General features: G+C 48.6%; 48 protein-coding genes (2 of these 48 cut by a window edge). 36 read left to right on the forward strand and 12 right to left on the reverse strand.

Annotated elements, in window-relative coordinates:
* Positions 1 to 734, reverse strand: the beginning of a protein-coding gene (locus BMW65_RS12610) for a translocation/assembly module TamB domain-containing protein (protein WP_177181111.1). The gene continues 3,628 nt to the left of window position 1, outside the view; only the first 734 of its 4,362 coding nucleotides appear in the window; the start codon lies at positions 732 to 734; the stop codon falls past the left edge of the window.
* A gap of 81 nt (positions 735 to 815) precedes the next feature.
* Here BMW65_RS12610 and tsaD point away from each other — a divergent pair, with 81 nt between their 5' ends.
* Together tsaD and mgrA are read left to right on the forward strand one after the other, a co-directional pair.
* Positions 816 to 1,817 (forward strand): tRNA (adenosine(37)-N6)-threonylcarbamoyltransferase complex transferase subunit TsaD, encoded by a 1,002-nt coding sequence (gene tsaD / locus BMW65_RS12615; RefSeq protein ID WP_090605857.1) that lies wholly within the window; start codon positions 816 to 818, stop codon positions 1,815 to 1,817.
* Positions 1,818 to 1,888: 71 nt separating this feature from the next.
* Positions 1,889 to 2,920 (forward strand): L-glyceraldehyde 3-phosphate reductase, encoded by a 1,032-nt coding sequence (gene mgrA, locus BMW65_RS12620; RefSeq protein WP_090605859.1) that lies wholly within the window; start codon positions 1,889 to 1,891, stop codon positions 2,918 to 2,920.
* Between the two features lie 4 nt (positions 2,921 to 2,924).
* Here mgrA and BMW65_RS12625 read toward each other — a convergent pair whose 3' ends face one another.
* The 4 genes from BMW65_RS12625 to BMW65_RS12640 all read right to left on the reverse strand — a co-directional run bounded on the left by BMW65_RS12625 (position 2,925) and on the right by BMW65_RS12640 (position 7,398).
* Positions 2,925 to 4,304, reverse strand: coding sequence for a LutB/LldF family L-lactate oxidation iron-sulfur protein (locus tag BMW65_RS12625; RefSeq protein WP_090605860.1), 1,380 nt, complete (start codon positions 4,302 to 4,304; stop codon positions 2,925 to 2,927).
* Between the two features lie 84 nt (positions 4,305 to 4,388).
* Complete coding sequence (gene aspS / locus BMW65_RS12630; protein ID WP_090605862.1) at positions 4,389 to 6,131, reverse strand: aspartate--tRNA ligase; 1,743 nt, start codon at positions 6,129 to 6,131, stop codon at positions 4,389 to 4,391.
* Between the two features lie 87 nt (positions 6,132 to 6,218).
* Positions 6,219 to 6,902 (reverse strand): response regulator, encoded by a 684-nt coding sequence (locus BMW65_RS12635; protein ID WP_090605863.1) that lies wholly within the window; start codon positions 6,900 to 6,902, stop codon positions 6,219 to 6,221.
* A 154-nt stretch (positions 6,903 to 7,056) separates the two neighbouring features.
* Positions 7,057 to 7,398, reverse strand: a complete 342-nt coding sequence (locus BMW65_RS12640; RefSeq protein WP_090605864.1) for a hypothetical protein — start codon at positions 7,396 to 7,398, stop codon at positions 7,057 to 7,059.
* Positions 7,399 to 7,719: 321 nt separating this feature from the next.
* Here BMW65_RS12640 and mraZ point away from each other — a divergent pair, with 321 nt between their 5' ends.
* The 17 genes from mraZ (at position 7,720) to BMW65_RS12725 (ending at position 28,108) form a co-directional block, all read left to right on the forward strand.
* Positions 7,720 to 8,190 (forward strand): division/cell wall cluster transcriptional repressor MraZ, encoded by a 471-nt coding sequence (mraZ, locus tag BMW65_RS12645; RefSeq protein WP_090605867.1) that lies wholly within the window; start codon positions 7,720 to 7,722, stop codon positions 8,188 to 8,190.
* The gene (gene rsmH, locus BMW65_RS12650; protein ID WP_394332220.1) at positions 8,177 to 9,100 is read left to right on the forward strand and encodes a 16S rRNA (cytosine(1402)-N(4))-methyltransferase RsmH; all 924 of its coding nucleotides are present in this window, start codon (positions 8,177 to 8,179) and stop codon (positions 9,098 to 9,100) included. The genes mraZ and rsmH overlap by 14 nt, the downstream gene beginning before the upstream one ends.
* A complete protein-coding gene (locus BMW65_RS12655) occupies positions 9,094 to 9,501 on the forward strand; it encodes an FtsL-like putative cell division protein (protein WP_090605868.1) in 408 nt (135 codons plus the stop codon). Before rsmH ends, BMW65_RS12655 begins: the two co-directional genes overlap by 7 nt.
* Positions 9,502 to 9,525: 24 nt before the next feature.
* A complete protein-coding gene (locus tag BMW65_RS12660; RefSeq protein ID WP_090605869.1) occupies positions 9,526 to 11,619 on the forward strand; it encodes a penicillin-binding protein in 2,094 nt (697 codons plus the stop codon).
* Between the two features lies 1 nt (position 11,620).
* Positions 11,621 to 13,078, forward strand: coding sequence for a UDP-N-acetylmuramoyl-L-alanyl-D-glutamate--2,6-diaminopimelate ligase (locus tag BMW65_RS12665; RefSeq protein WP_090605871.1), 1,458 nt, complete (start codon positions 11,621 to 11,623; stop codon positions 13,076 to 13,078).
* Positions 13,079 to 13,086: 8 nt separating this feature from the next.
* A complete protein-coding gene (gene mraY, locus BMW65_RS12670; protein WP_090605873.1) occupies positions 13,087 to 14,331 on the forward strand; it encodes a phospho-N-acetylmuramoyl-pentapeptide-transferase in 1,245 nt (414 codons plus the stop codon).
* A gap of 14 nt (positions 14,332 to 14,345) precedes the next feature.
* Positions 14,346 to 15,719, forward strand: a complete 1,374-nt coding sequence (gene murD / locus BMW65_RS12675) for a UDP-N-acetylmuramoyl-L-alanine--D-glutamate ligase (protein ID WP_090605874.1) — start codon at positions 14,346 to 14,348, stop codon at positions 15,717 to 15,719.
* 14 nt (positions 15,720 to 15,733) lie between these two features.
* Positions 15,734 to 16,909 carry an FtsW/RodA/SpoVE family cell cycle protein gene (locus tag BMW65_RS12680; RefSeq protein ID WP_090605876.1) on the forward strand — a complete coding sequence of 392 codons (1,176 nt, stop codon included), beginning with the start codon at positions 15,734 to 15,736 and terminating at the stop codon, positions 16,907 to 16,909.
* 29 nt (positions 16,910 to 16,938) lie between these two features.
* Entirely contained in the window at positions 16,939 to 18,054 is a 1,116-nt protein-coding gene (gene murG / locus BMW65_RS12685) for an undecaprenyldiphospho-muramoylpentapeptide beta-N-acetylglucosaminyltransferase (RefSeq protein WP_090605878.1), read from the forward strand.
* Between the two features lie 11 nt (positions 18,055 to 18,065).
* Positions 18,066 to 19,421: a UDP-N-acetylmuramate--L-alanine ligase gene (gene murC / locus BMW65_RS12690; protein ID WP_090605879.1), complete on the forward strand. Its 1,356-nt coding sequence runs from the start codon at positions 18,066 to 18,068 to the stop codon at positions 19,419 to 19,421.
* Positions 19,414 to 20,280: a cell division protein FtsQ/DivIB gene (locus BMW65_RS12695; RefSeq protein WP_177181112.1), complete on the forward strand. Its 867-nt coding sequence runs from the start codon at positions 19,414 to 19,416 to the stop codon at positions 20,278 to 20,280. The genes murC and BMW65_RS12695 overlap by 8 nt, the downstream gene beginning before the upstream one ends.
* Before the next feature lie 2 nt (positions 20,281 to 20,282).
* Entirely contained in the window at positions 20,283 to 21,629 is a 1,347-nt protein-coding gene (gene ftsA, locus BMW65_RS12700; protein ID WP_090605881.1) for a cell division protein FtsA, read from the forward strand.
* 139 nt (positions 21,630 to 21,768) lie between these two features.
* Complete coding sequence (gene ftsZ, locus BMW65_RS12705; RefSeq protein ID WP_090605882.1) at positions 21,769 to 23,439, forward strand: cell division protein FtsZ; 1,671 nt, start codon at positions 21,769 to 21,771, stop codon at positions 23,437 to 23,439.
* A 192-nt stretch (positions 23,440 to 23,631) separates the two neighbouring features.
* Complete coding sequence (locus BMW65_RS12710; protein ID WP_090605884.1) at positions 23,632 to 24,876, forward strand: aminotransferase class I/II-fold pyridoxal phosphate-dependent enzyme; 1,245 nt, start codon at positions 23,632 to 23,634, stop codon at positions 24,874 to 24,876.
* A 289-nt stretch (positions 24,877 to 25,165) separates the two neighbouring features.
* Positions 25,166 to 25,351, forward strand: a complete 186-nt coding sequence (locus BMW65_RS12715; protein ID WP_090605885.1) for a histone H1 — start codon at positions 25,166 to 25,168, stop codon at positions 25,349 to 25,351.
* Between the two features lie 126 nt (positions 25,352 to 25,477).
* On the forward strand, positions 25,478 to 26,899 hold the full coding sequence (locus BMW65_RS12720; RefSeq protein ID WP_177181113.1) for a T9SS type B sorting domain-containing protein: 1,422 nt from the start codon (positions 25,478 to 25,480) through the stop codon (positions 26,897 to 26,899).
* Between the two features lie 102 nt (positions 26,900 to 27,001).
* Positions 27,002 to 28,108 carry a sugar phosphate isomerase/epimerase family protein gene (locus tag BMW65_RS12725; RefSeq protein ID WP_245747630.1) on the forward strand — a complete coding sequence of 369 codons (1,107 nt, stop codon included), beginning with the start codon at positions 27,002 to 27,004 and terminating at the stop codon, positions 28,106 to 28,108.
* 20 nt (positions 28,109 to 28,128) lie between these two features.
* Here BMW65_RS12725 and BMW65_RS12730 read toward each other — a convergent pair whose 3' ends face one another.
* A complete protein-coding gene (locus tag BMW65_RS12730; protein ID WP_090605890.1) occupies positions 28,129 to 28,770 on the reverse strand; it encodes a response regulator transcription factor in 642 nt (213 codons plus the stop codon).
* 287 nt (positions 28,771 to 29,057) lie between these two features.
* Here BMW65_RS12730 and mscL point away from each other — a divergent pair, with 287 nt between their 5' ends.
* The gene (gene mscL / locus BMW65_RS12735; protein ID WP_090605892.1) at positions 29,058 to 29,468 is read left to right on the forward strand and encodes a large-conductance mechanosensitive channel protein MscL; all 411 of its coding nucleotides are present in this window, start codon (positions 29,058 to 29,060) and stop codon (positions 29,466 to 29,468) included.
* Positions 29,469 to 29,513: 45 nt separating this feature from the next.
* Here the strand turns inward: mscL and BMW65_RS12740 are convergent, their stop codons facing one another.
* Positions 29,514 to 30,392 (reverse strand): ChaN family lipoprotein, encoded by an 879-nt coding sequence (locus BMW65_RS12740; protein ID WP_245747631.1) that lies wholly within the window; start codon positions 30,390 to 30,392, stop codon positions 29,514 to 29,516.
* Positions 30,393 to 30,523: 131 nt separating this feature from the next.
* On the opposite strand from BMW65_RS12740, the gene rpmH reads away from it, so the two are divergent.
* The 4 genes from rpmH to tsaB all read left to right on the forward strand — a co-directional run bounded on the left by rpmH (position 30,524) and on the right by tsaB (position 32,162).
* Positions 30,524 to 30,682 carry a 50S ribosomal protein L34 gene (rpmH, locus tag BMW65_RS12745; RefSeq protein ID WP_090605894.1) on the forward strand — a complete coding sequence of 53 codons (159 nt, stop codon included), beginning with the start codon at positions 30,524 to 30,526 and terminating at the stop codon, positions 30,680 to 30,682.
* 65 nt (positions 30,683 to 30,747) lie between these two features.
* Positions 30,748 to 31,155 carry a ribonuclease P protein component gene (locus BMW65_RS12750; RefSeq protein WP_090605895.1) on the forward strand — a complete coding sequence of 136 codons (408 nt, stop codon included), beginning with the start codon at positions 30,748 to 30,750 and terminating at the stop codon, positions 31,153 to 31,155.
* Entirely contained in the window at positions 31,152 to 31,406 is a 255-nt protein-coding gene (gene yidD, locus BMW65_RS12755; protein WP_090605897.1) for a membrane protein insertion efficiency factor YidD, read from the forward strand. The genes BMW65_RS12750 and yidD overlap by 4 nt, the downstream gene beginning before the upstream one ends.
* Before the next feature lie 54 nt (positions 31,407 to 31,460).
* Entirely contained in the window at positions 31,461 to 32,162 is a 702-nt protein-coding gene (gene tsaB / locus BMW65_RS12760; protein WP_090605898.1) for a tRNA (adenosine(37)-N6)-threonylcarbamoyltransferase complex dimerization subunit type 1 TsaB, read from the forward strand.
* 107 nt (positions 32,163 to 32,269) lie between these two features.
* Here tsaB and BMW65_RS12765 read toward each other — a convergent pair whose 3' ends face one another.
* Positions 32,270 to 33,172, reverse strand: a complete 903-nt coding sequence (locus BMW65_RS12765) for a magnesium transporter CorA family protein (protein WP_090605900.1) — start codon at positions 33,170 to 33,172, stop codon at positions 32,270 to 32,272.
* Between the two features lie 103 nt (positions 33,173 to 33,275).
* Here BMW65_RS12765 and BMW65_RS12770 point away from each other — a divergent pair, with 103 nt between their 5' ends.
* Positions 33,276 to 34,772 carry a glycoside hydrolase family 130 protein gene (locus tag BMW65_RS12770; protein WP_090605901.1) on the forward strand — a complete coding sequence of 499 codons (1,497 nt, stop codon included), beginning with the start codon at positions 33,276 to 33,278 and terminating at the stop codon, positions 34,770 to 34,772.
* On the opposite strand, the gene BMW65_RS12775 is transcribed toward BMW65_RS12770, so the two are convergent.
* From BMW65_RS12775 to BMW65_RS12785, 3 genes are all read right to left on the reverse strand, one after another.
* Positions 34,761 to 35,771, reverse strand: a complete 1,011-nt coding sequence (locus tag BMW65_RS12775) for a glycosyltransferase family 4 protein (RefSeq protein WP_090605903.1) — start codon at positions 35,769 to 35,771, stop codon at positions 34,761 to 34,763. The genes BMW65_RS12770 and BMW65_RS12775 overlap by 12 nt on opposite strands.
* Entirely contained in the window at positions 35,722 to 36,849 is a 1,128-nt protein-coding gene (locus BMW65_RS12780) for a hypothetical protein (RefSeq protein WP_143053878.1), read from the reverse strand. The genes BMW65_RS12775 and BMW65_RS12780 overlap by 50 nt, the downstream gene beginning before the upstream one ends.
* Positions 36,850 to 37,038: 189 nt before the next feature.
* On the reverse strand, positions 37,039 to 37,641 hold the full coding sequence (locus tag BMW65_RS12785; RefSeq protein WP_090605907.1) for an OmpH/Skp family outer membrane protein: 603 nt from the start codon (positions 37,639 to 37,641) through the stop codon (positions 37,039 to 37,041).
* Between the two features lie 131 nt (positions 37,642 to 37,772).
* On the opposite strand from BMW65_RS12785, the gene gyrB reads away from it, so the two are divergent.
* Positions 37,773 to 39,731, forward strand: coding sequence for a DNA topoisomerase (ATP-hydrolyzing) subunit B (gyrB, locus tag BMW65_RS12790; protein ID WP_090605909.1), 1,959 nt, complete (start codon positions 37,773 to 37,775; stop codon positions 39,729 to 39,731).
* A 73-nt stretch (positions 39,732 to 39,804) separates the two neighbouring features.
* Here the strand turns inward: gyrB and BMW65_RS12795 are convergent, their stop codons facing one another.
* Positions 39,805 to 40,692 carry an AraC family transcriptional regulator gene (locus BMW65_RS12795; protein ID WP_090605910.1) on the reverse strand — a complete coding sequence of 296 codons (888 nt, stop codon included), beginning with the start codon at positions 40,690 to 40,692 and terminating at the stop codon, positions 39,805 to 39,807.
* A 256-nt stretch (positions 40,693 to 40,948) separates the two neighbouring features.
* On the opposite strand from BMW65_RS12795, the gene BMW65_RS12800 reads away from it, so the two are divergent.
* The 10 genes from BMW65_RS12800 to BMW65_RS12845 form a co-directional block, all read left to right on the forward strand.
* Entirely contained in the window at positions 40,949 to 42,574 is a 1,626-nt protein-coding gene (locus tag BMW65_RS12800; RefSeq protein WP_090605912.1) for a fucose isomerase, read from the forward strand.
* Complete coding sequence (locus tag BMW65_RS12805; protein ID WP_090605913.1) at positions 42,571 to 44,202, forward strand: ribulokinase; 1,632 nt, start codon at positions 42,571 to 42,573, stop codon at positions 44,200 to 44,202. Before BMW65_RS12800 ends, BMW65_RS12805 begins: the two co-directional genes overlap by 4 nt.
* A gap of 141 nt (positions 44,203 to 44,343) precedes the next feature.
* Positions 44,344 to 45,273 carry a dihydrodipicolinate synthase family protein gene (locus BMW65_RS12810; protein WP_090605915.1) on the forward strand — a complete coding sequence of 310 codons (930 nt, stop codon included), beginning with the start codon at positions 44,344 to 44,346 and terminating at the stop codon, positions 45,271 to 45,273.
* Between the two features lie 86 nt (positions 45,274 to 45,359).
* Positions 45,360 to 46,919 carry a sodium:solute symporter family protein gene (locus BMW65_RS12815; protein ID WP_090605916.1) on the forward strand — a complete coding sequence of 520 codons (1,560 nt, stop codon included), beginning with the start codon at positions 45,360 to 45,362 and terminating at the stop codon, positions 46,917 to 46,919.
* A gap of 170 nt (positions 46,920 to 47,089) precedes the next feature.
* Positions 47,090 to 50,095, forward strand: coding sequence for a SusC/RagA family TonB-linked outer membrane protein (locus BMW65_RS12820; protein WP_090605918.1), 3,006 nt, complete (start codon positions 47,090 to 47,092; stop codon positions 50,093 to 50,095).
* A gap of 10 nt (positions 50,096 to 50,105) precedes the next feature.
* Positions 50,106 to 51,779, forward strand: coding sequence for a RagB/SusD family nutrient uptake outer membrane protein (locus tag BMW65_RS12825; RefSeq protein ID WP_090605919.1), 1,674 nt, complete (start codon positions 50,106 to 50,108; stop codon positions 51,777 to 51,779).
* A gap of 36 nt (positions 51,780 to 51,815) precedes the next feature.
* Positions 51,816 to 52,958 carry a sialidase family protein gene (locus tag BMW65_RS12830; protein WP_177181114.1) on the forward strand — a complete coding sequence of 381 codons (1,143 nt, stop codon included), beginning with the start codon at positions 51,816 to 51,818 and terminating at the stop codon, positions 52,956 to 52,958.
* A complete protein-coding gene (locus BMW65_RS12835) occupies positions 52,955 to 54,136 on the forward strand; it encodes a sialidase family protein (RefSeq protein ID WP_090605922.1) in 1,182 nt (393 codons plus the stop codon). The genes BMW65_RS12830 and BMW65_RS12835 overlap by 4 nt, the downstream gene beginning before the upstream one ends.
* Positions 54,137 to 54,151: 15 nt before the next feature.
* Positions 54,152 to 55,552: an FAD-dependent oxidoreductase gene (locus BMW65_RS12840; RefSeq protein ID WP_090605924.1), complete on the forward strand. Its 1,401-nt coding sequence runs from the start codon at positions 54,152 to 54,154 to the stop codon at positions 55,550 to 55,552.
* Between the two features lie 18 nt (positions 55,553 to 55,570).
* Positions 55,571 to 57,671 carry the 5' portion of a nucleoside hydrolase gene (locus BMW65_RS12845; protein WP_218145401.1) on the forward strand. It continues 722 nt past the right edge of the window, so 2,101 of the gene's 2,823 nt are visible here — the first part of the coding sequence; the start codon lies at positions 55,571 to 55,573; the stop codon falls past the right edge of the window.

A 57,671-nucleotide genomic window follows, 5' to 3' on the forward strand; every position in this document is an offset into this window, starting at 1 on the left:
TCCTTCATGAAATTGCTGAAAGCGGAAAAATCGGGGTATTCAAGCCGGAGACGGTTCCGCAGTAGGCTTCGGTTGGTCGCGATGTACAACTTTTGAAGCTCAATGCTGGTAGTATCTACCACAGCTATGGCGTCCATCTCGCGGAGCAGGAATCCACTTTTTTCGCGGAATGAAAGGTTTTTGATGGTCGATTTGAACAAATGGCTGGTGAAATCGATATCGGTAAAATTGCCCGAAACCTGCGCCAACTGGATGTCTTTGAAGTTGATGCCTGCTGCCGGTGAATGGTTTGCGGCCTGTTTGTATGCAAATGTAATATTGGAAAGATCAAGCGAATGGACAGCCAATGATATGCGTTGCTGCGATGGCTGTAGGGGAGCGGTGGGACTGAAGTAATCAATGATAAACGATAGGTTGGTGCCTTTTTCGAAACGCTTGAGATAAAAGCTTCCATCCGAAAGCTTCGCATGTTTGACAATCACCCGTCCATTGCGCAGCTTCCACAAATCTACTGCCGCTGTCAGCTGGTGGGCATACAGTAGGGTATCGCCGGCAGCATCCGCAATGAATAACCCATTAAGGACCAGGGATGAAAAGGGCTGGAAATATAAGCCATCAACCGACACGGTGGTATGGAGTTCGCGCGATAAATAGGAGGCAGCCTTTTTTGCAAAATAGGTTTGTACCGGCTGGTATCGAAGCGAATAGGTCAAGCCTGCGAGAAGGAGCAACAACCCAACCAGTACCCAAAGCGTTATTTTTAATATTTTTTTGATATTTTTGCTTTTGTTTAAACGTGTCCAATATCGCATTTCATGCCCATCATCCTCGGTATCGAATCATCTTGTGATGAAACGTCTGCAGCCATTAGTATAGACGGAAAAATCCATTCGAATATTATTGCGAACCAAACCATCCATGAAAAATTTGGTGGGGTGGTCCCGGAATTGGCTTCGCGCGCGCACCAGCAAAACATCATCCCCGCCGTGGATCAGGCTATCCGCGAGGCAAAAATACATAAAAATGAGATAGCTGCGGTGGCTTTCACGCGGGGACCGGGTTTATTGGGATCGTTGCTGGTAGGGACGTCATTTGCCAAGGCGTTTGCACTTGCCCGCAATATCCCGCTGATTGAGGTTAATCATATGCAGGCACATATCCTTGCGCACTTTATTGAAGATCCAGTACCTGCGTTTCCCTTTTTATGCCTGACTGTTTCTGGCGGGCATACGCAGTTGGTATTGGTGAACGGTTATTTTGAGATGGAGCTTCTGGGATACACGCTTGACGACGCAGCGGGGGAAGCGTTTGATAAAACGGCCAAAATCCTTGGTCTTCCTTATCCCGGCGGGCCGCTGATCGATCGCTATGCGCAGCAGGGCAATCCCCAGGCGTTTACCTTCCCCGAACCGCAGATTCCGGGGCTTAATTTTAGTTTCAGTGGCCTGAAAACGGCTATTCTCTATTTTGTGCAGCAAAAAGAACGGGAAGTCCCGGGTTTTTTGCAAACACACCTCGGTGATATCTGTGCCTCTGTGCAGGAACGCATTGTCTCCATCCTGCTCAATAAACTCAAACGGGCGGCACGAGAAGTCGGCGTGCAGGATGTGGCCATTGCTGGTGGAGTCTCGGCCAATTCGGGGTTGCGCAATGCGCTCATCGCATTGGGAGAGCAGCAGGGGTGGCGGGTATTCATTCCGCGCTTTGAGTACTGTACAGACAATGCAGCCATGATAGCCATTGCAGGACATTATAAATACCTTGCTCGTGATTTCGTGGGACAAGACGTAGCACCGCTGGCACGATACAACGTGTAGCGCGTTGAATGGATGAAGTAATCGATAGCTGAAAGCGGATAGCCGACAGCCAAAATATAAATCAAAACACAATGAACTGGAAACCCAATGCCGACCGTTATGAAAACATGGTATTCAACCGTTGTGGCAGGAGCGGGCTGAAGCTCCCTGCTATTTCACTCGGTTTATGGAACAATTTCGGTGATGATGTACCGCATCGCACCAAGCAAGCAATATGCCGGCAAGCACTTGACTTTGGAATTACTCATTTTGACTTGGCCAACAACTATGGCCCTCCGCCGGGAAGCGCCGAATTGGCTTTTGGCCGGATACTGAAAGAGGATTTTGCGGGGCTTCGTGATCAGCTGATCATTTCGTCAAAAGCCGGATACGACATGTGGCCCGGGCCTTATGGCGAATGGGGTAGTCGTAAGTATTTGATAGCCAGTTGTGATCAGAGCCTGAAACGCATGGGTTTGGATTATGTGGATATTTTTTATTCTCACCGCTTCGATCCGGAGACACCGCTGGAAGAAACCATGATGGCGCTCGATCACATCGTGCGTTCGGGCCGGGCACTTTACGTGGGTATCTCTTCATACAATACAAACCGCACACGGGAGGCGATGGCTATCCTGAAGGAATTGGGCACACCCTGCCTCATCCACCAGCCCAGCTATTCCATGCTCAATCGTTGGGTAGAGACGGACGGACTGTTGGATGCGCTTGACGAATTGGGCATCGGATCCATTGTCTTTTCTCCCTTGGCCCAGGGCTTGCTCACAGATAGGTACCTAAATGGCGTCCCCGCAGACAGCCGCGCCAACACCAGGGGATTTTTCCGGCGCGAGTTCCTTAGCGAACAAAACCTGGCTAATGTGCGGGCACTCCATGCCATTGCGCAGCGGAGAGGGCAAACACTTGCCCAAATGGCCATCGCATGGGTACTGCGGGGCGGGCGTGTTACTTCCGCATTGATAGGGGCCAGCAGGCCTGAGCAAGTGGTCGATTGCATGGGAGCGCTCAAGAAATTGGATTTTTCCGCTGACGAATTGGCCGAAATAGATAACTATGCAAAAGAGGGGGCCATCAATATCTGGGCAAAATCGGCAGAGCTTGAATAGGCTATCATTGTTCACGTTCTTTCCATTGCTGGGCGAATGACTTTGGGGCAACCTGGGGCAGGTTCCGGTGCTTGCCCCATGCCTTTTTGAAAAACCGATGCAGTATTAGATTTTTCAATTTTCCGCCAAATAGGTCAATGATCCGGCGTTTCGTGATGGCGAAAGTAAAACCTTTCCACGCTGTTTTCTCCGTTTTGGAGACCATGCCGTTGGCCACAGCATCACGCCGGTTGAGCAGCAGCATTTGGTGGATATCTATTTTCACGGGACATACTTCCGTACACTTGCCACATAGGCTGGAAGCATAGCTTAAGTGTTTGAACGCTTCCATCCCACGGAGGTGGGGGGTAATAATGGAGCCAATCGGGCCACTATACGTGGTATTGTAGGTGTGGCCACCCACGTTTTTATAGATAGGACAGCCGTTGAGGCAGGCACCGCAACGGATGCAATACAGGCCTTGGCGCTGCTCCTTCTGTGCCAGCAAGTCCGTGCGGCCGTTGTCCAGCAATACGACATACATTTCCTCCGGCCCGTCGGTCTCGCTTTCCTGCCTTGGCCCGCCAATGATGCTGTTATATACCGTGAGCCGCTGCCCCGTACCATGCGTCGCGAGCAAGGGCCAAAAAAGGTCGAGGTCTGCAAGGGAAGGGATGATTTTCTCAATACCTGCGATAGCGATGTGTATCTTGGGAAATGTGGTGGTCAGCCTCGTGTTGCCTTCATTTTCGGTGAGTGCAACGCTACCTGTATCTGCAATGAGGAAATTCGCACCGGTAATGCCCACATCAGCTGTCGTATACTGTTGGCGCAGAAGCTTGCGTGCCTGCAACGTCAGTTCCTGCGCGGTTGCGTCCGGCGGCGTGCCGAAATGCTGATGGAAAAGCGCCGCGATATCTTGCAGGCTCAGGTGCATCGCCGGCGTTACGATGTGGTAGGGTTTTTGGTTGAGCAATTGCACGATATATTCGCCGAGATCGGTTTCCACCGTTTTCACACCCTTGCCCTCCAGGAAATGGTTCAATTCAATTTCTTCGGTAGTCATCGATTTGGACTTCACCACGGTCTTAGCCCCGGCACGTTCCATGATTTTCCAAATCTCTTGCCGGGCTTCTTCCGCATCGTTGGCCCAGATGACTTTTCCACCTTTCCGCAGAAAATTGGATTCAAACTCGGGCAATAGCTTGTCCAAATTTTCCATCACCTTCCATTTGATGATATGGGCTTTCCGCTTGGCGTTTTCGAGGTGCTGGAACTGCAACATGCCGCTTTGGACGGCAACATCGTATTTGTCGATGTTATAATTGATGATTTGCCTGTGGCGCATGTCAAACGCCTTAGCAGCACTGTCTTTCAGAAAAGTGGATTCTTGCGTAGACGGCATAGCGACGTTTTGTTATTATCCTGATCTAATAACGTTAATTGTTGTAAAGTGTTGTTGCCACAACCCGAGCGACGGATTGCTGGGCTATTTTACAGCAATAGACAGTTCGGCCAATTGTTCGTCCGAAATCGGGGCAGGAGAATCAATCATTACATCCTTTCCTGAATTGTTTTTCGGAAACGCAATCACATCGCGTATGCTGTCTATGCCCGCAAATATGGCTACAAGCCTGTCAAAACCGAAGGCAATGCCACCATGGGGCGGAGCACCGTAGGTAAATGCATCCAGCAGAAATCCGAACTGTTTCTGGGCCTCCTCCGGTGTAAACCCGAGGTGCTTAAACATCAACGATTGCAATTCGCGGTCGTGTATCCGGATAGAGCCACCACCTATTTCCGTACCGTTGATGACCAGATCATACGCATTGGCCCGTACGTCTCCCGGCCGGCTATCCAGCAACGGGATATCTTCAGGTTTCGGAGAGGTAAAGGGATGGTGCATGGCATGGTAGCGGCCACTTGCTTCATCCCACTCCAGCAGCGGAAAATCGACCACCCACAGTGGTGCATAATTATTTTTGTCTCGTAATCCCAATTGCGCAGCCACCTCCAGCCGTAGCTCGTTCAATTGTTTGCGTACTTTGTCGGTTTGTCCGGCCATCACCAACAGCAGATCGCCCGGCTTTGCGCCGAATGCCTGTGCCCATTGCTGGAGCTGCTCGGAGCCATAGAATTTGTCTGCCGATGACTTGAGTGATCCATTTTCGTTGTAGCGGAGGTAGATAAGCCCAGTTGCACCGATTTGGGGGCGTTTTATAAAATCCGTCAGCGCGTCCAGCTGCTTGCGGGTGTAGGACGCACATCCCACAGCATTGATGCCCACTACCAGTTCGGCATTATCGAAGACGGGGAATCCTGCACCTTTGAGGATATCGTTAAGTTCGACAAAGGGCATCCCAAAGCGAAGATCAGGTTTGTCAGAGCCATATAGCCGCATCGCTTGATCGTAGGTCATGCGGGGAACCTCACCGAGGTCGATACCCTTGACCGTTTTGAACAGGTGTTTCACCAGCCCTTCAAAGAGATTGAGGATGTCTTCCTGCTCTACAAAAGCCATTTCGCAGTCTATTTGGGTAAACTCCGGTTGCCTGTCGGCCCGTAGATCCTCATCCCGAAAGCATTTGACCAACTGGAAATAGCGATCAAAGCCCGACACCATCAACAATTGTTTGAATGTTTGGGGAGATTGGGGCAAGGCATAAAATTCACCGGGATTCATACGGCTTGGCACTACAAAATCACGGGCACCCTCGGGCGTAGATTTGATTAGTACGGGTGTCTCTACCTCCAAGAAGTGTTGCAAATCGAGGTATTTTCGTGTTTCTTGCGCCAACCGATGCCGCAGTACCAAGTTGTTGCGTACCGGATTGCGGCGGAGATCCAAGTAGCGGTATTTCATCCGAAGATCATCGCCACCATCCGTATCATCTTCAATGGTAAAAGGCGGGAGTTTGGCCGCGTTGAGTACGTCGAGCGACGAGACTTTGATTTCAATTTCTCCTGTAGCTAACTTGGGATTCTTGCTCTCCCGTTCGATAACCCTTCCTGTGACCTTAATGACATACTCCCTGCCAAGTTCCCTTGCCTTGCTGCGCAGTGTTTCATCATCGGCGGTGTCAAAAACCAGTTGGGTCACGCCGTACCTATCCCGTACGTCGATAAATGTCATCCCCCCCAAATCGCGGGATTTTTGGACCCATCCACTCAATACCACTGTCTTGCCCAAGTCTGCCAGGGTCAACTCGCCACATGTATGTGTTCTATGCATTTTTACCGTTGTCTTAGGCGGCAAAAATAGCGGTTTTTCGGAAGAACACGCAGTGGTTATAAGCGGAATTTTTCTGAATAATAACGATTAATACAAGCAACCGGCATAAGCCCGGCCCAATGGCACGTTTTCGCCGTTGTTTAATAAGATGTTAGAAGCGCTGCGTGCACGGATAGCATCCCTGTTGATTAGGTATGACTTATGTATCCTGACGAACTTCTTGTTGTTCAATATGGTTTCGGAAACTTCTTTCAGGCATTTACGGAGCACGATTTTGCGCTTTGTGGTAATAAATGTCGTGTAGTTTCCCTCAGCATGGGCATAGATCATTTCGTCGATGTGGATTTTAGTTTTGTGTTTCCCATCGGGAAGAAAAATGTTTGAATTTTCATCGCGCATTTCAATATTATTGAAAGCGATTTCAATGGAAGCGTATACATCATTCCGGTTGAATGGTTTCACGATGTATCCAGCTGGTTTGGTAGATTTGGCAGCCTCAATCGTACCACGGTCGGCATGAGACGTCAGAAAGATAAAGGGAATGCGAAACGTGCTATTGATTTTATGCGCAAGGTCAATTCCTGTTTTTTCGCCAGAGAGGATGATATCAATCAGGATTAAATCCGGTTGGCTGCTTTTGATGGCTGATACTGCATCTTCATAGGTTGTAGAAACGCCACATACTTGATAGTTCAATTCTTCAAGCATGTACTCCAAATCCATGGTGATGATGAGTTGATCTTCTACAATAAGTATTTTTTTTCTTTTCATGTGGTAATTCGGTTATGCTATGTGATTATTCAATTTCAACATTCATTTAATTATGAATCTAAAGTAGGCAGGTTGTATTTAATTTGTTGTAGGAATATGACTACATTGTTGTAATTTATTCATAATCATGTTGTTGAATGGATTTCTGTAGGGATTATTCGCAAACACCGTCCTTTAATATCCAGACCTTGGAAACACTGCTGCTCGCCATGCCTGAGGCATCGTTATGTTCCTGTACTTCGTAAGTCAAAATAATACTCCCATTTTTGGGATTGCCTTTTGCAGTCAGTGCCATGGTTTCGCCTTTCTCCAATTCAACGGTTGTTCTGAATGGAAGTTCGGGGTTGTGGGTGGTCACCGCACCGGAGCTTGTCTTGTAGGTAATGGATGAGACCGAAGCCCCTTCATGGGCAAAAACCTCATAGGTGACCGAACTCGATCGGGAAAGCTGTGCCACATCGATATTGCAGTTGCATTGCACGGGAAACATATCCATGTTTTTATCACAAGACAAAAACGGGAATAGTATAAAAGATAACAGTTTTATAATTGCTAAACGCATAGTCGTACACAGGTATTTAACGATACAAAGATGTTGATAAAACATCCTGAAAATCAATAAATCCTGTCGCTATTTTTTGTTTTGTAGTCGTTCAACTACAACGTGTCTTCGGTCTTCATTACCGGCTTAAAAATCGGCCTGGTGAATACCGGAACCCCTTGAAACTAAATGTGGAAAACTTTTTTGTGGGGAAAAGTGGGAGAAAGTGGAGTAAATATCTACTTTTACATCAGTTTTTATGGGTAAAGTGCACTTATGGGCCATTTGATCGGTGAATATGATTGCAAGTTAGATGCAAAGGGGAGGATAGTCTTCCCGGCGGCGCTCAAGAAGCAGATAGCTGATGTTGAGCGTGAGGGGCTTGTTATCAGCCGGGGTTTTGAGAAAAACCTGGTGCTTTATCCAAGGAGTGAGTGGGATAAGATTAGTCGTAAACTAGCGAAATTGAATCAATATGTGGCAAAGAATAGGAAGTTTATCCGTGATTTCACGCGGGGTGCCACAGAATTAGCGTTGGATTCAGCGGGGCGCGTATTGCTGCCCAAATCGCTGCTCGAATATGGGGGGATTGAAGCAGATATCAAACTTTTATGCCAGTTTAACAAGATAGAGGTGTGGTCAAAGGCGGCATACGATAAGTTGTGGGAGGACGGCGAGGATGATGATTTCGTGGAATTGGCAGAATCGGTAATGGGTAATGATATCATGGGCGATGATGACGAATAGCGAATACCATGTGCCGGTGATGTTGCGCGAATGCATGGATGCGTTGGCGATTAAAGCCGAGGGGATTTATGTGGACGTCACATTTGGAGGAGGGGGGCATTCCAGGGAACTGTTGAAATACTTAGGGGGAGCAGGGCGATTATATGCTTTTGATCAGGACCCCGATGCGTTGCGAAACGCCATAGATGATGAGCGGTTTGTGCTTATCCATCAAAATTTTAGGTTTTTGAAAAACAACCTGAGGCTCCATGGCATAAAGGCAGTGGATGGTATCCTGGCCGATTTGGGGGTTTCTTCGCATCAGTTTGACAATGCACAACGCGGCTTTTCAACGCGTTTCGATGCCGAGTTGGATATGCGTATGGGCCAAATTGGTGAACTGGATGCCAAACACATACTTAATGCGTATTCAGAAGCAGATCTCCATCGCATTTTTGGAATGTATGGTGAGCTGCAGAATGCGCGGACGCTGGCCAAGGTCATTGTAACTGCCCGTATCAAGCATCCCATCAACACGGTTGGGGCGTTAAAAACGGTCGTACAAGACATCGTACCCAAGGGCAAATCGCATAAGTACTATGCCCAATTGTTTCAGGCCTTGCGTATTGAAGTGAATAAGGAATTGGAAGCATTGGAGGAGTTTCTTCAGCAAAGCGTTGCGGTGTTGAAACCGGGTGGAAGGTTGGTCGTCCTGTCTTACCATTCATTGGAAGATCGGTTGGTGAAGAATTTCATGGCGAAAGGAAAGTTCAGGGGTGAAGTGGATAAAGATTTTTATGGCAATGAATTAAAGCCCTTGAAAGTCATTAGCCGCAAGGCGATTACGGCAAGCGAAGATGAGATAAGCCATAATAACCGGGCGCGAAGCGCAAAATTAAGAGTGGCGGAAAAAGTTGGTGAGCTATGGTAAAAAATGCATACAAACAGCAGCCGTTGAGCGATGAGCAACAAGCCGAATTGCAGGAGACTGTGGAGGAAAAAGCTGACGCTACACGTACCTTTTTTCAGTCGCTGTTTTCTTCGGATCGGTTTTCATCCTCGGCATTTGTGGGTTACATCCCATTTATTGCTTTCGTCGGCTTGCTTGCTATCCTGTATATCGCAAATCGGCATTATGCGGAGCGGACTGTGCGCGAAATCGACCGTTTGGGCAAGGAAGTAAAAGAGATGAATTGGGATTACAAGTCACTTTCAGCGGATCTGATGAAACTGACCACCCAAACGGAAATAGCCAAACGGACGGATAGCTTGGGCTTGAAGGAGCGGACAGAGCCGCCAAAAAAGATAGTTGTTGTAAAACCAAAAAAATAGGGGAAGTATTTAATCATACGTGGCATGAATATCAGGACGGACATACTGCTTAGGGTGTATTTGTCATTTGGGCTGATTGTCCTTTTTGCGATAGCGGTATTAGCCAAGCTTTTTCACCTGCAATATGTTGAAGGCGAAGCATGGCGCGCCATGGCTGATAGCCTTTCCACGCGTTATATCGATGTAGAGGCGGTACGGGGTAATATTTTTTCAAATGATGGCAGCCTGTTGGCTACGTCTATACCGGAGTATGATTTGCGGATGGATATGCTGGCCCCTGGTATCGAGACCGATGAGGATTTTTATTCCAAAGTAGATTCGTTGGCGGCTAAACTTTCCGCATTTTTCAACGATAAATCTTCCGCGCAGTATGCCCGTTTACTGAGAGAGGCACGGAAGAACAAAAACAGGTATTATTTAATCAAACGCAATGTAGGCCATCAGGAGCTGAAGCAAATCCGGGAATTTCCCGTTTTCAACCTGGGCAAGTATAAAGGAGGGTTGATAGCCGAACGCAAGAACAAACGGATACTTCCGTTCACAAACTTGGCGGCACGGACTATCGGGTATAAAATACCCGCGGAAGACGTGAATGTGGGATTAGAAGGGGCGTATGGCGAATACATTGACGGCAAGAGCGGCAAGCGTCTGGTACAGCGGATTGCCGGCGGTGTGTGGATGCCGGTGAATCGCGAGGTTGAAGTAGCGCCCGTAGATGGCGCAGATATCATATCCACCATCGATGTCAACATACAGGATATGGCCCAACGGGCCCTGGAAAAGCAGCTTATTGCCAGCGACGCAGACAATGGTTGTGTGATATTGATGGAAGTGGCGACAGGTGAAATACGGGCGGTAGCTAATTTCACGAGGGATACTGATGGTAGCTATCGCGAGAAATTCAATTATGCCATTGCGCAAAGCGCCGAGCCGGGCTCTACGTTTAAGCTGGCATCCTACCTCGTCGCGTTGGATGATGGAAAAGTGGATACGAATACCATCGTGGAGACAGGCAATGGGACTTATCGCGTGCACCGGCATACCATCAAAGACACCCATGCGTACGGTACGGTGACGGTGAAGCAAGCTTTTGAATTGTCTTCCAATGTAGCCATTACGAAAATCATCAATACACATTACAAAGACAATCCAGCAGCATTCACCAAACGCTTGCATGCCTTACACCTCAATGAGCCGCTGGGTTTGCAAATACCGGGTGAGGGCAATCCGCTGATCAAGACCCCCAGCAGCAAGAGTTGGAGCGGGCTCTCCTTGCCACAGATGGCTTATGGCTATGAGTTGAAAATGACGCCCCTTCAGATGCTTACGCTATATAATGCCGTGGCCAATAATGGCAAGATGGTGGCACCCTTGTTTGTAAAAGAGATTCGGCACCTGGGCAATACCGTTGAACGATTTGAAACCCGTGTAATCGAAGAACGGATAGCATCAGACCGTACAATTGGCAAGTTGCGTGCGATGCTGGAAGGTGTGATGCTGGAAGGTACGGGCAAGCGGCTGCGCAACCCGCAGTTTGCTACCGCCGGTAAGACCGGTACTGCACAGATGGCCGATGATGCGGCTGGATATAGCGCACGCCGGTATCAATCGTCATTTGCTGGATATTTTCCGGCAGACAACCCGAAATATTCAATGATTGTCGTCATCAGGAATCCACGCAACGGATATTATGGCGCTTCCATAGCCGGGCCTGTATTCCGCGAAATGGCCGACATGGTTTATGCGAATGATCTCAACCTGCACCAGGATTTTGAGCGGATGCGGTTCGTAGGAAACACCGAGCCGCTCCCTTCGCTTAAAGGGTCAAAAGCAGCCACGTTGCGGGTCTTCGATGCACTGGGTGTCAAAACAACTTATGCATCATCGACACCGATGCAGCATATCGATACCGTAAAGGGTATCCCCTTTTCAGATGAAGAGATTAGCGAAGGGATGGTGCCCGATGTAAAGGGTATGGGGCTCATCGATGCCCTGTATGCCCTTGAAAATTCGGGCTATCGGACCAAGGTAAAAGGCAAGGGGAAAGTGATCACACAGTCATTGCCCGCAGGGCAAAAAGTAAAAATGGGTGCATCTGTATTGATTGAATTGAACTGAAATGATAGCGCTTAAAGACATACTTCATGGCATTCCGGTGCGTCAGGTCATGGGCAACTTGAATGTGGCCGTATCAGACCTGTGTTTTGATTCGCGGAAAGTGGTGCCCAATGGTATGTTTGTGGCGGTGCTTGGTTTACATACAGATGGGCACGCATACATCGATGCAGCCATAGGCCTTGGGGCAACGGTGGTGATCTGCGAAAAATTGCCTGAAGCAATCCATGATGATGTCACCTATATTCAAGTAGATGATAGTGCGTTTGCGTTGGGTGTGTCGGCTTCCAATTATTTCGGAAATCCTTCCAAGAAGCTGCGCCTTGTTGGCGTCACCGGCACCAATGGAAAAACCACGATCGTTACGCTGCTCTACAAGCTGTTCCGGAAATTGGGATACGAGGCTGGTTTACTCTCCACCGTACACAACCTCGTAGGGGACAACGTCGTAGCGGCTACACACACGACACCGGATCCGTTGGCCTTGAATAAACTTTTGCACGAAATGGTTGAGGCGGGATGCGACTATTGCTTTATGGAAGTGAGTTCGCATGCCATCGTGCAACAACGGATAGCTGGCCTGAATTTCGCTGGCGGAATATTTTCCAACATTACGCATGATCACTTGGATTTCCACAAAACATTCGATGAATACATCAAGGCTAAGAAGGCCTTTTTCGATGGACTTGATCGGTTTGCTTTTGCGCTGTCCAATGCCGATGACAAGCACGGCTCGGTGATGCTCCAAAATACATTTGCCCATAAAAAAACCTATGGCATCAAGAGCATGGCCGATTTTAAGGCAAAAGTCATCGAAAGCCATTTTGATGGTATGTTGCTTAATCTCGATGGCCAGGAAGTGTGGGTGAAGCTGGTGGGCAATTTCAATGCTTATAACCTATTGGCCGTTTACGGCGCAGCCATCTTGCTTGAGCAGGAGACGATGAAGATCCTGACCGCGCTAAGCAATATCACTGGAGCCGAGGGCCGTTTTGATACCACCATCTCGAAGAATGGTGTGATTGGCGTGGTGGATTACGCCCATACGCCCGACGCGGTACAAAACGTGCTGGAGACCATTCAGGGCTTGCGTAAAAACAAGACACACATCATCACGGTATTGGGATGCGGTGGTGACCGGGACAAAACAAAGCGGCCGGCAATGGCGGCTGTCGCCGTGAAACATAGCGACAAGGTAATCATTACCTCGGACAACCCACGCACGGAAGATCCCCTGCAGATTATCCACGATATGGAAGCCGGCATCTCTAAAGACGAGCGGCGCAATGTGTTTTCCATCGCAGATCGGCGTGAGGCGATACGTGCGGCATGCCACTTGGCCCAACCCGGAGATATTGTATTGGTAGCAGGTAAAGGGCATGAAAAATACCAGGAAATTAATGGCCAACGCCATGATTTCGATGACAAAGCAGTTTTGATGAACGCATTTAACGAGCAATAACGCGCGATATGTTATATTATTTATTTACCTGGATAGAAGAGTACACACATATTCCCGGATCGGGTTTATTCCAGTATATCTCATTTCGCACAGCCATGGCTGTTATTGTGTCGTTGGTCATCACTACGGGCTACGGCAGCCGCTTGATCCGCATTCTGCGGGCTAAGCAGGTGGGGGAGACCATCCGGGATTTGGGGCTTGAGGGCGAAAAGCAGAAACAGGGCACGCCCACGATGGGTGGATTGATCATCATAGCTGGCATCATGCTGCCCACCTTGTTATTTGCCAAATTGGAAAACATCTATGTCATCCTGATGCTGATCACCACCGTGTGGATGGGTACCATTGGCTTCGTAGATGATTATATCAAGGTATTCCGCAAAAATAAAGAGGGCCTAGCCGGTAGGTTCAAAATCGTAGGCCAGGTCGGATTGGGTGCTATTATCGCTTGCACCATGTACTTCCATCCCGGTATCGTCGTACGGGAGCAAGTGACAAATCCTGCCCCGAATAGCGAAGTACAGCTGCGCGTACAGGAAGATACGGGCCGGAAGTTTTATACGAGAGATATAAAATCGACCAAAACGAACATACCCTTTTACAAAAATAATGAATTCGACTATGCCAAAGTGCTCAGTATATTCAATCTCAATGACCCTACACTCACCTTTATCGTTTTTTTAGTATTTATCGTTTTTATTGTAACAGCCGTATCCAACGGCGCCAACATCACCGATGGGATCGATGGGCTCGCTACGGGCACATCGGCTACCATTGGTGGTACCTTGGCAATTTTGGCTTATGTGTCGGGGAATGTCATTTTTTCGGATTACCTGAATATCATGTACATCCCCAATTCAAGTGAGCTGGTAATTTTCGCCGGAGCATTTGTGGGCGCTTGCACTGGATTTTTGTGGTACAATTCCTATCCCGCTCAGGTATTCATGGGCGATACGGGCAGCCTGGCAATTGGTGGTATTATTGCCGCCTTTGCTGTATTGATTCGTAAGGAATTGCTCATTCCCATTTTATGCGGTGTATTCCTCATTGAAAATCTTTCGGTGATCATGCAGGTTTCCTATTTCAAATACACCAAAAGAAAATATGGTGAGGGACGGCGGATTTTCAGGATGTCGCCCCTGCACCACCACTATCAGAAAAAAGGGTACCACGAGGCAAAAATCGTCACGCGGTTTTGGATTATAGGCGTTATCTTGGCGATTTTGACCATCGTAACATTAAAAGTGCGCTAAACGTAAAATAGTACATGGCTGCTATACCTACATATCACTATCCACAGCGCGGCAAACTTGCGGTACTGGGTGCCGGGGAAAGCGGCGTGGGAACGGCTATGCTGGCCCAGAAGCTGGGCTTTGACGTTTGGGTATCCGATGTAGGGCATATTGCTGACCATTACAAAAAACAATTGGAAGATGCACAGCTGCTTTATGAGGAGGGCAAGCATAGTGAGGAAAAGCTATTTACTGCGGATTTAGTGGTAAAAAGCCCCGGAATACCGAACACGGCCCCTATCGTACAGCAATTGAAAGCCAGGCACATACCGGTAATAGCCGAGATTGAGTTTGCCGCCCAATACACCGATGCCAAGTTGATATGCATCACTGGTTCCAATGGCAAATCCACGACGACCATGCTTACTTGGCATATCCTCAGCCAAGGCGGGCTAAACGTAGGATTGGCGGGCAACATCGGGAGGAGTTTCGCTTTGCAGGTCGCCCGCGAACAATATGACTATTACGTGTTGGAACTGAGCAGCTTTATGCTGGATGATATGGAACATTTCCGGGCAGATGTGGCCGTATTGCTAAACATCACACCGGATCACCTGGATCGCTATGATCACAAGCTGGAAAATTACGTGGATTCCAAGTTCCGTATCATCCGCAACCAACAACCTGAGGATCTCTTTATTTACTGCATGGATGATCCAATTACCAAGGATGGGCTGCAACGGCATAAACCCGTGGCAACGGTGTTGCCTTTTAGCCTTACGGAGCGGGTTGAGCCTGGAGCTTACCTGAATGAAGAAAACGAATTAGTGATTAACGTACCACATCAAGATACTTTTGCGATGGATATCAATGAACTTTCCCTTCAGGGAAAACACAACATCTACAACAACATGGCTTCCGGATTGGTGGCCAAAGCACAGGAACTCCGGAATGCCTCCATGAAAGAAAGCATGGGGTCATTCAAAAACATTCCGCACCGGCTGGAGTTTGTCGCCTGCATAGCAGGAGTCAATTACATCAATGATTCCAAAGCTACGAATGTCAACGCCGTGTGGTATGCTATGGAGAGCCTTGCCCCCCAAATCGTGCTGATCATGGGGGGCGTAGACAAAGGCAACGATTACGATATGCTCCGGGATCTCATCCGGACCAAAGTACGGGCAATCGTATGCATCGGAAAAGACAATTCGCGCATATATGATTCACTGGAAGATGATGCGCGGATTATCGTAAACAGTTCAAGTATGCGTGACGCAGTGGAAATTGCCTCGCACCTGGCGCAAAAGGGAGATACGGTATTGCTTTCACCAGCTTGTGCAAGTTTTGACTGGTTTAAAAATTTTGAAGATCGTGGCAACCAATTTAAGGAAGCTGTGATGGATTTGTGATTGAAACAAAGACTATGGAACAGGCATTTTCAAAGTTAAAAGGCGATCGATGGTTGTGGATCATCGTCATCGTGCTGTCCGTATGGTCGCTATTAGCAGTGTATAGTTCGGTGGGGACGTTGGCTTATAAAGAAGGCAAGGGCACCGAAGTTTACCTCATCAAACATACCTTGCTGATATTTGGTGGCTTTGCATTAATGTACATTTCGCATTTGCTTGATTACCGGTGGTACGCCGGGATCTCCAAGATTTTGATGGCAATTACCATCCCGCTTTTGCTGTATACGTTGGTCTTTGGAGATACCATCAATGAGGCAAATCGCTGGTTGACCATCCCCGTCATCAATCAGACGTTCCAGACGTCAGATTTGGCCAAGCTGGCCCTGATTACTTTTTTGGCGAGGACGCTGACGCGCAAGCAAGAAAATATTAAAGACGTAAAAAAGGCATTTCTGCCCATCATGGGTTCTGTTTGCCTCATCTTCGCCCTTATTGCACCTGCGAACCTTTCAACCGCGTTGATGCTGTTTGGCGTAAGCGTGTTGTTATTGATCATTGGCCGCATTAGCATCAAGCAGATTATGTATGTGTGCTTGGGTGTTTTTGTGTTGCTCATCTTGATCGTGGCACTGGGTCCCCGCCGACAGACGTACATGTCACGGGTGGAAACGTATCTCAACGGAGAGACTGCCGACGACGATAAATCTTTCCAGGCAGACCATGCCAAGATTGCCATCGCATCGGGCGGGCTATTCGGCAAGGGGCCCGGCAACAGCACGCAGCGCAATGTATTGCCACATCCGTACTCGGATTTCATTTTTGCCATTATTATCGAGGAATATGGCGCGGTAGGCGGTTTTGTGTTGGTATGCCTCTATGTGGCACTCATGTTCCGATGCATCCGTATCGTAACACTCAGCCCCAAGGCATTCGGGGCGCTGCTGGCAGCAGGACTGGGGTTCAGCCTTACGTTGCAGGCGTTTGGCAATATGGCCGTGGCAGTGGGCCTGGGCCCAGTGACGGGTATCCCATTACCACTCGTGAGTATGGGCGGGACGTCCATCTTATTTACCAGCGTGGCTTTTGGCATTATTTTAAGCGTGAGCCGCAACATTGACGAGATGAAAGAAAAAGTGATCGTAGAACGGAATAAAAAAGTAATTGTAGGCGAAATTCCAGTCATGGAGTAAGCTACGGGTATCATTAATTAAACAGCAGCATGGCGGGTACCAGGACAAAACGAGTTATCATCAGCGGAGGGGGTACGGGGGGGCACATCTTTCCGGCTATAGCGATTGCCAATGCACTGAAGCGATTGGCACCCGATACCGAGCTGTTGTTTGTGGGGGCCAATGGCAGGATGGAAATGGATAAGGTACCCGCTGCAGGGTATGAAATCATTGGCTTGGATATCCAAGGGATCAACCGGAAATCGTTGTGGAAAAACCTCACCTTGCCATTCAAGTTGTACAAAAGCATCCGGAAAGCCCGACAAATTGTCCGTGATTTCAAGCCCGATGTTGCGGTAGGCGTAGGTGGATATGCTTCAGGCCCGTTGCTCCATACCGCCGTCCAATTGGGAATCCCCTGCCTCATTCAGGAACAAAACTCGTACGCAGGTATCACCAATAAGCGATTGGGAGCCAAAGTGGATAAGGTATGCGTCGCTTTTGAAGGCATGGAAAAGTTTTTCCCCAAAGAAAAAATCCTGCTGACCGGGAATCCCATCCGGCGCGAATCGGTGGATATCCAAAGCAAACGGTTCGAGGCCGCAGAGCTGCTGAGCCTCTCACCGCATAAAAAAACCATCTTATTGACGGGTGGGAGCTTGGGGGCACGCACGTTGAATGTGTGTATGCGCGAGGGGCTGGAGAAGCTGATAGCGGCCGATGTACAGGTCATTTGGCAGTGTGGTGGGTATTACTATGATGAGCTCCGTGCAGTGATTGGCAATGCATACGAAAATAGCGTGAAGCTGACAGCCTTCCTTCACCGGATGGATCTCGCCTATGCGGCGGCGGATGTAATCATTGCCCGGGCCGGGGCGGGTACCATCGCTGAATTGTGTGCGGTAGGCAAGCCTGCCATTCTGGTGCCCTCGCCTAATGTGGCCGAAGATCATCAGACAAAAAATGCGAAGGCCTTGGTCGATAAAGCTGCAGCGTTGATGGTGAGCGATATGGAGGCTCCCCAGCAATTGGTAGATACCGCATTGGCTTTGCTCCACGACGAGAAACGCTGCAAGGTACTGCGGACAACTATCAGCAAATTGGCAATATGGGACGCAGATGAGGTGATTGCCCGGGAAGTACTAAAACTGGCAGGAGAGAATTAAGGTTTAATAATATGAACATAGATAACATCAAGCAGGTATATCTTATCGGAATTGGCGGCATCGGCATGAGTGCACTGGCGCGTTATTTCCGCCATTTGGGTTGCTTGGTGGCTGGGTATGACAAAACAGAAACTACGCTGACGATGCAACTGGTGGCCGAAGGGATTCCGGTGATTTATTCCGATGATTTCAGCCAGGTAGATGATGCGTTCAAGATAGCGGGCGAAACTACGCTTATCATCTATACGCCCGCTGTGCCCAGCGGATTGGGCATCCTCAATCAATTCAACGCGCTGGGACATACATTATTCAAACGTTCGCAGGTGCTCGGACTCATCAGCCAGCGCAGGTTTACCATCGCGGTGGCTGGTACACATGGCAAGACCACTACATCCACGCTTGTCGCACATTTGCTGAAAGATAGCGGATACGACTGTTCGGCATTTCTCGGCGGCATCAGCACCAACTATAATAGCAATGTACTCTTCTCGGATAATAATGTGGTGGTCGTGGAAGCGGATGAGTACGACCGATCGTTCTTGACGTTGCATCCCGATATTGCAGTGGTGACGTCTGCGGATGCAGACCACCTCGATATCTACGGTGATAAAGGGCATCTTGAAGAATCGTTCAGTTTATTTCTGCATCAAGTGCAAGCTGATGGGACAACCATCGTGAAAATCGGCTTGCCCTTTGAAGCAACGATACGTTATGCGGCGGATAGGCCTACGGATGCGTATGCCGAAAACATCCATATTGCAAATGGCACGTTCTATTTCGATTACGTGTGGCATGGCGGAAGGATGGATAACCTCCATTTGGGCGTGCCCGGACAGCACAATATTGAAAATGCCGTGGCCGCCATCACCATCGCGCATCAGCTGGGTATTGGGACGGGTGACATACGAAGCGCGCTGTCGTCATTTGCGGGCGTGAAGCGCCGCTTTGAATACATTGTAAATACGGACGGGACGGTATATATCGATGATTATGCTCATCATCCCGAGGAGTTGCGGGCGTTTTTGACTGCCGTGAAACAGCTTTATCCATCAAGTACACTTACAGCAGTTTTCCAACCCCATTTGTATACTCGTACCCGGGATTTTGCTGATGGGTTTGCCGAAGCATTGTCCATGGTGGATACCTTGTTGCTGATGGATATCTATCCGGCAAGGGAGTTGCCCATAGCAGGTGTGGATTCACAGATGCTGCTCGATAAGGTGGCGCTAAAAGACAAACGTTTAGCCACCGCCGATGAAGTGAAGGAGTATGTCCGCATAAATCGTCCCGGGTTGTTGGTGACCATGGGAGCAGGCGATATCGATTTATTGGTGAAACCCTTGAAAACGATTTTAACACATGTTTAAGCAACTATCCAACCGGATTTTCTGGCATAGGCTACTATACAGTGTAGTGGCGCTGATCGTCTTGGGGGGATTGGTGACGCTCATGGGCTTTATCAAAGGCAAGAGCAGCGAGCAAGCCTGTACCGAAGTGCGCATTGTGGTACTTGGTGCCGAATCGTTTATCGAACAGCAAGATATCATGGCCATGTTGGTGGAAAAATACGGTGAGTTGGAAGGTCGCACGCTTGAAGATATTCCCACCCATGAAATGGAAAAAGATTTGCGCCAAATTCCCTTCGTGTTCTCGGCCATGGTGACCATTGATATGGATGGCGTGCTTGCGGTACGCATTGTGCAGCGGGAAGCCGTGGTGCGTGTCATCAATAACAAGGGGCTTGATTTCTACATTGACAAGGAAGGACACAAGATGCCGGTGTCGTTGAAGTATGTGCCACGCGTGCCTGTGGTCAATGGCCATATTACCGAGCCCTATAATGGCGCGCTTGATAGCATGGAAACCCAGCTGGTAAAAGATATCTTCAAAACCGCCCAGTTTATCAATGCGGATAGCGTGTGGAGCAGCCAGGTCGTGCAGTTGTATGTAAACGAATACCAAGATATTGAGTTGGTACCCCGTGTGGGCAATCAACAAATTATACTGGGCAATGCTGATTCATTGGAACGCAAATTTGAAAAACTCATGCTGTTTTACAATAAGATTGTACCTAAAACAGGTATTGACGCATATACGTCCGTCAACCTGAAATTCGCTGGCCAGATAGTTTGCGAACGGGACGAACGGTTCAAACCCGAAGAGCTAATCAGCATGCCGGATTCCACCCTTGACAATACACCAAATAATAGCATCAATACACAATAGTTATGAAGACAAAAATAACAGCAGAAAAAGACTCGCCAATCGTCGTGGGACTTGATATTGGTACTACGAAAATATGCGTTACCGTAGGCAGGCGAAGCGGTGCCAGCAAAATTGAGATTTTGGGGGTGGGCAAAGCCGAATCATCCGGTGTAAGCAGGGGCGTAGTGGCCAACATACAGAAAACGGTCAACAGCATCATGCAGGCTGTCGAGGAAGCCAGTGGACAATCCAATGTTGATATCAAAGTGGTCAATGTCGGCATAGCCGGCCAGCACATCAAAAGTATCCAGCATCGGGGTATCCTGACGCGCAGGGATGACAATGAGATCAGCCGGATGGACATTGAGCGGCTCATCGAAGACATGTATAAACTGGTGCTTCCTCCGGGGGAAGAAATCATCCATGTCCTGCCACAGGAATTCACGATTGACAATGAACCCGGCATCAAGGATCCCATTGGCATGGCGGGTAGGCGGATGGAGGCCAACTTCCACATCATCTCGGGCCACGTGAGCGCTATAAAAAACATCAAGAAATGTATTGATAATGCATCACTGGAAGTGCAGGATCTTATCTTGGAACCATTGGCATCTTCCGAGGCGGTACTCGACGAAGCCGATAAAGACGCTGGCGTTGTGCTTGTCGATATTGGCGGTGGCACCACCGACGTAGCGATTTTCCACGAAGGCATCATCCGGCATACCGCAGTGATCCCCCTGGGAGGCAATATTGTGACGGAAGACATCAAGCAAGGTTGTTCCGTATTGCGCAATCAGGCTGAGCTGCTAAAAATCCGTTTCGGTTCAGCCCTTGCTGACGAAAATAAAGAAAATGAAGTCATCTGTGTACCTGGCCTACGGGGACGTGAACCCAAAGAAATTTCCGTTAAGAACCTTGCCTATATCATCCAGGCAAGGATGGAGGAAATCATCGAGCATGTGTATTATGAAATCAAGTCTTCGGGCTATGAAAATAAACTCATCGGCGGTATTGTAATTACCGGTGGCGGAGCCCAGCTGAAGCATCTGGTGCAGTTGGTCGAATACATCACCGGCATCGACTGCCGCGTGGGCTTTCCCAATGAGCACTTGGCCAAAAACGAAGTACTCCCCAAGAACATCTACGATGAACTGAAAAGCCCGTTGTATGCCACCGGCATCGGCTTGCTGATCAAGGGTATTCAAACCGAAGAAGAGCAGGCAGAAATGAACGAAAAACACAGTACTCCGATATCCGTAAAAGATATCACCGAAAAGGGTTATAAAGAGAAAGGCTTCTTCAAATGGTTCAAAGACATCATCAAAGATGGTAATGAAATTGATGATGAAACGTATTTGGGCAAGAAATAGTTTTCAACATCTGTTGTTTTTTCCACATTGTTAACACTTGTGGAAAACTATTGTGTAAAAAGTGCTATTATTACGCTACGAATATAGGGTCGAAATGGTTTTTGTATCACGCTCTGTTGGAGCAAAATACGATTGAGATATGTCTTTTAAGTTTGAAATGTTAAAGGAACAGTCGGCAATTATTAAAGTAATTGGCGTGGGTGGTGGCGGAGGAAACGCAGTGAACCACATGTATAAGCAAGGGATTAGCGGTGTGGATTTCATCGTTTGCAATACCGATGCCCAAGCGCTTGAGTTGAGTCCAATACCCAATAAAGTCCAGTTGGGTGCTAGCCTTACCGAAGGGATGGGCGCTGGGGCTGATCCGATGGTCGGCGAAAATTCGGCCATTGAAAGCATCGAAGATATCAAACGCATGCTGGGGTCCAACACGAAGATGCTGTTCATCACAGCGGGAATGGGGGGCGGTACCGGAACAGGTGCAAGCCCGGTGTTGGCCAAAGCAGCGAAAGAACTCGGGATTCTTACGGTAGCCATTGTGACTACCCCCTTTGCTTTTGAAGGTAAAAGACGGCGCGTCCAAGCCGAGGAAGGATTAGGTGAATTGCAGAAATATGTCGATTCCTATTTGGTGATTTCAAATGATCGGCTGCGCGATATTTTCGGCAACCTCACCATGACGGCAGCCTTTGCCAAGGCTGACGATATCCTTACTACTGCGGCAAAAGGTATCGCCGAAATCATTACCATACCCGGCTACGTCAACGTTGATTTTAAAGATGTGCGTACGGTAATGAACGATAGTGGCGTGGCTATTATGGGCAATGCCATAGCCGAAGGTGAGCAACGTGCGCTACGTGCAGTCGAAGGGGCGCTTGCTTCCCCGTTGCTTAAAGACAATGAAATTGAAGGGGCACGTTATATTTTGCTCAATATCACATCGGGCAAGCAGGAGGTGACCATGGATGAAGTCACCGTTATCACGGATTACATCCAGGAGAAAGCCGGATTGTCCGCTGATTTGATTTGGGGCAATTGCATCAATGAATCACTGGAAAATGAATTATCGGTAACCATTATTGCTACCGGATTCCAGACCTCTGAAGAACGCAAAAAGGAAAAAGAAAACGAGCGTATTGAGATACCGCTTACGCCGGAAGAGCCCAAGGCGCCTTACGTCAGGCCTATCAACCAATTTGTTCAGAAAGAAAAAAGTGTGGCAGACGCCGAGCCGGTGACCGTGGTCAAACCCGCAACGGAAGAACCCAGCATACGGCCCGTTGCCCAGCAGGCAGACTTGTTCAGTGCGCCTTCTTCATCAAAACCTCAATTGCGGAACACTACCCCTGATAATGATGGGATTATCCGCCATACGTTGACTCCCCAAGAAGCGCAACAGCAACCCCAAGAAGATCGGGCCGAAGATGGATTCGAGGTGAAAGTGACGGCTTCGCCGTTCCACTTTGAATTGCCCGCTGCTGGCAGTGAAATTCGCCAAGAGGAGAAAGAGCCAGAGGAAGTCGAAAAAGTTGGCAACACCAGCGATCATAGGACACCGGAGGAAGTGGAGAAAGAATTACTGACGGTCAAGGATCGCATTTTCAGGCTCAAGCAATTGAGCCTGAAACTGAAATCGGCCAATGGCCTTCAGGAGTTGGAGACGGAGCCCGCATACAGACGCAAACAGCTGGCCTTGGATGACGTGCCGCACTCTTCTGAATCCCAAGTTTCCAGGTTTACCCTTTCCACGGAGGAAGGCATTACTGAAATCAGACCAAACAATTCATTTCTACATGATAATGTAGATTAGCGCATTCTCGTCTGCCTATTTAATATGTACAACTGTTTGGTGAGGATTCAGTAGAATCGTGAGCCAAGCAGTTTTTATGTTTATGTAGGAAGCCCAGCGACCAAGTCCGGTAAATAGCCAGAGCGAGTTGGTAGCATTTGATTTAAAGTTTATCTTTGCAACAATTTTTGTACAATTTATTAAGCAACAGCATTGGACTTATTTGATAAAATTGCGAAAAATCTTGGGCCAATCGGCCAGCACTATGAATGGTCACACGGTTATTTTTCCTTCCCTAAATTGGAGGGCGAAATTGCACCCCGTATGTTATTCAACGGAAAGGAACATTTGGTTTGGAGCCTCAACAACTATTTAGGGTTGGCCAACCATCCTGAAGTCAGGGAAGTGGATGCCAAGGCTGCGGCAGACTTTGGTATGGCATATCCCATGGGTGCCCGAATGATGTCTGGAAATAGTGTGTATCATGAAGAGTTGGAGCAAGAGCTCGCCACGTTTGTAGGCAAGGAGGACGCTTTTTTGCTCAATTACGGATACCAGGGGATGATATCAATTGTCGATGCATTGCTGGACCGTAATGATGTAGTGGTTTATGATGCAGAATCCCATGCCTGCATTGTAGATGGTGTGCGGTTGCATATGGGTAAGCGGTTTGTATATCGGCATAACGATATTGAAAGCTGTGAAAAACAATTGATGAGAGCTTCCAAGCTGACCCGTGCAAATGGCGGATCGATATTGCTGATTACTGAGGGGGTATTTGGCATGTCCGGCGTCCAGGGACAACTAAAGGAGATTGCTGCGTTGAAGAAGCAATATGGATTCAGAATGCTGGTTGACGATGCGCATGGCTTTGGTACGATGGGGCCTACGGGAGCAGGAACACATGAAGAGCAGGATTGCATCGAAGATGTCGACATCTATTTTGGGACGTTTGCTAAATCAATGGCCGGAATAGGTGCATTTGTCGCTGCTACAAAAGAAGTAATTACCTACCTCCGCTACAACATGCGCTCGCAGACCTTTGCCAAATCGTTACCTATGCCCATGGTATTGGGATTGAAGAAGCGCTTTGAATTATTAAAAAACAGCCCCGAGCTAAGGGAAAGGTTATGGGATGTTGCACGTGCATTGCAGAATGGATTACGTGAACGAGGATTTGATATCGGTACTACCAATACCATGGTAACCCCTGTGTTTCTCAAGGGCGACCTTAATGAAGCTACTTCCCTCACCCGGGATCTGCGCGAAACACACGGGATATTTTGTTCCATTGTCGTATATCCCGTTATTCCCAAAGGATTGATTGAATTAAGGCTAATACCCACCGCGGCACATACCCGTGAAGACGTTGACTATACGTTGGATGCGTTTACTGCCGTGAGCGAAAAGCTGCAAGCAGGCTATTATAAACAAGCTGTTTCTTTACAATCGGAATAGAACTCCAATAACAATTAGATTTAAAAAGCCAAAAAGTGCACAGAAAAGGGCGTTTTTTGGCTTTTTTGTTTTATATTACCCTTCATATACTATCTGTTTGATTGTCAGCTGAATATATATTTCAGGCTTGAGGTGTTTGTTTGAACATCTTATGGATTGTGGAAAAAAAAGCGTGTTTATAGCCTGCCTTGGGTGTTTTAATGTTTTTTTTTCCAAAAAAAGATTCTACTTTTAACGCACTGTAGATTATTTAACTTAATTAAATTTAAAACTTAAAGGAGTATTTATTATGGCAAGTATTCAAAAATTTAACGAGCTGAAGAGCTTAATCGACGGGCTGGAGGGGGACGCTGACAAATTTTTCAATAAAGGCAACAGCGCTGCAGGTACCCGCGTGAGGAAAGGCCTACAAGAGGTTAAAAACTTGGCCCAAGAAATCCGCTTGGAGATTCAAGATGCAAAAAATGCAAAATAAGCAGACCTATTAATATGCATTAAACGCTTACAAGCCCTGAATGTTCAGGGCTTTTTTATTTTTCAGGCAAGTTATTTAACTTAGGTGATGCGATATACCGCTACATACTTTTTTGGAATAAGCTGCTTGGTTTTATCATTGTTGTCTTCCGTTGAGGGGTGGGCGCAGTGCGGATCCGTGGGTGACCCGATTGTCAACATTACGTTTGGCACCCGGTTGAATCCCGATTTTGGTGGCGGTACCACTACCTATCACCGGAATGAACAGGGCGAATTGAACGATGGTGAATATAAACTTGGCAGCAATGGTAACCAAGGAAGAGAATCATGGCATAATCTTCGGGATCATACCCATCCAAATGAGGAAGGCATGATGCTCCTTGTCAATGCAAGTTATGACACCGGTGAATTCTATCGCATACGGGTTTCGGGGCTGTGCCAAGATACCCGGTTTCGCTTCAGCGCATGGATAGCCAATGTCAATAACATCGCGGAATGCGATAGCAATGCCCTGTCTCCGAATGTACGCTTTGTTATTGAAGACCTGAACGGCAATGCCGTCAGCTTACCCTATGTGACAGGCAATATCCCCCCTTCGGCAACACCACAATGGCAACCTTATGGCTTTGAATTTGATACCGGCAATCAAACCGAATTTTACCTCGTGCTTATCAATGAAAATCCCGGTGGCTGTGGTAATGACCTGGCCATTGACGACATTCAGTTTAGGCCCTGCGGCCCAGAAATTACATTGGATGCAGCATTGACGAGGGGCACAGATACCATTTTCTTCTGTGAAGAATCGGCAAGTCCAATAGCAATAACCAGCGCCATGGAAGCCAGTGAAGCATATGCCACTGCCCCCGCTTTCCAATGGCAAACCCGGTATGAAGGGCAAACGGAGTGGCAGGATATACCGGGAGAAACGGGAGCGAGCCTTACGATCAGGCCTGTACATTATCAATGGTATCGGGTCACTGCTGCGGCAAGCAAAGCCAATCTCGATAACCGGCTTTGCAGGGTTGTATCGGATTCGCTGGTCGTCATACGCGACACTGTTCACCTCGCCCCCATGGAGGATTTAGTCATCTCGCCCGGCCAACAGATCAGTCTGCATCCCCAGACGAATGGTACGCAATTCCACTGGCATCCTGCGGTCGGCTTAAGCAATGCTACAGTACGCAATCCTGTGGCTTACCCTACGGAAACAACGACCTACCAACTGATGGTCAGCAATACGCAGGGGTGCTACAATGTCGCTTTGGTGACCGTACGCGTATTACCGGAACTTATTTTGCCCAATACGTTTACGCCAAATGGCGACGGCATCAACGATACCTGGGTGATTGCTGGCTTGGATGAATACCCAAGTGCCTCGGTACAAGTATTCAACCGGTGGGGAGCGCTGGTATTTTCGTCCGAAGGGTACCAAGCACCTTGGGATGGCCAATCCAACGGTGCCCAACTGCCCACGGGAACATACTATTACATCATCTCTTCCAAGTTATTGACGCGGCCGTTGACCGGATCGGTGACGATGTTAAAATAAAGCTACAGCGGGCGCGCTTTATTGTTTCTGCTTTTTTTTGTATTATCGCTGCAAAGAAATGATTCTATTATGGGCGGCAAATTAAATAATCCAATTTGGATAATGAGTTCAGCATTTGACCAGTTGACGTTGAGAGAATTGATTTCAACGGCTCAATATGTTGGTGTACAGGGGATTGATTTGTGTGTTTTCCGCCTTGATGGCACTCGGCAAGACCATACAGCCACTCATTTGGATTATGACCACTTCACGCTGGACACGGCCAAACAGCTTATCGAAGATTTCAATGCCGCAAGCCTGGGGTTATCATTAGGTGCTTTCGAGAACATGATTGGTGGAGATCCGGCGGAGCGAATCAAAAACCAAAACCACCTGCTGAAGCTAATCCGGATTGCGTACCTGCTGGGGGGGGATGCCAATGATGTGAAGGTAGGCACATTTGTCGGGTATAACCATGAGCTTGGTGCCGAAGAAGGTGGTTTTCAGAAAAACCTCGACGAATATAAACGGGTGTTTGGCCCGATCATCAAGTACGCGGAAGATATGGGTGTGACGATATTGTATGAAAATTGCCCGATGGAAGGATGGCGATCGGCTTCATTTACGACCACCTTCAATAATTTGGCGGGAGTTCTGGCTGCACGCAAATTGATGTATGCGTTGATTCCCAGTAGGGCACATGGCGAAATTTATGACCCGTCGCATGATATCTGGCAGCATACGGATCCCGTGGATGTCATTGCACAAAGTGATATTTCACGAATCCAGCGTATTCATGTAAAAACCACCCGCAATCTCAAAACCAAAGCCCGGGTAGATTGGGGTGGTATGTATCCCATGCAAACTGTGGATAAAGATTTGGCTGCTGAAGCAGGGGTAGCCATTCCGGCGCATGATTGGGATAGGCATCATTATGAAGCTATGCTGCCTGGATTTGGCGGATCTGATAGTATGGACTGGCGGGCATTTGCAGATTTGCTTACCGCGAAAGGTTTTGATGGGCCATATGAAATCGAAAATGAGGCTAAAAACTCAAAAGATACAGGCAATATTTCGGCCATCGTGCAGGGGTACCAAGCTACTGTTGGTTTTTTGTCGCCCATGCTGTGGAACTTGGATGAATCGGCAGGCTATAAGTATAGAAATTCCCAGTCATTCATGTATTCCGAGATGCATGATGTGCCGGTAAGGACAATTGATCAATTGTAAGATGGACGGGCAACTTAGGATTAAACACCGGAATGTAAGCGGAATTTTTCAATGAGTTCGGCGATATTGTCTACTTGCAATTTCTCAAAAATACGTGTTTTGTAAGTGCTTACCGTGGACGTGCTGAGGTTGAGTGCCTTGGATACTTCCATGATACCCAGCCCCTGTACCAGGTATTTGGCCACATCTACTTCCCTGTTGGAAAGTTTATTCAACGGATTATCGGCTTTCAGTACCGATTTTCCCATCGTGAGGGTATTATAGTACAATTCCCTTACCTCCGGGCTCATGTATTTTCCCCGCTGGATGACGGCCAGAAGCGCCTCTTTTAGATCGGCTTTCGACGTGTTTTTGTTGAGGTAACCCGCAGCGCCCGCTTGTAGATAGCGTAATGCATAAAGTGTCTCATCATAGGATGAGAAAACCAAGATTTTAATATTGGGCTGTGCCGTCAATACTTTTTCAACCATCTTGATGTTATTCCCCCCCGGCATGTTGATGTCAAGCAGCAAGAGATCATATTGTTTTTCCAGTAATAATTTGATCATTTCATCAAAATCTTCAGCTTGGGTGACCTTTGCCAAGGGCAGTGTCTCTTTTACCACGATTGATGTACCCAGCCTAACGATACCGTGATCATCTGCTATTAATATCTCTGTCATGTGAAATTAACGTTTGTCATAGAGGCGCCACACGGATGACGCTTGGTTATTTCATAAGTAAGGATGCCAACTTGCGAACAATGCAAATATAAGGTTAAAATATTAATTGCATTAACCTTCCAGGTTAAATTTGATGGATTGGGGGTAAAAATATATGCTAGGTGGTTAATTTTTCGATCATCCTTTGTCGGTGCTAAATTATCAATTTAAAAAAAAATTTGATTACTTGCTAAAAATACTCATTTTAGGGTTAAGAAAAAAAATAAAACAAATTAACCTTTTTATTTATGGGCATTTTGAAAGAATTCAAGGAGTTTGCCATGCGTGGAAGCGTGGTAGACCTTGCAGTTGGTGTAATCATCGGTGGAGCCTTTGGCAAAATCGTCACCTCCTTAGTCAATGACATTATCATGCCGCCGATTGGATTCCTAACAGGAGGAATTGATTTTTCAGAGATGAAATATGTTATTCAGCCGGGGGATGAAGCAAATGGGGTGACCGAAACAGCGATTAACTACGGCAACTTCATCAACATTGTCATTGAATTTATCATCATTGCATTTTGCATTTTTATCGTTATCAAGGGACTTAACTCCTTGAAACGTAAAAAGGACGAGGTGCCTGCGGCACCACCCGAACCGCCCAAAGAAGAGCTATTGTTGACCGAAATCAGGGATTTGCTGAAGGCAAAGCAATAGGGATGATGACACGTGCGCCGTTCAGCGCACGTGTCATCGAATTTTTTAGAATGTTTTGGCTACGGTCGGATCGGTTAGGATCACAAAATCACCTAAACGGCTAAACGTATCCCAATCCGGTTGAGCGATGCTTTCATCCGGAAAACAAGAAATGTTTAAAACCGAGAGCTTAGGTGCATATTTCCGCAGGTGGGCAACCGTTCCCAATTGCTCATCGCTGTGAAACCGGCCATTAAGATGCAGAATTTTTTTTACGGGCTTCTTTTTTGCCAATCGGCTGATCCGGTAAGCCATCGTTGCATCCCATAGGTTTTGGCTTTGGTATATTTTCAGGTTTCCCATCCCTTCATGTCCGCCCATCAGGCCGGCAAATTTATCGTAATAGGCGCCCGTAAGGGTGTCTACGGGAAGCGGTGCGAGCAGGGCCCTGGCCGTTTTATCCAGGGCTTTTAGGCTTTCCAGCCCCTCACGGGTCACCCTGTTGGTATAACGACTTGGCGCGTTTGCCGCTAATACGGGCAGGTGGTGTTCCTTGGCATACTCCACCATCGGGCGATAGTCCTTGTAATTGTTCCACAATACAGCATCTTTATCCAGGTTGCGCTCCGTAATGAGTCCCGAAAGGTATTCATCCAGCACCAGTTGATCGTCACTCACAAACATTTCCATGGAAAGCGCAACGCCACTGTATTGGTCGGTCAGTGCGCGCAAGAGCTCATACTGCAGTACATGGGCTATCGAATCGTTGTGCTCCTCACCGAAAAAGACCACATCAGCACGCTGGAGCGCCGCCGCCAAATCGGGTAATCCGATTTCCCGTTGCGCATGGGTGTCGTATATCCGATAATGGATACTATCCTGTTGCATGGAAAACGCGGCAAATGGCAGGAGGCCTGTCAAATAGCAAAGCATCAATTTTATCATGTTGCGAATATACGGCTTTCCACCGACCCATGATATGGAAAAAAATGTGGGATAAATTTGATATTTATCCTATTAACCCGTACATTTGCGCTCTCGTTTTGGGGATATAAAAAAAATAGATATTAAGCGTCATGAAGAGAACATTTCAGCCGTCGCTACGGAAAAAAAGGAATAAGCATGGATTCAGGGAGCGCATGGCTACTGCCAATGGCCGTCGCGTTTTGGCCGCAAGGCGTGCGAAGGGAAGAAAACGCCTTACCGTATCAGACGGAGGCCGTCACAAAGCCTAATCACGATATTGCCGGTGACTGCTTGCGTCCGGAGCCATCAACCGGTTTCGCGTAAGCCATCGAGCATGAAAGAATATAGATTTCCTAAAGAAGAACGATTGTGCAGCAAAAGGTTGATTGATGACCTTTTCCGCCGTGGTTCTTCTTTTTTTATCCATCCCTATCGCGTTGTATTTCTACGGACAGCCGGACTCACACCGAAAATACAGGTGATGCTGTCGGTTCCTAAACGCCGTTTTCCATTGGCCGTACACAGGAACCTGCTTAAACGACGCATGCGCGAGGCATATCGCCTGCAAAAAGGACAAGTATTGTACCCATCGCTTGAAAGCCAGCCTTATGGCTTGGTGATGGCCATCCAATATGTGGGTAAGGAGGTAATGGACTATCCGGTGATGCATCGGCGCATGGCGGAAGTATTGGTGAGACTCCGGGATGCACATTTATCGGATTGCAACACGCAAAGGCCATGAAGGTAGTTCACTTTATTTGGGAAAAGGTTATCAAAGCCGCACTCGGAAGCATTTTCTTGGTGCTGATTAAGGCCTACCAATTATTGTTGTCGCCAATGTTGGGCGCTTCCTGCCGTTACTCGCCTACATGCTCACAGTATGCCGTGGAGGCGATACGGAAATATGGCCCGTTCAAAGGCGGGTGGCTTGCCGTAAAACGGATAGCCCGCTGCCATCCCTGGGGTGGACACGGGCATGACCCCGTACCCTAACTGTTGGTTGATTGCCCATAGCCACCAAAAAAATCATTAACTTCGCGGCTAAATATGCCAAAGCATTTTATCCTGCAAATTGAAACGGCAACACAGGTGTGTTCTGTGGCCATATCCGTTGACGGACGTACGCTGGCGTTCCGTGATGTCGACGAACCCAACGTACATGCGTCCCGGCTGACGTTGCTGGTGGAGGAACTCATGCATGAAACTGGCTTGTCATTTGCCGACTTGGCAGCAATTGCCGTAAGCAAAGGCCCGGGATCCTATACCGGATTGCGCATAGGCGTTTCCACGGCGAAAGGGCTATGCTATGCGACAGCACTTCCCTTGATTGGCATTGATACCCTTACGGCCATGGCTGCGGGATTTGTAGCCGAGCAATCGCATCCCATTCACGCAGGCACCTACTTATATCCCATGGTAGATGCCCGTCGAATGGAGGTGTATACGGGGACTTATGACCATCGGCTTAATCCGCTGAAGCCCGCTGCCGCCCTCATTGTTGATGCCCACTCATTCAGCGATTTGGATACCAACCAGCAGGTCACGCTCTTTGGGAATGGGGCAGATAAGTTCGAGGATCTGTTTGCCGCCAATGAACACGTGGTCGTGATTTCCCATTTCAAAAATTCGGCAAGGCACTTAAGTGGGCCCGCGTACCGGGCTTTTCTGGATAATCAGTTTGAAAATGTTGCTTATTTTGAGCCTTACTACCTGAAGGATTTTGTAGCGACAACGCCGAAACAACGGTAAGCAACCCAACCCAAGGTGCTCCCGCTTACCGCTCCGATGCTAATCCCGTACTGCTGTTCGCACAGAACCTCCGTATGACGAAAGTTGCCGCATAGAAGACAAAAACTTCACAACCACCCCTTCCGCTTAAACCAAAAATAGATAGCGACGGAAATGCCAACCATAAGCAGCATGGCCGCCGGGTAGCCATAATGCCACTCCAATTCGGGCATAAACCTGAAATTCATCCCGTAGATACCCACGATAAAAGTAAGTGGCATGAAGAACACTGAAAAAATGGTCAGCACGCGCATGATTTCATTGGTACGTTTGGAGGATATTGAAAAATAAACCGACAGTAGCTGGCCAGTGTTTTCAGAAAGGTTGTCGAAAATGGTCTGTGTGCGGATATAGAGATCGCGTAGGTCACGGGTATATGCATCACGTTGCCCTATCGAATCAATATTGTCCACGATTTCATAGGAGAGGAGCATCAGCCTCCGTATGACATCTATCTGGCGTTTTACAAAATACAAGTTTCGCAGTATCGGCGAGTTCGGCTGCTTCAAAAACACCTGTTCTTCGTAATAGTCCAGCAATTCGGACAATTTTAAGCCCGGTTGCTCAAACGTGAGTATCGATTCCCGGATCAACGCGTTCAGCAAGTGCAATGTTGAATCACATGCGCCAGTGTCGATGCGTTTGGTTTTGACCGAGTTTATCACGTTGTATTCGGCACGGTGCACGGTAATGAGGTGATCGCCGGTGAAGAATAAGGCGATCTTATTGGTCAGTTCTTGAATTGTATCCGCCTCATCCCCCAGGTTAGGGGCAAACACCCTGAAGATAATAAACGTATAATGATCAAATAATTCATATTTTGGCAAGTGGTCGGGCTGCATGCAGTCCTTGATGGAAGCTTCATGCAGCTTGTACTGTTTGGCTACCTGCCGGATTTCATCATCGGTAGGGGCCGATAGGTCTACCCAATCGAAGCCAGTTGAATCTTTGGATGTCAGTAATTGGATCACGTATTCGAATGTCTAAAAAAAACTTGGTTTTTGTGTTTTTTTTTCTGACAAAAATGCTTTTTTTGTTGTTATACAACACGAGAGTCGCTATAACAGAAAACACATGCCAGTAACAGTAAGCAGAAAAGAGAAGATATTCGAACCGGATTCCAGCCGTGTCATCGCCCGATTCCTTTTTGCAGGCGAAGAGCGGGCAAAGCGATTGATTATGGCGTTGACGGCGCTTAGCAATGGACAGCAACGGGATCTGCTCAGCGAGGTATTGCGTAAGTATTCCAAGCGCCACCGTAGCCTGAAAAAGATATTTGCCAACCATTTCAAGCGGTTGATTCCAGTGATGGAACTGATGGAAATCGACCATGCGAAGCTGCCGGATCATTTGAAGCAGCTTATCGGCTCGTATTTCACGATGGAATATTCCATTGAGGCTGCCGCATTTTTCAATCCTTCCATCATTGAACACCCCGACCAGACCTCGCTTGCGCGGGGCCAGAAGCGGGTCATCATCAGTTTCAGGGCTACGGGGGAGGGGCATATTTCATCGATTGTTTTCAGGCAAGGTGTATTGGACACGAATATGGATATCGACGTAGAGCCTCCGGGAAAAATGCTTGAGGTACCCGAGCAGGTAAAGAACCACACCTACCATAAAAAATCTTTCCTCCGCAAGTTACGAGAAATGTGGAGTGACAGTGGTTACCGCAACGATGAGGCCTATGAAATTATCAGCGACCAGTTGGACGATACCTTTACCTACGAAGAGCTTAAGCAGGCACTCAAAGAAGTACAGGTAAAGCTGGAGCCCCGGCAGGAAAACCTGGCATTCCTGCAGGAAGTGCGATGGCTGGCATCTTCCCATTATGAAATGACATTTTCCGTAGACACATCGGTGTGCGAGCGGGTTATTTTTCCCATTGCCGATACGGAGAAAAACGGGATAGAAGACGCCCGGTTTGTCCGATACATCGGTGAAAAGGGAGCGGTCACGTACTATGCCACCTATACCGCGTATGACGGGATATCCATCCTTCCTAAGCTGCTTATGACCAAAGATTTCCGGCATTTCCAGGTAATGCCTATGCACGGATATATCGCACAGAACAAAGGCATGGCGTTGTTTCCGCGCAAGGTTAATGGGCAATACGCTATGCTGTGCCGCATCGATGGGGTTAATAATTACATCGCGTATTCCGATCGCGTCAATGTGTGGCGTGAAGCCAAGCTGATACAGACACCCCGTGAACCCTGGGAGCTGGTACAGATGGGCAACTGCGGCTCCCCGTTGGAGACTAAGGAAGGGTGGCTTGTGCTCACACATGGCGTAGGGCCTATGCGCGAATATGTTTTAGGTGCTTTGCTGCTTGATTTGGAACATCCCGAACACGAAATCGGCCGTCTGAAAGATCCACTGCTCATCCCCAACCGGAAAGAACGCGAGGGCTATGTGCCCAATGTGGTGTATTCCTGCGGGGCCTACATCCACCAAGACAAACTGGTTATTCCGTATGCCATGTCGGATTATGCATCCACGTATGCGGTAGTGGATGTAGCGGAATTATTGGCAAAACTACTTAATAATAACGGCAAATCAGACCGCTAAGATATGGCGGTAAACGTCAACGTAGCTATCCACCATCTTTTTCCTTGAAAACATGGTCTGTGCCCATCGAGCGCAATCTTGCCGGGATAATCCGGAGAGATTGGCGACGGCCGATACCGCTTCTTCCGTGTTGGATACCAGGAATCCGGTTTTGCCGTCTACCACCAGCTCCGGCATGGAACCCCTATTGATGGCAATGACCGGCGTGCCGCACAGCATAGCCTCGGCCACACTCAGCCCGAAAGGCTCATCAAAACCAATCAGGTGCAGCAGCGCAGCGGCGTTGCCCAATAAGTGGTTTCGATCATCCGGTCCTACATTGCCTACATATTGGATCTGGTGGCCATCAATACGGGGCGATACCGCTGTGGCAAAGTAACGTTCATCCTGCACCAATCCCGCCATGATGAGGCGGCGCCCCGTTCGTTGGGCCACCTCAATAGCGAGATGTGCCCCTTTTTCCGGATGTATCCGCCCGAAATACAGCAGGTAGTCGTCCGGTTGTTTGACGAAGTCAAACAGCGATGTGTCCATCCCGTTGTACACCGTGGCTGCGTAGTCCAGCTCGGGCGACCGATCCGCATTGCTAATGGAAATGTAGGTGCTGGTGCGGTTATATCGCTTATATACCGGTAGAATCTTCGGGGAGGAAAAACCATGGATGGTGGTCACCATGGGCGTGCTGATCAACCTGGAATAAGTAAGCGGAAGAAAGTCGAAATGATTGTGGATGATATCAAACTCAGCCGCCGCTTCCATCGCCTGGGCGATGTGCAGGCATTCTTCCACCTTGGGGTCCAACGTCTGATCCTCGGCATACCCCCTGGGTGTGGTGTAGCGGAGCCTTGCCCGGGTGATGGAATCTGCTGTGGCAAACAAGGTCACATCCAGCCCCTTGTTGACCAACCCTTCGGCGAGCGCCGAGGCGATTTGTTCCCAAGGTCCGTATTTACGGGGCGGTGTCCGCCAGGCTATGGGGGCCAGTATTGCTATCTTCATCGGTTTCCTTGGAACGTGTACGATTCATTGGTTTTTCAACCGCTTGCTGCAAGGCAAGGTGTGCAATCAAGTAGGCGAGTGTACTTTCTGCCCCTTGGTTCCGGTTTATACCGTCTTTCTCCAGCCCATCGCAGCAACCGCCAGTCTCGGCGTCATAGAGGCTCATGCGCAGATCATTTTCGCCTAAAAACCACCTAAAAGCCGTATATGCTAATTGCAAGTAATGCGGATCGCCGGTATGGTTGTGCGCCTGGAGGAACAGCAATACCGTAGCCATGGCGTCCACGGGCTGCTGGTCGAATCGGGAGCACACGCCATCGCGCCTAAACCATGCTTCATTGCCCACCAAGCTCAGGTATCCTTTGTGCATGGTATGTTTTTCGAGGAAAGCCATGCTCTCGAAGCCGACCTGGCGGAAAGCATCATCGTTGAGCAGCTCGCCCGCCTGCATCATCGAGAGAGGCAGCAAAGCATTATCATAGGCCAACAGTGACTCGTACCAATGCCAATCATCCCGTCGGTGGGTGATGTATTCCCGATGAAGCCGGAGGGCAAGTTTATGGGTTAATTCCATCATCCCATCATCCGTAGGGAGGCCCTTTAGACAGTGGTATAAGCCGAGGATGATGTTGGCAATGCTGCGGATGGATTGCAATCGCTCAAAATGAGGCACCGCTTTGAAGAACACCTTACGGGCAACCTGGAAATAGGCATCCTTCGGTGCGTGCGCCATGGCGTAGCCGATGGCCCAAACGGCACGGCCAAATGCATCCTCTGATCCCACGTGGTCCAGGAAATTGCGGTTGAAGCCCATGAAATTACGGAATGTCCCGTCGTCGTTTTGCGCGTAATGGATATAAGCGAGGTATGTGGGAATGTTGTGCAGGGCTGTTTCATCCTTGGTTTGCCGATAGGCCATGAGTGCCATCAACAGTGCACGGGCATTGTCATCCAAGCAATACCCTTCATGATAATTGGGAATGCCATACGTGGCATGCTGGAAAATGCCCGTACTGTCTGTGAGCCTTGTCACGTGGTCGAGCCGCAGCGGCGGTAAAATGTACTTACGCTTAGCCATCTTCATTGTGTTTCCGTTGTAGTAAAACTCTTTCGTTACAAGGTAACGTTTGTTTTTCTAAAACTTATAAAACGCCAATTAGTTTTTTGGTTGGTAGCAATGTGCTTTCCAAAGGGCAAAAAATAAGGCTGCCGAAATGGGCAGCCTCAGGATATTTTTATTTAAGTATGTTGCGGCGTTCCGCGCGATTTATTTTTTCTCCTTCGTATAGGCAGCATTCAGCGCAGTAAGCACCTCGGTGGTTATTTCCAAGCTTTCATCGGCATACAATACCGCTGGATTAGCAGCAGAGTAGGTCAATACCAATTTGTATCCGTTTTCCTTCGCATGTTTTTTCAGGTAATCGGTGATCCTTGAATATAGTTTTTCGTTTTCAGTAGCTTCCTCCTGAGCAAATGAAGCGCTGGCATTTTGGTTGTGGCGGGCAAGTTCATCCTGTTTGCGGGCCAACCGTTCTTCTGTGCTTTGCCGATCGGCAGCACTCATGGTAGGTGCCTTTTGTTGGTAATCTGCTACCTCACGTTGGAAGGCCGTGCTGCGGGACTGGAGGTCTGCTTGCGCCTTCTTTGCTTTTTCTTCCAAGTTGGATCGGACATCTTTGAAATATTCGAACTTTTCGAGCAGGGTATCTATATTGACGTAGACAATTTGCTCAGCACCGTTGGCTTGGGTGGAGTCTCCACCTGAAACCGATGCTGATGGTCTTGTTCCCTGATTATTGCAAGACACAACTGTGGCGGCCAACAATGCACATATTCCAGCTTTTGCAATAAATGCGAATGCGTGTTTCATACTTCTCTTGTTCATTTTCTTAATCAAAGGGCAAACCTAAGATAAAAATCCCACATTCCAAACCCCCCGCGTTTCCTATTTCATTTCTCGTACATTTTTCGTATCTTTGGACACCGAATTTAACAACGATAATGAGCGAAGAAAATAAGAAACAGTCAACTTATACAGCAGATAACATACAGGTATTAGAAGGATTGGAGGCCGTTCGCAAACGGCCTTCCATGTATATCGGTGATACCGGGGTGAAGGGTTTGCACCATTTGGTGTATGAAGTGGTGGACAACTCCATAGATGAGGCTGTAGCTGGTTATTGCGATGATATTCAAGTGATTATTCATAAGGACAACTCGATCACCGTTGAGGACAACGGCAGGGGTATTCCCACGGGTATCAATAAGAAAGAGAACAAGTCAGCGCTTGAGTTGGTCATGACGGTGCTCCACGCCGGTGGTAAATTTGATAAAGATACGTACAAGGTTTCCGGTGGTCTACATGGTGTTGGGGTATCCTGTGTTAACGCGTTGTCTACGGTGCTGGTTGCAGAAGTGCACAACGAGGGAAAAGTGTTCATACAGGAGTACCACAAAGGGAAGCCGCAATACGACGTAAAGGCCATAGGAGAGAGCGACCGGACGGGTACTAAGGTGACCTTTCATCCCGACCCCGAGATCTTTACTACTACAACGGTGTATAATTATGACACCCTGGCCAGTCGCCTCCGCGAGCTGGCATTCCTCAATAAAGGCGTCAGGCTTACCTTGGTGGATGAGCGTGACGAGCAAGCAGATGGTTCGTTGCTGAGTGATGTGTTTTATTCTGATGGTGGATTGAAGGAATTTGTTAAATTTCTTGATGGTACCCGCCAACCGCTCATTCCCGAACCGATCTATGTAGAAGGGGTAAAACAAGGGATCCCGGTGGAGCTGGCATTGCAATACAACGACACGTATTCCGAAAACGTGCATTCATATGTCAATAACATCAACACCATCGAGGGTGGTACGCACGTGGCGGGCTTTCGCAGGGGGCTTACCCGTACGCTGAAGGCCTATGCCGACAAATCCGGCCTGCTCAAAAACATGAAAGTGGAAATCACCGGCGATGACTTCCGCGAGGGACTCACTGCTGTGATCTCCGTGAAAGTGGCCGAGCCCCAATTTGAAGGACAAACGAAAACCAAATTGGGCAATAACGAGGTCATGGGTGCCGTGGACGTGGCCGTTGGTGAAATCCTGAGCAATTACCTCGAAGAAAATCCTAAGGAAGCCAAAACTATTGTCCAGAAGGTGATTATCGCCGCCCAAGCCCGCGCTGCGGCCCGCAAGGCCCGCGATATGGTGCAACGCAAGAACGTGATGGGTGGCAGTGGCCTGCCCGGAAAACTGGCCGATTGCTCCAACAATGATCCCGTAAAATGCGAAATTTACCTCGTGGAAGGGGACTCCGCAGGCGGAACGGCCAAACAGGGCCGCGACCGGGAGTTTCAGGCGATACTGCCACTCCGGGGTAAAATCCTCAACGTAGAGAAGGCCATGGAGCACAAAATCTACGAAAACGAAGAGATTAAAAACATGTTTACCGCCTTGGGTGTGAGTATCGGCACAGACGATGACGCCAAGGCGCTGAACCTGGACAAGCTACGCTACCACCGGGTTATCATCATGACGGATGCCGATGTGGACGGATCGCACATCACAACATTAATCCTCACCTTCTACTTCCGCTATATGAAGGAGTTGATCGAAAATGGATATGTATACATCGCCACGCCGCCATTGTACCTGGTCAAAAAGGGCAAAGAACAACAGTATGCTTGGAATGATGACCAACGGGACACAGCCATACAGCGCCTTAAGGGGGCTGGTAAGGAAGATAGCGTGCATGTGCAACGATATAAAGGGCTCGGTGAGATGAACGCGGAGCAGCTTTGGGAAACCACCATGAACCCTGCGACAAGGACCTTGCGCCAAGTGACCATCGAAAATGCCGCGGAATGCGATCGCATTTTCTCCATGTTGATGGGCGACGAGGTGGCTCCAAGACGCGAATTTATTGAGCGCAACGCCAAGTATGCGAAGATTGATACATAGGTAGCTATCGTTATCAGCAGCCGGTTATCAACCGACTGCTGATAACGATAATCAGTAGCAGGCTGTACATATCCTAAACCCCAACGGCGACCTTGCTGTACAAATACCTTTTTTTGTACTCCAGCGGCGTCATATCCGTCACCTTCTTGAAATGCCTGTAAAAATTGGAAACGTTGTTAAATCCACATTCAAAACAAACGATTTCGGTGGGCAAAATATCCTCTACCAATAGCCGGCATGCATGGCTAATGCGTATTTCAATAAGGAAATCATAATACGTCTTCTTGGTCATCAGCTTGAAATACCGGCAAAAGGAGGTGACACTCAAGTTGGCAATTGACGCAATTTCTTCTAAGCTGATTTCCTTTTTATAGTTGCTTAAGGTGTATGTGCAGACTTTATTGATGCGCACGGCATCCATTTCATTGGATTTGTAAAAGGCATGCGCGGAGGCAATCGATACATATTCTTCCGATTCAGCGATGGTTTTGAGGATAGACAGGAGAATAATGAGCCGTTCCATATCGGTAGCTACCGTTGCCTTGTGCATCAGGTCGATCAGCCTGACCCGGCTCCTCCCGCTAAATTTCATTCCTTTCCGGGCTTTCTCAAACAGTTTCGGTACCAGGTACGTTTCCGGTAAGTTGAGGAAATCCCTACCAAAGCAGTCGGGAAGGAAATGGATCACAATTGCCTCCACTTTCCTGTCCGGATGGTTTTGGTAGTATTCCTCGTTGCACTGCCACATATGTGGCAGGTTGCTGCCCAACAGCAACACTTCGCCTTCCGAAAAGTTGCCGATATTATCACCGATGAACCGCACGCCTTTACCCCGGATGACATGGTGGAGCTCCAATTCCGGGTGATAATGCCACAGTGATCCGAAGTTTGCCTGGACATCATGCCGTGCACTGAATGACGATTGGATTTGCGTCGGTACTTTGTGGAAAAGTGGCTTCATATCTCATAATCGTTGTTTTCCATTTCCCTGGTGCCGGGAAAAAGAACGGTTTATAACCTTTGTGTTTCAGCAGGGGATGTATCATCACCCTATCCTGTGTACTAAATTATGGAATAGAAATCCGATTTCCAAAGAAATGACAAGATCGTACAATAAGAGGGCAATAAATTCCAATAATCCCCGGTGCTTTCGCTACACTTTTGTACGGTGCTGATTCCGTATAGCGGGCATCAACTTTTGATAAACCAATTTGACCATGGATAAAACCAATAAAAAAGAAGTCTGGCTTGTCGCAAGCGGCGATTTGCGACTGGCGGCAAATCAACTGTGCTGGAAGGCACAGGAAACCATGGAGGCGCAATTGAGCGCGGCCATTGAGCGGCAGGGATGGCGCCTGAAACGGGCACATGGCTACCATACCGAAAAGCAGCATGGTTTTATCGATTCTCAGCGGATGGGCATCGATGTATTCAAGGCCGTCCCTCCCGATGTCCCGCTGATTGTTGCCGAGAGCGTGTGGCAATACACACACCATGTATTGGCAGGGCTTACTACACATCGTGGGCCCATCCTCACCGTGGCCAATTGGAGTGGACAATGGCCCGGACTGGTCGGTATGCTCAACCTCAATGGGTCGCTTACCAAAGCAGGTGTGGCTTACAGCACACTATGGAGTAACGATTTTACCGATGATTTTTTCGATCAAGGTCTTGCCGAATGGCTGGAAAAAGGAATGATCAAGCATGATCTCCGACATGTAATGCCCTTCGATTTGGTGAAGATCCCCAAGGCAGATGAGCAGGTCGGCCGATCGTTCGCCCAACGAATGCGTCGTGGAAAAGCAATTATGGGCGTTTTTGACGAGGGCTGCATGGGTATGTATAATGCCATTGTCCCCGACGATCTGCTTCATGCTATCGGTATATTCAAAGAACGGCTCAGCCAATCGGCCCTCTACGCCCGTATGCGTACCGTAGGTAACGCCGAGGCGGAGACCGTGCTGCAATGGTTGCTCGACAAGGGCATGACATTCAATTGGGGCAATGATGAAGGTACCGAACTCACCCGAAGGCAAACGCTTGAACAATGCAAGATGTATGTTGCCGCTGTTCGCATCGCCGCCGAGTTTGGGTGCGATACCATCGGTATCCAATACCAGCAAGGCTTGAAGGACCTGACCGTAGCAAGTGATCTGGTTGAAGGCTTACTCAATAATCAAGAGCGCCCGCCCGTCTATTCCGAGGACGGCATCGAATACTTTGCCGGAGAGGCGATACCCCATTTCAATGAAGTGGATGAATGCGCAGGTATCGATGCGTTGGTAACTTACCACCTGTGGAAGGAACTAGGCATGAATGGTGCGAATACGCTGCACGATATCCGCTGGGGCGAGTACTACAAAGGTGGCGACATTGACGATTTTGTATGGGTGTTCCTCATCTCGGGTGCGGTGCCTGCCGCCCACTTTGCGGGTGGGTATGCTTCCGCGAGCAGCTGGCGGCAATCGCCCATGTATTTCCGGTTGGGCGGGGGAACACTGCGCGGTATCAGCAGACCGGGCCCAATCGTATGGAGCCGTATTTATGTGCGAGAAGGAGCGTTGCTGGCGGATCTTGGCGTGGGAAGGGTCGTGAACTTACCCGAAGCAGAAACGCAGCGGCGATGGCAGGCTACATCACCCGAGTGGCCCATCATGCATGCCGTGCTTGATGGCGTGGGTCGTGACCAGCTCATGGCACGCCATCAAGCCAACCACATCCATGTGGTATATGCGACTGATGAGCCAGCGGCGCATCGCGCGTGCCGCATCAAGGCCGCAGCGTTGGACGAACTGGGTATCAAGGTACATTTCTGTGGTAACGTGAAAATCTCCGGGCAATGAAAGCGGGAGAAAACGTTGTGATGGGCCTGGATTTCGGTACGGATTCCGTACGCGCGCTACTGGTGGATGCGGCTACCGGTGACGAATTGGCGAGTGCTGTGCGGATGTACCCCCGGTGGAGTGAGGGTCTTTACTGCGATAGCGGGCGATCGCAGTTCCGACAGCATCCGCTGGACCACATCGAAGCGATGGAAGCTGTCATCCGCGAGGTGCTTTCCGGAATTTCAGCCGATACGGTGAGCCGGATCAAGGGATTATCCGTGGATACTACAGGGTCTACGCCCGCCGCCGTGGATAGCCATGGCACGCCACTCGCTCTACTTCCCGAATTTGCGGACAATCCCAATGCCATGTTTGTGCTGTGGAAAGACCATACGGCCATTGCCGAAGCGGAAGAGATCAATCAGCTCGCCCACAGTTGGGAAACAGATTATACCAAGTATTCCGGGGGTAGCTATTCCTCCGAATGGTTTTGGGCCAAGATGCTCCATATCCTCCGTGCCGATCCAGCCGTAGCCGAAAGCGCCTATTCCTGGTTGGAACATTGTGACTGGATTCCCCATATGCTCTGTGGCCATCGTGATGTGCTATCGATGCAGCGTAGCCGCTGCGCTGCAGGCCATAAGGCCATGTGGCATGAAGTATTTGGGGGCCTTCCTGCTGAAGCTTTCCTGACGGCATTAGATCCAAGGCTTACCGGCATCCGTAATCGCCTGTACGACCAAACCCACACATCGGATACGGCTATCGGCACACTATCCCCCGAATGGGCAGATCGGACAGGATTGCCTGAAAGCCTGGTCATCGGCATAGGGGCGCTAGATGCACACATGGGCGCTGTAGGCGCTGCTATTAAGCCCTATTCATTAGTGAAAGTCATCGGTACGTCCACCTGCGACATATTGGTGGCGCCGACCGCTAGGCACCGTGGCCAGTTTGTAGATGGAATTTGCGGACAAGTCGACGGTTCTGTTATTCCCGGCATGCTCGGGTTTGAAGCCGGGCAGTCCGCTTTTGGCGACCTATACCAGTGGTTTGCCCGTTTGGTGACTTATCAGCAGGAACAGCATGCGATTATCGGTCGCATTCTGGAGGCATTGAATCAGGAAGCCGCAGCTTTGCCGATCACGGAGACCGACGAGGTAGCACTCGATTGGGTAAACGGAAGGCGTACGCCAGACGTCAATCCCGCATTGAACGGTTGGCTCACAGGCATCCGGTTGGGCACGGATGCACCAAGGCTATTCAAGGCGCTGGTAGAAGCTACGGCGTTTGGCTCGAAAGCCATCGTGGATCGCTTTGAAAAGGAAGGCGTCCCTGTCAACGAAATCATTGCCACCGGAGGCATTGCCAAAAAATCGCCCTATGTGATGCAAGTGCTGGCAGATGTGTTAGGTCGGCCTATTAAGACGGTGAATACCGAGCAGTCTTGTGCGCTGGGATCAGCGATGTGCGCTGCGGTAGCGGCTGGCTTATACCCGACGGTCAATGCGGCGCAGGAGGCCATGTCTTCCGGATTTGATCGGGAATATCGGCCGCATCCCGACCGTATTGGCATATACGAAATACTGTATCAACGGTATCAGGCATTGGGCGCGCTGCAAGCTTCTATTTTAAATGACCGCTGATGTCCATGCATTGCTGGAGTAATCCAAATAATCACTCGCTAACATCCTACAATACCCCGCCAATTTGCTACAGAACAGGGATACCTAGGCTACCTACCTTTGGAGGTATCAATTATAAGTTAGACAATTACCCTGATATCAATGAGCAAAAAGAACAAAGGATTTATTCCTGTTATGTTGACTCCCTTCAATGCGGACGGAACAATAGATTATGATGGATTAACCAGGTTAACCGAACTGTACCTCCACGCGGGTGCATCAGGCCTGTTTGCCAATTGCCTTTCCAGTGAAATGTTTGAACTGCATGACGAAGAACGACTGGCGGTGACCAGGCATGTCGTAGCGGTGGCAGATGGAGCAGTCCCTGTGGTAGCAACGGCTACATTCGGGGGAACCGTCCAACAACAATCCGATTTTGTAAAACGCATGTACGACACGGGCATTGAGGCGGCCATCGTGATTACCAATATGTTGGCGGACGAGTACGAACCGAACGAACTGTTTGAGGAAAACGTTTTCCAATTATTGGATGCCACACCTGGGATTCCGCTGGGTTTTTATGAATGCCCCGATCCGTTCAAGCGGGTGCTTGCTGCGGAGCAGCTAAAGCGGTTTGTGGATACCGGAAGGGTAATTTATCACAAGGACACGTGTTTGGATATCGATCTGGTGAAAGCAAAACTGGCGGTGACCGAAGACGTTCCCTCCTTTGGTCTATATGATGCTTACATGGTACATGCCGTGGAGTCGCTGAAAGCTGGATCAGCCGGACTCTCTTGCATCCAAGGGAATTATTACCCGGAATTGGTCGTATGGTTGTGTGACAACTATGACAACGCCGACCTGGCCGAAGAAGTAGCGCGTGTCCAACAGTTTTTCATCGACAACATGGACGTCATGCATACGGTTTATCCGCTGGTAGCAAAATATTTTTTACAGCAGCGTGGCCTCCCGATATCCACATTTACAAGGCGGGATGTCGGCATGTTTGATGACGAGGTTAAAGCCCAGGTGGACGCATTATATGCGCGGTATCTCGAATACCTCAGTGTGCTGAACGTAATAAAATAGTGCGCAATGTCTTGGATACGGAAGGATACAATCTGCTTTTTATTGTTATTTTACGGCACTGATTTATAAACTTACATTCGATTATCATGAATAATCTTCCAGTATTGGACCTTGCTGTCATTTTCATATACCTGCTTGCGATGGTATTTGTGGGTGTATGGTTTTCCCGAAGAAACAAAAGTGCCGATCAGTTTACCAAAGCTTCGGGAATGATTCCCGGCTGGGCGGTGGGCATTTCCTTGTATGCGACGTTCCTGAGTAGCAATACGTTTCTTGGCGTTCCGGGCAAAGCATTTGGCAGCAATTGGAATTCGTTTGTGTTTAGTTTGTCGATGCCATTAGCAGCGTGGATTTCGGTGAAGTATTTTGTGCCTTTTTACAGAACGTTTGGGGGGATATCGGCCTATAGCAACCTGGAAGAGCGGTTTGGCCCATGGGCAAGGACGTATTCCGTTTTTTGTTTCTTGCTAATCCAAATCGCACGGATGGGATCCATTTTCTTCGGCATAGCGCTCAGCCTTCAGGCACTCACGGGATATAGCATGATCAGCATCATGTTGGTCATGGGTATCTGTATCGTGATTTACACCGTGATGGGGGGGATGGAAGCCGTGATATGGACCGAAGTCGTCCAAGGCGTACTCAAAACGTTTGGTGGACTGCTCATTCTGTATCTCGTTGTCCAAAACATTGATGGGGGCATTGGAAAAATCGCGGATATTGCGATACGCGATGATAAATTCAGTTTGGGGAGTTTTGACCTGAATTTTACGGAACCCACATTTTGGGTCATATTTCTATATGGCCTATTCATGAACCTGAAAGCCTTTGGCTTCGACCAAAACTATGTTCAGCGCTACCATACGGCTAGTTCGCTCAAAGAAGCTGGAAAATCAGTCTGGCTTTGCATCAAGCTTTATGTCCCGATATCACTGGTTTTTTTCATCATCGGGACAGCGCTGTATGCCTACTACGATCAGCACCCCGCACTCGCGGAAGCCATCAAAATACAGGCAGCGGCCGATAGGTTGCCGCTTGGCGCTAATACTGCCGAAATCGAACAGTTGGCTAAGACCTTGGGACCCGAGGACTATGGCGACAAGGTGATGCCACACTTCATGGTTCAGATGATTCCTGCCGGATTATTGGGGCTGATCATTTCGGCAATTTTAGCGGCAGCGATGAGCACCATCAGCTCCAGCATGAACGCCTCGGCGACAGTCTTTATTGAAGACATCTACAAGCGGTATTTCAGTCCGGGTATGGATGACAAGAAAAAGTTGCGGTTATTATTTATCGGGACTGCTTTTTTTGGCCTTTTGGGAATGTTTGCTGGCGTGGCGATGATTGGGGTCAAAAGTATCCTGGATACGTGGTGGGAGCTTTCAGGGATTTTTGCCGGTGGAATGTTCGGACTTTTTCTGCTCAGTATTATCAGCAAAAAGACGGGAAATAATCAAGCATTGGTGGCTGTGATTGCCGGGATATTGGTCATTTTATGGATGACTTTTTCGTATTTGATCCCTGATCAATATGCCTTCTTAAGAAATACATTACATGCCAACATGGTGATTGTGGTGGGAACGCTGGTGATTTTTCTGACCGGTGTTTTGCTCACGTTTCTGAAAAGGCGGATAGCCGGATAACCGATTGGAAATACGCCTTGTACGGTATGGCAATATTGTACAAAGAGTAGTAAACATGTAATATAAAAGCGCCCCCCTCATTACTGAACTTTGTAAAGTCGCTGTAATGCTTAGATAGGATAAGGGTTGCGCGGCAACTGATTATAACAATAGTAATAAACCTAATTTATATGAGAAAGCAATTAACAAACTACTTGGTGGTATTCTGTGCTTTAATTTGGGTTCAGCAAGCAAGGGCACAAATTACGGTTACAGGAAGGGTCATTGACTCACTGACGGGAGAGGCATTGGGCGGTGCGACGGTGAGCTTGCTCCAATCTTCCCTGAGTACGACAACGAATGAAACCGGCAATTATTCAATTTCCGTTCCGGTTGGCAATTCCACGTTGGCGATTTCCTATATCGGATATCAGTCCACTACCGTTGAAGTTGGAAATAGGACGACCGTTGATGTCGTTTTGGTGAAAGCGGATGCGGCACTGGATGAGGTTGTCGTTGTCGGATACGGCACGACAAAAGAAGTGAATCTGACCGGCTCGGTATCCGTCGTCAATAACAAGGATATCAATTGGAAACAGGTTGGGCAAACGTCCATGGCATTGCAGGGGGTAGCCCCGGGCGTGACGATTACCCAGGGTTCGGGGCAACCGGGTAATGATGCCGGTACGATTCGCATACGGGGCTTAGGTACACTGGGGGCGGCTGGCCAAGATCCGTTGGTGCTTGTCGATGGCGTTGAAATGGGATTGAATAATATCGACCCCAATGACATCGAAACGATCTCGGTGTTGAAAGATGCTGCATCTGCGGCGATTTATGGCTCACGGGCTGCAAATGGCGTCATCTTGGTGACAACAAAAAGAGCGCGATCGAATAAAATCGCTGTGAATTACAACACCTACGCAGGCTGGCAAAAACCCACGAACTTGCCTAAACTCGTTAGTGGATTGGACCATATGTTGCTGTTGAATGAGGCTAACCAAAACGTGAATCAATCCCCTACATTCCAAGAGAGCTATATTGAAGCTTATCGGGAGAATGCGCCGAGTGACTTATATCCGAATACAGATTGGCAAACGCTTACCCTTACCTCATCGGGGTTCATGCATAATCATTCGCTGGATATATCGGGTGGTTCGGATTTCATTAAGGTACGTGCTTCTTTCAATCATTTGAATCAAGGCGGGCTTATTCCCAACACCGGCTACAGACGAAGCTCGCTTCGCGTCAATACGGACTTGAAGGCGTCAGACAAATTGGGCTTTAAATTGGACATCCGTGGCAATGATGCGTTTGTTTTTGAACCGGGCATTGCCCCTGCACATATTTTCTTTTTGATGAATGGGCGGATCCCCGCCAATCAAGAAGGATTGCTATCCGACGGCCGGTATGGACAAGGCTGGTTGGGTGAAAATCCAATGGCCGCTGCCAATGCATCCGGACGGTCAGATGAGCGGACCTATTCGGCCATTATTAATTTGCAGGCCGACTGGAAACCGATAGACGGTATGAATATTAACGTCATGTATTCTCCGGAAGTATCAAGCGGAATGAATAAGTTATTCAGGAAAACTTACCAAACATTCTATGGTGATGGGCGATTGGCTTATTCCTACCCTGCGATTAATTCATTGACGCAAACCAATCCATTTAACAGACAGGATAACTTCCGGGTGTTGCTTGACTATGCCCGGGGAGTTCAACAGCACAATTTTAAGGTGCTGGGCGGTTTCGAGCTTATAGACTCGTATGCGGAATCATTCAACGCGCGGCGGGAGAATTTTGTGCTTCAAGACTATCCTGTATTAAACGCGGGGTCTCGGGAAAACCAACAAGCCAACGGAGCGGGCGGCACGGAATATGGTCTGATGTCGTTTTTCGGAAGATTGAATTACGACTATGCGGAAAAAATCCTTTTTGAGGCCAACCTGCGGTACGATGGTTCTTCGCGATTTGCCAAAGGGAATCGCTTTGGGCTGTTTCCTTCATTTTCAGCGGGCTGGCGATTGTCTGAAGAACCCTTTTTGCAAGATGTGGATATTATTGACAACTTAAAAGTGAGGGCATCATGGGGGCAGCTGGGCAACCAAAATATCGGAGACTACCCCTTTGTCTCGGCAGTTGATCTATCGCAAAGCTATATTTTTAACGAGTCGGCCGTACAGGCAGCAGCCCTTACACAGTTGGGCAACAACCTGATATCCTGGGAGACGACCGAGATGCTCAATGTCGGCTTAGATGCCACCCTTTTTAATAAGCTGTCGCTCACTGCGGAATATTATGTCCGGAATACGAAGGACATCTTGCTGGAATTGCCTATACCCGGTGCCGTAGGGTTGGGAGCGCCCTATCAGAATGCCGGAAAAGTGCGAAACAAAGGGTGGGATATCAGTTTAAACCATTTTAATACCATTGGTGATTTTAACTATAATGTCAGGCTAACCCTGTCGGACGTAAAAAATGAGATCGTTGATTTAGAGGGAACAGGCCCGTACATCTCGGGGAGTACGATACGGATGGAAGGATACCCCATCGATGCTTTTTTTGGATACCAATCGCAGGGGCTATTCCAAACAGCTGAAGAAGTCGCAGCGCATGCGGCATTGTCAAGTGGTGCCTCTGCGCCCGGAGACATTAAATATGTGGACCAAAACGGAGATCATGTAATCAATGCAGACGATAGGGTGGTCTTGGGTTCTAATATCCCTCGGTATACGTATAGTGCAGACCTGACGGCATCCTTCAAGGGGTTTGACTTGAATGTGTTTCTACAGGGCGTCGGCAAAGTGGAGGGTTACCTACAAGGTTCGGGTGTATGGGCGTTTGACACGGGAGGCACGGCATACATGCACCATTTGGATCGGTGGACACCGGAAAACCCCAATGCATCCTACCCAAGGTTGACTTTCGGCCTTACCAATAATTACCAGCACTCGGATTATTGGATGATAAACGGGGCGTACCTTCGGGTGAAAAATATCCAATTAGGATATACCTTACCACAGCGGATACTCGGAAATGGCTTTATTAAAAACTTCCGGATTACGGCCAGCGGGCAAAACCTACTTACGTTCGATAACTTTTTGGATGGTTTTGACGTGGAAATCCCACGCGGAAGTATTGAACGTTATCCGATAGTTAAGATATATTCTTTTGGCCTCAACGTAAATTTTTAACACCATAGTTATGAAAAGATATAGTAAACTATTAAGCATATTTACTTTGTGGACGATGATGTCTTGTAGTGACATTTTGAACAAAGTGCCTTTGGATGGGCCGGCAGACATCACCTTTTTACAATCGACAGCCGAATTGAGTCTTGCCGTAAATGGCGTTTACCGGAATCTTTGGTACAATTCGCTCAGCGCTTCCGGCCAATGGGAATATGTACTCGACCATTCCTCCGATATCGGATGGGATCGGAATCTGAGTGTATTTACATTTGCCGGAAACGGCAGCCACAGTGCTGCCGAAGCATCGTTTAGTTCCATTTGGGATCATTTGTACGCCGGAATAGGCCGCGCCAATTACATATTAGCCAACTTGGATCGGGTAGCCGACGCTTCGCAGGAAACGCTGGATCTTGCTGACGGGCAAGTTCGTTTCTTAAGGAGCTACTGGTATAGCCAATTGATTACACTATGGGGGGATGTGCCATTGGTATTGGAGCCGCTTGACATCGATGACAATAAACTTCCCCGTACCGCAAAGATGGAAATCGTTGATTTGCTGCTTGCCGATCTGGATATCGCAGCGGATAAGTTGCCGGAAACCTGGGGCACTGCTGATAGAGGAAGAGCAACGAAGGGTGCGGCGTTGGCGTTGAAATCCAGGATTGCATTGATTGGTGAACGGTATGACGTAGCGGCAGCAGCGGCAAACGAAGTCATACAAAGTGGCGTGTATGCGTTGTATCCCGACTACGAAAAACTCTTTTCTTATGAAGGGGAGAGCTCTTCCGAAGTGATATTTGAGATCATGTTCCAATATGGAATTTATGATCACCGGATGCCTATTTCCACCTTTTCAAGAAACGCACAGGGCAACAGTACGAAGGTGCCCACGCAATCGTTGGTGGATTCATACGAATGTATTGATGGCCTGACGATTGATCAGTCGCCCCTTTATGACCCCGCCAAGCCTTTCGAAAACAGAGACCCCCGACTGAGGCAGACCATTGCGGTACCGGGAGACGTGTTTTTGGGTTTCCAGTTTGAGACCCATAAGGATAGCATTACGTGCTGGAATTACAATGTTTCCCCTGCTACCCGGATTCCCAATCAGGATGCAACCAATGCATATGCCAGTTTTTCCGGGTATTGCTGGAGAAAGACTACGGATCCCCAGGATGGGGGAGCATTACGGAACAATTCTTCGTTGAATTTTATGGTATTGCGTTTAGGGGAGGTTCTGCTGAACTATGCCGAAGCCAAAATTGAGCTCAACGAGCTGGATGCATCTTGTTTGGAGGCAATTAATCGCATCAGGGGACGGGAAAGTGTCCAGATGCCATCCATCCCAGCAGGGAAGTCCCAAGCGGAGATGAGGGCCATTGTACGTCGGGAACGGAAGGTGGAATTGGCGTTGGAGGGGCTTCGTTTGCAAGATATCCGGCGATGGAAAATTGCCGAGAAAGTCATGCCGGGGCCGTTATACGGGAGACCCCAAAAGCCATACAATTATGAAGATCAGGGTGTACCCGTTCTTGATCAGGACGGTGTGCTGGATTATACCGCATATGCCGATAAATTGAGCGTAATCGAGCAACGCGCATTTAACCCCCAGCGCGATTACCTTTGGCCAATCCCGCAAAGTGAAATGGATATTAATCCCAACCTTATTCAGAATCCAAATTATTAAAACGGAAAAATTAACATGAATAAACGAACTATTGTGATGAAAAAAAGTGTTGTATTGCTGCTAGTCTGCGGGATGTTTATCTCATCATTTACCGCATATGGCCAGACCCATGTAAAAGTAATGTACGAGCAGGGGAAATATGGAGGTTGGCCGGCAAACTGGGGCATGTGGAACTGGGGAAATGAAATTCTCGTCGGCTACTCTTATGCCAATCATAAAGACATCAGTGGACACGGCCACTCCTATGATCCAGCAAGTAGCCTGACGAAGTTTTCGCGAAGCGTAGACGGCGGGCTTACGTGGACCATGGAGGATGCGTACGAAAACGGTATCACAGAATCAACATGGGAAAACAACCTTGGTGAACGGTCAAAGAAGGCGACTAAATTAGCCGAACAAATCGACTTTTTAAAAGCGGATTTCGCCATGACGTTTCGGATGCGCGGAGAATTATTTGGAGGCACGTCGTTTTATTACACCTATGATCGGGGCCGTCATTGGGAAGGCCCGTATGAGCTGACTGTTCCTTTTTCAGGACCAGCGCCAACGGGCATCGTGTCCAGAAGTGATTATATCATTGAAGGCAAGCATTCGATGACTGCCTTTTTGACCGTTGGGTTCGGAGATGACGAAAAGAATTGGCGGCAAGTCGCTTGTGTGCGTACAGACGATGGGGGAAAAACATGGCAGCATCTGTCTTGGATCGGACCCGAAGGGATTAATTCGATCATGCCGTCATCGGTGAAATTAGGTGCTGGCAAATTGTTGACGATCATCAGACGCACCAAGCCCGCTATGATGGTAACCTTTCTCTCTGAGGACAATGGAAAGACATGGACGCAATTAAATGATCCGGTCAAAGTAGACGCCAATGGACACCCACCGGCTTTGTTGAAACTAAAGGATGGAAGGTTGTGTTTGGTTTATGGCATCCGGGAAGCTACTACCATGGATGATGGCATCGGCATGTACGTCACCTTTAGCAGCGATGAAGGAAAGCACTGGAGCAAGCCTGAATTGCTCCGGGGCAAGGATGGTGCGGCTTGGGACATCGGCTATCCCAGGGCCATTGAGCTACCGGATGGAAAAGTTGTGGCGACGTATTATTATAACAATGTCAACTGGGGCGATAAATACCGGTACATCAGTGCAACGATTTTTGACCCAAAACAAAAATGATGATGAAAAATATATTCAATGAGTGCGGCCTATTGGTGCTTGTCGCTTCACTGACCATTTTCGGTTGTGAAAATGCACCAAAGCAGGAAAATACCACGGTGGCTGACAGTATCTATCACACCAAGGTATATTATGAGGAAGGCAAATATGGCGGTTGGCCTGCCAACTGGGGCATGTGGAATTGGGGCGATGAAATCTTGGTTGGCTTTACGAAGGCCGATCACGAAGATCGGCAGGGCCATACATTTAACCAAGCCTCATCCGTTACGATGTTTTCGAGGAGCAAGGACGGTGGGCATACATGGACGATGGAAGATGCCTTTAGCCAGGGAATTACGGAAGCCACCGTTGAGCATAATGTCGGCGAACAATCCAAATCGGCAACACCGCTCGATACGCCTATTGATTTTACGCAGCCTGATTTCGCGCTGACATTCCGCATGACCCATATGCTTGATGGCCCTACATCTTTTTATTTTACAACGGATCGCGGCAAAACGTGGAATGGAGCCTATCAACTCCAGGTGGATTTTCCGGCACCAAAACCTGTGGGCATAGTATCCCGTACGGCATATCTTATCGAAGGGAAACACGAAATGACCGCGTTCTTAACCGTGGGATTCCGGAAAGCGGATAGTGACTGGCGGGAGGTGGCTTGTGTGCGGACGACGGATGGAGGCATTACCTGGAAATTTCTGTCTTGGATAGGCGAACATGCGATCAACTCCATTATGCCCGCGGCAGTGAGGCTGGGGCCTCAAAAATTGCTCGCACTGATCCGCCGTACAAAACCAGCGGAGATGGCCGCATTTATCTCAGAAGATAACGGGTTGAGCTGGACCAAAATAGCTGATCCGGTAAAAGTAGATGCAAATGGACATCCACCTGCATTGTTGAAACTCAAAGACGGCCGTCTTTGTTTGGTATACGGAATCAGGCACCCCGAAACAATGCCTGACGGACGTGGCATGTACGTCGTCTATAGCAGCGATGATGGGCAAACGTGGACCACTCCGCGGCAAATCCGGGGTGGAGATGGGTCTAATGGCGATATTGGATATCCGAGATCCGTGGAGCTGCCCAATGGACAGGTGGTAGCGACTTATTATTACAATAATGCGGAAGCGGGCGATAAATACCGGTATATCGCGGCAACTATTTTTGATCCGCAATCGTAAAAACGCTGAACGGCTATGAAAAATAACCAACATGAAAGTAATACGTTTGACGTCATTGTTTGCGGGGGTGGTCCTTCCGGGGTGGCGGCTGCGCTTTCAGCAGCAAGACGTGGAGCGAAAACGCTTCTTGTGGAGCGCTATGGATTTTGCGGTGGGATGGCCACCGCCGCCTTAGTAAATCCTTGGTGCGGGCACGAATTTACTGACCAGGCAACGGGTAGAAATGGCGCAATCATTGGCGGTGTTTTTAAGGAAGTGGTTTCGGCGATGCATGAAAAAGGAGGATACGGTTCGGAATTGTCTCCGGCGGCGTTTGACGATGAATTGCTGAAGCACGTATATGACACGATGTTGCTGGAGGCAGGTGTAGTCCTCCGGTACCATTCCTTTTTGAAAGCCGTCCATATGCGTGGCGATACCATCACCTCCATTGACGTGTTTTCGAAAGGAGGGGGCGAAACGCTGTTTGCAAAGCAATTTATCGATTGTTCGGGCGATGCGGATTTAGCAGCGATGGCAGGCATGCCCTTTGATGTTGGCCGGCCCGAAGATGGCTTAACGCAGGCGATGACCGTAAGTTTCAGGATGGCCAATGTAGACAAGGCCGACATGTTGGCTACGCGCAACCTACGGAAAGCGCGGGCACTTGTTGAACCTTATTTTCAACAAGCACTTGCCGACGGCAGCCTTTACTATCCTTATCGCCCGTTTGTGCATTTCTACGATTATCCCCGACCGGGGATACTCCATTTCAACATGACGCGTATCAATGAAGTTTCCGGATTGTCAGCCATTGATTTGACGAAGGCCGAAATTGAAGGGCGGCGCCAGGCCTATGTAATAGGGGAGTGGCTCATCAAGAACGTGCCCTGGTTTAAGCATGCCTTCGTGGAAAAGGTGGCCTGTCAGGTAGGCGTGCGGGAGACCCGTCATATCCATGGCCTTTATAAGCTAACACAGGACGATATTGTAAATGCCACAAAGTTCAGCGATGGGATTGCCCGGTCACGGTATTTCATTGACATCCATAATCCGAAAGGTGCTCACGATGTACAGCAGAAGCCCGGTGAACAAGGGGCTGTACGCAGAGATTTTGGTCCGCCGGAAGGGGATTATTACGAAGTACCGTTTCGCTCCCTGATAACGGAAAACTTCCCCAACTTGATTGTCGCATGCCGTGGATTGTCAGCCACACACGAAGCCTCCGCTGCGGTACGGGTGATGGCCACGATGCATGCCATTGGCGAAGCAGCGGGCATTGCCGGGGCAACGGCCGCTCGGGAGGATAAACGTGTGCAGGATATCGATGGGAAGTGGTTGAGGCACCAAATTCCTTTTATGCAGGAGCCACCTGATTTTGGTGCGCTTTGGAAAGCCGCCAATGGATATCCATGGACATTGATCGCTTCGGTCTGAAAGAAGAAGATTTTGAGGATGAAAAGGATGATTTTTTTCTTTATTGCGCTATTCGTATCGGCTTCGGCACATGGACGGCCGGAGCCCACGCTTAGTCGCACCGGTATTATCTTGGACACCGACGCAAATAATGAATTGGATGACCAGCATGCGCTTGCCTATCTGCTTTTAAATACCCAAGCGTTCAATGTGCTTGGTGTCACGGTGAATGCTACACATGGGGGCGGTGCCATCGAACGGCACTATGACGAAGCATACCGGGTATTGCAATTATGTGGGGCGGAGCAGCAAACACCGCTTTTAAAAGGGGCTAATGCTGACTTTGTAAGTATCCTGCCCATGATTGGAAAGGATTCGTATGATGGGAAGGAAGCGGTGGAATTCATTATCAACAAAGCTAAGCAGGCGACTACCGCAGACAAACTGACCATCATTGCCGTTGGGAAACTTACAAATATTGCGTTAGCGCTGAAAAGCGATCCAGCGGTTGCTTCAAACATGAGGGTCGTTTGGCTTGGGGGAAATTATCCCCAAGAGGGTGAGTATAATTTAAAGGCGGATACAGCTGCATTGAATTATGTGCTGAAAAATACCGTTGAGTTTGAGATGGTAACCGTGCGGTACGGTAAGGACTCCGGATCGGATGCAGTACGGATTAAACAAGCTACCATTCAATCGGAGATGCCAGGTAAAGGGCCAACGGTACCATTTGATGTTATTGGTCGGCATGGGGGCAAATTTAGGACCTTTGGGGATTATTCGGTGAGTTTATTTGAGCACATCAGTTATAAGGATAAACAGCGAACAAGGGCATTATTTGACGTAGTGCCCCTTGCCATCGTAAAAAATCCAACATGGGGGAAAAGCCGTTTGATACCAAGTCCGTTATATATTGATGGCCAATGGGTCGAACAGGCGCACAGCAACAGGTATATCACACTTTGGGAACATTTCGATGGTGAGGCGATTGTGCAAGATTTTTTATCGTGCTTCCAGCATGCAGCTCCGGCAACCGACGGCTTTTTGGCGGACAGATGGAGCTTCGAAGATACCGCAATCCCCTTGGCCAACAGCGCCCGTACGCAGCGCGACACCAGTAAAGGGATTCAAAAACGGGGCGATATTTCTTTTTCCGACGGCTTAGCTGAATTAGCTGCCGGGACAGGGCGGGATGATGCGCTTGAGGGACGAAGTGGTGCAATCAACCAGAAAGAATTTACTGTTTGGATGAGACTCAAGCTTTCCAGCGATTCGCTATCTCCTACTGGCCAGGATGGAAAGTCTGAATTTCTCCAAGTAGGAGGCATAAAACTGTATTATCTTACGGATAAGGGAGCGGGGAAAGGCACGTTTTATGGTTTGGATGGCAATCTGGTAGCCAAGGAGCGATTGGTGGAGCTATCACCTCCGGCCAAAATAAACATCGACTTTGATTCCTGGATTCAAGTGGCATTGACCAAGAAAAATGAACAGGGATTCGATAACTATCGGGTTTATTGCCGCATAGAGAATGCAAATAAAAATCTGGTAAACTGGGTTTATTTGGGGCATTTACAAGGGCTTGCGGGGGATAATGGTGATGGGTTAGCGATAGGTAACTTATCCACGGAATACCCACTGACACGCGGGCTCCTTATCGACGAATTGCGCTGTTACGAAAGGTGCCTGAACGATCAGGAATTGTTGGATATATGGCCTTCCCTCACCGGGTTCGGTAGCTATCCTGAAAAGCCCTATGGTACGATTATCGATTACAGCCCTGCGAAGACTGGCCGGTATATCGCCGGTTCGCCATCTATTGCCGTATTGGATGATGGTAGCTACTTGGCGAAAGGGGATGATTATGGGCCGGCGGTGGGTGTCAGTGAGCTTGCCCGGATCTATAAATCAGTGGACAACGGTGCATCATGGAAACCAATCAGTGAAGTTGAAGGGATTACGTGGGCAACACTTTTTACCCACCGTGGGGCGGTCTACCTAATAGGAACCAGCGCAGGCCACGGTTTGGGGCATGCCATTATCATGAAGTCAAATGACGGTGGAGTCACTTGGACACAGCCGATAGATGCCGACAATGGACTGCTTTTTTCAGACCTTTCTTACCATACGGCACCAGTCC

The organism is Parapedobacter koreensis (genome assembly GCF_900109365.1).
In the GTDB taxonomy this organism is placed as follows: domain Bacteria; phylum Bacteroidota; class Bacteroidia; order Sphingobacteriales; family Sphingobacteriaceae; genus Parapedobacter; species Parapedobacter koreensis.

What these genes read in the sequence shown, in the direction of transcription:
- mraZ (WP_090605867.1), top strand. Translation starts at nt 7,720, where the DNA reads ATGGGCCATTTGATCGGTGAATATGATTGCAAGTTAGATGCAAAGGGG.
- rpmH (WP_090605894.1), top strand. Translation starts at nt 30,524, where the DNA reads ATGAAGAGAACATTTCAGCCGTCGCTACGGAAAAAAAGGAATAAGCAT.
- BMW65_RS12835 (WP_090605922.1), top strand. Translation starts at nt 52,955, where the DNA reads ATGATGATGAAAAATATATTCAATGAGTGCGGCCTATTGGTGCTTGTC.
- BMW65_RS12805 (WP_090605913.1), top strand. Translation starts at nt 42,571, where the DNA reads ATGAAAGCGGGAGAAAACGTTGTGATGGGCCTGGATTTCGGTACGGAT.
- aspS (WP_090605862.1), bottom strand. Translation starts at nt 6,131, where the DNA reads ATGCATAGAACACATACATGTGGCGAGTTGACCCTGGCAGACTTGGGC.
- BMW65_RS12840 (WP_090605924.1), top strand. Translation starts at nt 54,152, where the DNA reads ATGAAAAATAACCAACATGAAAGTAATACGTTTGACGTCATTGTTTGC.
- gyrB (WP_090605909.1), top strand. Translation starts at nt 37,773, where the DNA reads ATGAGCGAAGAAAATAAGAAACAGTCAACTTATACAGCAGATAACATA.
- mgrA (WP_090605859.1), top strand. Translation starts at nt 1,889, where the DNA reads ATGAACTGGAAACCCAATGCCGACCGTTATGAAAACATGGTATTCAAC.
- BMW65_RS12680 (WP_090605876.1), top strand. Translation starts at nt 15,734, where the DNA reads ATGGAACAGGCATTTTCAAAGTTAAAAGGCGATCGATGGTTGTGGATC.
- murG (WP_090605878.1), top strand. Translation starts at nt 16,939, where the DNA reads ATGGCGGGTACCAGGACAAAACGAGTTATCATCAGCGGAGGGGGTACG.
- BMW65_RS12820 (WP_090605918.1), top strand. Translation starts at nt 47,090, where the DNA reads ATGAGAAAGCAATTAACAAACTACTTGGTGGTATTCTGTGCTTTAATT.
- BMW65_RS12770 (WP_090605901.1), top strand. Translation starts at nt 33,276, where the DNA reads ATGCCAGTAACAGTAAGCAGAAAAGAGAAGATATTCGAACCGGATTCC.
- BMW65_RS12750 (WP_090605895.1), top strand. Translation starts at nt 30,748, where the DNA reads ATGAAAGAATATAGATTTCCTAAAGAAGAACGATTGTGCAGCAAAAGG.
- BMW65_RS12665 (WP_090605871.1), top strand. Translation starts at nt 11,621, where the DNA reads ATGATAGCGCTTAAAGACATACTTCATGGCATTCCGGTGCGTCAGGTC.
- BMW65_RS12800 (WP_090605912.1), top strand. Translation starts at nt 40,949, where the DNA reads ATGGATAAAACCAATAAAAAAGAAGTCTGGCTTGTCGCAAGCGGCGAT.
- tsaD (WP_090605857.1), top strand. Translation starts at nt 816, where the DNA reads ATGCCCATCATCCTCGGTATCGAATCATCTTGTGATGAAACGTCTGCA.
- rsmH (WP_394332220.1), top strand. Translation starts at nt 8,177, where the DNA reads ATGATGACGAATAGCGAATACCATGTGCCGGTGATGTTGCGCGAATGC.
- BMW65_RS12740 (WP_245747631.1), bottom strand. Translation starts at nt 30,392, where the DNA reads ATGATAAAATTGATGCTTTGCTATTTGACAGGCCTCCTGCCATTTGCC.
- BMW65_RS12640 (WP_090605864.1), bottom strand. Translation starts at nt 7,398, where the DNA reads ATGGATATGTTTCCCGTGCAATGCAACTGCAATATCGATGTGGCACAG.
- murC (WP_090605879.1), top strand. Translation starts at nt 18,066, where the DNA reads ATGAACATAGATAACATCAAGCAGGTATATCTTATCGGAATTGGCGGC.
- ftsZ (WP_090605882.1), top strand. Translation starts at nt 21,769, where the DNA reads ATGTCTTTTAAGTTTGAAATGTTAAAGGAACAGTCGGCAATTATTAAA.
- BMW65_RS12635 (WP_090605863.1), bottom strand. Translation starts at nt 6,902, where the DNA reads ATGAAAAGAAAAAAAATACTTATTGTAGAAGATCAACTCATCATCACC.
- BMW65_RS12785 (WP_090605907.1), bottom strand. Translation starts at nt 37,641, where the DNA reads ATGAAACACGCATTCGCATTTATTGCAAAAGCTGGAATATGTGCATTG.
- BMW65_RS12830 (WP_177181114.1), top strand. Translation starts at nt 51,816, where the DNA reads ATGAAAAAAAGTGTTGTATTGCTGCTAGTCTGCGGGATGTTTATCTCA.
- BMW65_RS12815 (WP_090605916.1), top strand. Translation starts at nt 45,360, where the DNA reads ATGAATAATCTTCCAGTATTGGACCTTGCTGTCATTTTCATATACCTG.
- BMW65_RS12795 (WP_090605910.1), bottom strand. Translation starts at nt 40,692, where the DNA reads ATGAAGCCACTTTTCCACAAAGTACCGACGCAAATCCAATCGTCATTC.
- BMW65_RS12625 (WP_090605860.1), bottom strand. Translation starts at nt 4,304, where the DNA reads ATGCCGTCTACGCAAGAATCCACTTTTCTGAAAGACAGTGCTGCTAAG.
- BMW65_RS12660 (WP_090605869.1), top strand. Translation starts at nt 9,526, where the DNA reads ATGAATATCAGGACGGACATACTGCTTAGGGTGTATTTGTCATTTGGG.
- ftsA (WP_090605881.1), top strand. Translation starts at nt 20,283, where the DNA reads ATGAAGACAAAAATAACAGCAGAAAAAGACTCGCCAATCGTCGTGGGA.
- BMW65_RS12725 (WP_245747630.1), top strand. Translation starts at nt 27,002, where the DNA reads ATGAGTTCAGCATTTGACCAGTTGACGTTGAGAGAATTGATTTCAACG.
- BMW65_RS12780 (WP_143053878.1), bottom strand. Translation starts at nt 36,849, where the DNA reads ATGGCTAAGCGTAAGTACATTTTACCGCCGCTGCGGCTCGACCACGTG.
- BMW65_RS12810 (WP_090605915.1), top strand. Translation starts at nt 44,344, where the DNA reads ATGAGCAAAAAGAACAAAGGATTTATTCCTGTTATGTTGACTCCCTTC.
- mraY (WP_090605873.1), top strand. Translation starts at nt 13,087, where the DNA reads ATGTTATATTATTTATTTACCTGGATAGAAGAGTACACACATATTCCC.
- murD (WP_090605874.1), top strand. Translation starts at nt 14,346, where the DNA reads ATGGCTGCTATACCTACATATCACTATCCACAGCGCGGCAAACTTGCG.
- yidD (WP_090605897.1), top strand. Translation starts at nt 31,152, where the DNA reads ATGAAGGTAGTTCACTTTATTTGGGAAAAGGTTATCAAAGCCGCACTC.
- BMW65_RS12730 (WP_090605890.1), bottom strand. Translation starts at nt 28,770, where the DNA reads ATGACAGAGATATTAATAGCAGATGATCACGGTATCGTTAGGCTGGGT.
- BMW65_RS12655 (WP_090605868.1), top strand. Translation starts at nt 9,094, where the DNA reads ATGGTAAAAAATGCATACAAACAGCAGCCGTTGAGCGATGAGCAACAA.
- BMW65_RS12825 (WP_090605919.1), top strand. Translation starts at nt 50,106, where the DNA reads ATGAAAAGATATAGTAAACTATTAAGCATATTTACTTTGTGGACGATG.
- BMW65_RS12695 (WP_177181112.1), top strand. Translation starts at nt 19,414, where the DNA reads ATGTTTAAGCAACTATCCAACCGGATTTTCTGGCATAGGCTACTATAC.
- mscL (WP_090605892.1), top strand. Translation starts at nt 29,058, where the DNA reads ATGGGCATTTTGAAAGAATTCAAGGAGTTTGCCATGCGTGGAAGCGTG.
- BMW65_RS12715 (WP_090605885.1), top strand. Translation starts at nt 25,166, where the DNA reads ATGGCAAGTATTCAAAAATTTAACGAGCTGAAGAGCTTAATCGACGGG.
- BMW65_RS12775 (WP_090605903.1), bottom strand. Translation starts at nt 35,771, where the DNA reads ATGAAGATAGCAATACTGGCCCCCATAGCCTGGCGGACACCGCCCCGT.
- tsaB (WP_090605898.1), top strand. Translation starts at nt 31,461, where the DNA reads ATGCCAAAGCATTTTATCCTGCAAATTGAAACGGCAACACAGGTGTGT.